Origin of the sequence: Pseudarthrobacter sp. DSP2-3-2b1 (assembly GCF_049895945.1) — a bacterium.
Classification (GTDB): Bacteria; Actinomycetota; Actinomycetes; order Actinomycetales; family Micrococcaceae; genus Arthrobacter.
Genome location: NZ_JAFCTI010000002.1, coordinates 347,151 through 403,376, shown reverse-complemented (window position 1 = coordinate 403,376; position 56,226 = coordinate 347,151). Strand labels below are relative to the sequence as shown.

Annotated in this window: 57 protein-coding genes and 1 riboswitch (2 of these 58 running past the window's edge); of the genes, 32 read left to right on the top strand and 25 right to left on the bottom strand. The window is 65.4% G+C overall.

The window, feature by feature from the left end; all coding sequences use genetic code 11:
• The 3 genes from ACP7AX_RS04415 to typA all read left to right on the top strand — a co-directional run.
• On the top strand, window positions 1-623 hold the 3' portion of the coding sequence (locus ACP7AX_RS04415; RefSeq protein ID WP_131682781.1) for an ABC transporter permease subunit. It extends 322 nt beyond the left edge of the window; 623 of the gene's 945 nt are visible here — the last part of the coding sequence; the start codon falls outside the window, past its left edge; it ends in the stop codon at window positions 621-623.
• Window positions 624-634: 11 nt separating this feature from the next.
• Window positions 635-2,338 (top strand): dipeptide ABC transporter ATP-binding protein, encoded by a 1,704-nt coding sequence (locus tag ACP7AX_RS04410; RefSeq protein WP_426225528.1) that lies wholly within the window; start codon window positions 635-637, stop codon window positions 2,336-2,338.
• Between the two features lie 283 nt (window positions 2,339-2,621).
• Window positions 2,622-4,550 (top strand): translational GTPase TypA, encoded by a 1,929-nt coding sequence (typA, locus tag ACP7AX_RS04405; RefSeq protein WP_131682779.1) that lies wholly within the window; start codon window positions 2,622-2,624, stop codon window positions 4,548-4,550.
• Window positions 4,551-4,670: 120 nt separating this feature from the next.
• Here typA and ACP7AX_RS04400 read toward each other — a convergent pair whose 3' ends face one another.
• On the bottom strand, window positions 4,671-4,910 hold the full coding sequence (locus ACP7AX_RS04400; protein ID WP_426225527.1) for a hypothetical protein: 240 nt from the start codon (window positions 4,908-4,910) through the stop codon (window positions 4,671-4,673).
• Window positions 4,911-5,042: 132 nt separating this feature from the next.
• Between ACP7AX_RS04400 and fdxA the strand changes: the two genes are divergently transcribed.
• The 5 genes from fdxA to ACP7AX_RS04375 all read left to right on the top strand — a co-directional run bounded on the left by fdxA (window position 5,043) and on the right by ACP7AX_RS04375 (window position 9,494).
• Entirely contained in the window at window positions 5,043-5,366 is a 324-nt protein-coding gene (gene fdxA / locus ACP7AX_RS04395) for a ferredoxin (RefSeq protein ID WP_108600463.1), read from the top strand.
• Window positions 5,367-5,379: 13 nt separating this feature from the next.
• Window positions 5,380-6,528 (top strand): succinyldiaminopimelate transaminase, encoded by a 1,149-nt coding sequence (gene dapC, locus ACP7AX_RS04390; protein ID WP_426225526.1) that lies wholly within the window; start codon window positions 5,380-5,382, stop codon window positions 6,526-6,528.
• Between the two features lie 229 nt (window positions 6,529-6,757).
• A complete protein-coding gene (locus ACP7AX_RS04385; RefSeq protein ID WP_108598205.1) occupies window positions 6,758-8,041 on the top strand; it encodes a citrate synthase in 1,284 nt (427 codons plus the stop codon).
• A 114-nt stretch (window positions 8,042-8,155) separates the two neighbouring features.
• Window positions 8,156-8,776, top strand: a complete 621-nt coding sequence (locus ACP7AX_RS04380) for a TetR family transcriptional regulator C-terminal domain-containing protein (RefSeq protein WP_131682777.1) — start codon at window positions 8,156-8,158, stop codon at window positions 8,774-8,776.
• Between the two features lie 106 nt (window positions 8,777-8,882).
• Window positions 8,883-9,494, top strand: coding sequence for a hypothetical protein (locus tag ACP7AX_RS04375; protein ID WP_426225525.1), 612 nt, complete (start codon window positions 8,883-8,885; stop codon window positions 9,492-9,494).
• A gap of 78 nt (window positions 9,495-9,572) precedes the next feature.
• Here the strand turns inward: ACP7AX_RS04375 and ACP7AX_RS04370 are convergent, their stop codons facing one another.
• Window positions 9,573-10,424: a hypothetical protein gene (locus ACP7AX_RS04370; protein WP_131682775.1), complete on the bottom strand. Its 852-nt coding sequence runs from the start codon at window positions 10,422-10,424 to the stop codon at window positions 9,573-9,575.
• 6 nt (window positions 10,425-10,430) lie between these two features.
• On the bottom strand, window positions 10,431-11,459 hold the full coding sequence (dapD, locus tag ACP7AX_RS04365) for a 2,3,4,5-tetrahydropyridine-2,6-dicarboxylate N-succinyltransferase (protein WP_131682774.1): 1,029 nt from the start codon (window positions 11,457-11,459) through the stop codon (window positions 10,431-10,433).
• Window positions 11,460-11,509: 50 nt separating this feature from the next.
• Between dapD and dapE the strand changes: the two genes are divergently transcribed.
• Window positions 11,510-12,646, top strand: a complete 1,137-nt coding sequence (gene dapE, locus ACP7AX_RS04360; protein WP_131682773.1) for a succinyl-diaminopimelate desuccinylase — start codon at window positions 11,510-11,512, stop codon at window positions 12,644-12,646.
• A gap of 67 nt (window positions 12,647-12,713) precedes the next feature.
• Here dapE and ACP7AX_RS04355 read toward each other — a convergent pair whose 3' ends face one another.
• The 4 genes from ACP7AX_RS04355 to ACP7AX_RS04340 all read right to left on the bottom strand — a co-directional run bounded on the left by ACP7AX_RS04355 (window position 12,714) and on the right by ACP7AX_RS04340 (window position 16,052).
• Entirely contained in the window at window positions 12,714-13,571 is an 858-nt protein-coding gene (locus ACP7AX_RS04355) for an ABC transporter permease subunit (RefSeq protein ID WP_131682772.1), read from the bottom strand.
• Complete coding sequence (locus ACP7AX_RS04350) at window positions 13,568-14,218, bottom strand: amino acid ABC transporter permease (RefSeq protein ID WP_426225524.1); 651 nt, start codon at window positions 14,216-14,218, stop codon at window positions 13,568-13,570. Before ACP7AX_RS04350 ends, ACP7AX_RS04355 begins: the two co-directional genes overlap by 4 nt.
• Window positions 14,219-14,335: 117 nt before the next feature.
• Window positions 14,336-15,223, bottom strand: a complete 888-nt coding sequence (locus tag ACP7AX_RS04345; RefSeq protein ID WP_131682770.1) for a transporter substrate-binding domain-containing protein — start codon at window positions 15,221-15,223, stop codon at window positions 14,336-14,338.
• A 73-nt stretch (window positions 15,224-15,296) separates the two neighbouring features.
• Window positions 15,297-16,052 carry an ATP-binding cassette domain-containing protein gene (locus ACP7AX_RS04340; protein WP_131682769.1) on the bottom strand — a complete coding sequence of 252 codons (756 nt, stop codon included), beginning with the start codon at window positions 16,050-16,052 and terminating at the stop codon, window positions 15,297-15,299.
• Window positions 16,053-16,168: 116 nt separating this feature from the next.
• Here ACP7AX_RS04340 and ACP7AX_RS04335 point away from each other — a divergent pair, with 116 nt between their 5' ends.
• The 4 genes from ACP7AX_RS04335 (at window position 16,169) to ACP7AX_RS04320 (ending at window position 19,122) form a co-directional block, all read left to right on the top strand.
• Entirely contained in the window at window positions 16,169-16,951 is a 783-nt protein-coding gene (locus ACP7AX_RS04335; protein WP_131682768.1) for a TIGR00730 family Rossman fold protein, read from the top strand.
• Window positions 16,952-16,996: 45 nt separating this feature from the next.
• Window positions 16,997-17,473 (top strand): DivIVA domain-containing protein, encoded by a 477-nt coding sequence (locus tag ACP7AX_RS04330; RefSeq protein ID WP_426225523.1) that lies wholly within the window; start codon window positions 16,997-16,999, stop codon window positions 17,471-17,473.
• Window positions 17,470-18,720, top strand: coding sequence for a hypothetical protein (locus ACP7AX_RS04325; RefSeq protein WP_426225522.1), 1,251 nt, complete (start codon window positions 17,470-17,472; stop codon window positions 18,718-18,720). Before ACP7AX_RS04330 ends, ACP7AX_RS04325 begins: the two co-directional genes overlap by 4 nt.
• 234 nt (window positions 18,721-18,954) lie before the next feature.
• Window positions 18,955-19,122 (top strand): DUF3117 domain-containing protein, encoded by a 168-nt coding sequence (locus tag ACP7AX_RS04320; protein ID WP_009357720.1) that lies wholly within the window; start codon window positions 18,955-18,957, stop codon window positions 19,120-19,122.
• Between the two features lie 53 nt (window positions 19,123-19,175).
• Here ACP7AX_RS04320 and ACP7AX_RS04315 read toward each other — a convergent pair whose 3' ends face one another.
• Window positions 19,176-19,808, bottom strand: a complete 633-nt coding sequence (locus ACP7AX_RS04315) for an O-methyltransferase (RefSeq protein WP_426225521.1) — start codon at window positions 19,806-19,808, stop codon at window positions 19,176-19,178.
• A 227-nt stretch (window positions 19,809-20,035) separates the two neighbouring features.
• Between ACP7AX_RS04315 and sigE the strand changes: the two genes are divergently transcribed.
• From sigE to ACP7AX_RS04300, 3 genes are all read left to right on the top strand, one after another.
• Complete coding sequence (sigE, locus tag ACP7AX_RS04310; protein WP_426225520.1) at window positions 20,036-20,653, top strand: RNA polymerase sigma factor SigE; 618 nt, start codon at window positions 20,036-20,038, stop codon at window positions 20,651-20,653.
• 8 nt (window positions 20,654-20,661) lie between these two features.
• Entirely contained in the window at window positions 20,662-21,507 is an 846-nt protein-coding gene (locus tag ACP7AX_RS04305) for an anti-sigma factor (RefSeq protein ID WP_426225519.1), read from the top strand.
• Window positions 21,508-21,576: 69 nt separating this feature from the next.
• Complete coding sequence (locus ACP7AX_RS04300; RefSeq protein WP_426225518.1) at window positions 21,577-21,993, top strand: Sec-independent protein translocase TatB; 417 nt, start codon at window positions 21,577-21,579, stop codon at window positions 21,991-21,993.
• A 42-nt stretch (window positions 21,994-22,035) separates the two neighbouring features.
• Here the strand turns inward: ACP7AX_RS04300 and ACP7AX_RS04295 are convergent, their stop codons facing one another.
• The 3 genes from ACP7AX_RS04295 to ACP7AX_RS04285 are packed head-to-tail and all read right to left on the bottom strand — an operon-like array spanning window position 22,036 to window position 25,282.
• Window positions 22,036-23,163, bottom strand: coding sequence for an Mrp/NBP35 family ATP-binding protein (locus tag ACP7AX_RS04295; protein ID WP_426225517.1), 1,128 nt, complete (start codon window positions 23,161-23,163; stop codon window positions 22,036-22,038).
• 12 nt (window positions 23,164-23,175) lie between these two features.
• Entirely contained in the window at window positions 23,176-24,006 is an 831-nt protein-coding gene (locus ACP7AX_RS04290) for a DUF1003 domain-containing protein (RefSeq protein WP_426225516.1), read from the bottom strand.
• Window positions 23,999-25,282, bottom strand: a complete 1,284-nt coding sequence (locus ACP7AX_RS04285) for a magnesium transporter MgtE N-terminal domain-containing protein (RefSeq protein WP_131682761.1) — start codon at window positions 25,280-25,282, stop codon at window positions 23,999-24,001. The genes ACP7AX_RS04290 and ACP7AX_RS04285 overlap by 8 nt, the downstream gene beginning before the upstream one ends.
• A gap of 76 nt (window positions 25,283-25,358) precedes the next feature.
• On the opposite strand from ACP7AX_RS04285, the gene ACP7AX_RS04280 reads away from it, so the two are divergent.
• The gene (locus ACP7AX_RS04280; RefSeq protein WP_426225515.1) at window positions 25,359-26,324 is read left to right on the top strand and encodes a general stress protein; all 966 of its coding nucleotides are present in this window, start codon (window positions 25,359-25,361) and stop codon (window positions 26,322-26,324) included.
• A 109-nt stretch (window positions 26,325-26,433) separates the two neighbouring features.
• Here ACP7AX_RS04280 and ACP7AX_RS04275 read toward each other — a convergent pair whose 3' ends face one another.
• The 4 genes from ACP7AX_RS04275 to ACP7AX_RS04260 form a co-directional block, all read right to left on the bottom strand.
• Window positions 26,434-27,351: an ABC transporter permease subunit gene (locus tag ACP7AX_RS04275; RefSeq protein WP_131682759.1), complete on the bottom strand. Its 918-nt coding sequence runs from the start codon at window positions 27,349-27,351 to the stop codon at window positions 26,434-26,436.
• Window positions 27,348-28,331: an ABC transporter permease subunit gene (locus tag ACP7AX_RS04270; protein ID WP_131682758.1), complete on the bottom strand. Its 984-nt coding sequence runs from the start codon at window positions 28,329-28,331 to the stop codon at window positions 27,348-27,350. The genes ACP7AX_RS04275 and ACP7AX_RS04270 overlap by 4 nt, the downstream gene beginning before the upstream one ends.
• 33 nt (window positions 28,332-28,364) lie before the next feature.
• Window positions 28,365-29,735, bottom strand: coding sequence for an ABC transporter substrate-binding protein (locus ACP7AX_RS04265; RefSeq protein ID WP_426225514.1), 1,371 nt, complete (start codon window positions 29,733-29,735; stop codon window positions 28,365-28,367).
• Between the two features lie 206 nt (window positions 29,736-29,941).
• Complete coding sequence (locus tag ACP7AX_RS04260) at window positions 29,942-31,528, bottom strand: aminopeptidase P family protein (RefSeq protein WP_426225513.1); 1,587 nt, start codon at window positions 31,526-31,528, stop codon at window positions 29,942-29,944.
• 68 nt (window positions 31,529-31,596) lie between these two features.
• Here ACP7AX_RS04260 and ACP7AX_RS04255 point away from each other — a divergent pair, with 68 nt between their 5' ends.
• Entirely contained in the window at window positions 31,597-32,457 is an 861-nt protein-coding gene (locus ACP7AX_RS04255) for a PHP domain-containing protein (RefSeq protein WP_426225512.1), read from the top strand.
• Here the strand turns inward: ACP7AX_RS04255 and ACP7AX_RS04250 are convergent.
• The 4 genes from ACP7AX_RS04250 to thiE all read right to left on the bottom strand — a co-directional run bounded on the left by ACP7AX_RS04250 (window position 32,443) and on the right by thiE (window position 37,721).
• Entirely contained in the window at window positions 32,443-33,342 is a 900-nt protein-coding gene (locus ACP7AX_RS04250) for a DNA-methyltransferase (protein WP_426225511.1), read from the bottom strand. The two genes, ACP7AX_RS04255 and ACP7AX_RS04250, sit on opposite strands and share 15 nt — an antisense overlap.
• An 8-nt stretch (window positions 33,343-33,350) precedes the next feature.
• Window positions 33,351-35,108, bottom strand: a complete 1,758-nt coding sequence (locus ACP7AX_RS04245; RefSeq protein ID WP_426225510.1) for a DEAD/DEAH box helicase — start codon at window positions 35,106-35,108, stop codon at window positions 33,351-33,353.
• 291 nt (window positions 35,109-35,399) lie between these two features.
• Window positions 35,400-36,896, bottom strand: a complete 1,497-nt coding sequence (locus ACP7AX_RS04240) for an RNB domain-containing ribonuclease (protein ID WP_131682753.1) — start codon at window positions 36,894-36,896, stop codon at window positions 35,400-35,402.
• Window positions 36,897-36,974: 78 nt separating this feature from the next.
• Entirely contained in the window at window positions 36,975-37,721 is a 747-nt protein-coding gene (gene thiE / locus ACP7AX_RS04235; protein ID WP_426225509.1) for a thiamine phosphate synthase, read from the bottom strand.
• Window positions 37,722-37,748: 27 nt separating this feature from the next.
• Window positions 37,749-37,869: riboswitch (TPP riboswitch) on the top strand.
• Here thiE and thiO point away from each other — a divergent pair.
• The 4 genes from thiO (at window position 37,864) to ACP7AX_RS04215 (ending at window position 40,916) form a co-directional block, all read left to right on the top strand.
• Window positions 37,864-39,126, top strand: a complete 1,263-nt coding sequence (gene thiO / locus ACP7AX_RS04230) for a glycine oxidase ThiO (RefSeq protein ID WP_426225508.1) — start codon at window positions 37,864-37,866, stop codon at window positions 39,124-39,126. It overlaps the preceding riboswitch by 6 nt.
• Window positions 39,123-39,359, top strand: coding sequence for a sulfur carrier protein ThiS (thiS, locus tag ACP7AX_RS04225; protein WP_426225507.1), 237 nt, complete (start codon window positions 39,123-39,125; stop codon window positions 39,357-39,359). Before thiO ends, thiS begins: the two co-directional genes overlap by 4 nt.
• Before the next feature lie 4 nt (window positions 39,360-39,363).
• Window positions 39,364-40,185 (top strand): thiazole synthase, encoded by an 822-nt coding sequence (locus ACP7AX_RS04220; protein WP_426225506.1) that lies wholly within the window; start codon window positions 39,364-39,366, stop codon window positions 40,183-40,185.
• Between the two features lie 59 nt (window positions 40,186-40,244).
• Window positions 40,245-40,916 carry a 4a-hydroxytetrahydrobiopterin dehydratase gene (locus tag ACP7AX_RS04215; protein WP_426225505.1) on the top strand — a complete coding sequence of 224 codons (672 nt, stop codon included), beginning with the start codon at window positions 40,245-40,247 and terminating at the stop codon, window positions 40,914-40,916.
• Between the two features lie 30 nt (window positions 40,917-40,946).
• Here the strand turns inward: ACP7AX_RS04215 and ACP7AX_RS04210 are convergent, their stop codons facing one another.
• The 3 genes from ACP7AX_RS04210 to ACP7AX_RS04200 are packed head-to-tail and all read right to left on the bottom strand — an operon-like array spanning window position 40,947 to window position 42,201.
• Window positions 40,947-41,249 carry a hypothetical protein gene (locus ACP7AX_RS04210; protein ID WP_131682747.1) on the bottom strand — a complete coding sequence of 101 codons (303 nt, stop codon included), beginning with the start codon at window positions 41,247-41,249 and terminating at the stop codon, window positions 40,947-40,949.
• A gap of 13 nt (window positions 41,250-41,262) precedes the next feature.
• On the bottom strand, window positions 41,263-41,487 hold the full coding sequence (locus tag ACP7AX_RS04205; protein WP_131682746.1) for a DUF3107 family protein: 225 nt from the start codon (window positions 41,485-41,487) through the stop codon (window positions 41,263-41,265).
• Window positions 41,488-41,538: 51 nt separating this feature from the next.
• Entirely contained in the window at window positions 41,539-42,201 is a 663-nt protein-coding gene (locus ACP7AX_RS04200) for a TetR family transcriptional regulator (protein ID WP_131682745.1), read from the bottom strand.
• 84 nt (window positions 42,202-42,285) lie between these two features.
• Between ACP7AX_RS04200 and moeB the strand changes: the two genes are divergently transcribed.
• Entirely contained in the window at window positions 42,286-43,485 is a 1,200-nt protein-coding gene (moeB, locus tag ACP7AX_RS04195) for a molybdopterin-synthase adenylyltransferase MoeB (protein ID WP_426225504.1), read from the top strand.
• Between the two features lie 34 nt (window positions 43,486-43,519).
• Here the strand turns inward: moeB and ACP7AX_RS04190 are convergent, their stop codons facing one another.
• The gene (locus ACP7AX_RS04190; protein ID WP_426225503.1) at window positions 43,520-44,833 is read right to left on the bottom strand and encodes a glutamyl-tRNA reductase; all 1,314 of its coding nucleotides are present in this window, start codon (window positions 44,831-44,833) and stop codon (window positions 43,520-43,522) included.
• Between the two features lie 158 nt (window positions 44,834-44,991).
• On the opposite strand from ACP7AX_RS04190, the gene hemE reads away from it, so the two are divergent.
• Together hemE and hemG are read left to right on the top strand one after the other, a co-directional pair.
• Window positions 44,992-46,110, top strand: a complete 1,119-nt coding sequence (gene hemE, locus ACP7AX_RS04185; protein WP_426225502.1) for a uroporphyrinogen decarboxylase — start codon at window positions 44,992-44,994, stop codon at window positions 46,108-46,110.
• Between the two features lie 4 nt (window positions 46,111-46,114).
• Complete coding sequence (gene hemG / locus ACP7AX_RS04180) at window positions 46,115-47,605, top strand: protoporphyrinogen oxidase (protein ID WP_426225501.1); 1,491 nt, start codon at window positions 46,115-46,117, stop codon at window positions 47,603-47,605.
• A gap of 108 nt (window positions 47,606-47,713) precedes the next feature.
• Here the strand turns inward: hemG and ACP7AX_RS04175 are convergent, their stop codons facing one another.
• Window positions 47,714-48,235 (bottom strand): hypothetical protein, encoded by a 522-nt coding sequence (locus tag ACP7AX_RS04175; protein ID WP_426225500.1) that lies wholly within the window; start codon window positions 48,233-48,235, stop codon window positions 47,714-47,716.
• A 449-nt stretch (window positions 48,236-48,684) separates the two neighbouring features.
• Here ACP7AX_RS04175 and hemQ point away from each other — a divergent pair, with 449 nt between their 5' ends.
• From hemQ to hemL, 7 genes are all read left to right on the top strand, one after another.
• On the top strand, window positions 48,685-49,386 hold the full coding sequence (gene hemQ, locus ACP7AX_RS04170) for a hydrogen peroxide-dependent heme synthase (RefSeq protein ID WP_426225499.1): 702 nt from the start codon (window positions 48,685-48,687) through the stop codon (window positions 49,384-49,386).
• A complete protein-coding gene (locus tag ACP7AX_RS04165) occupies window positions 49,383-50,642 on the top strand; it encodes a ferrochelatase (RefSeq protein WP_426225498.1) in 1,260 nt (419 codons plus the stop codon). The genes hemQ and ACP7AX_RS04165 overlap by 4 nt, the downstream gene beginning before the upstream one ends.
• On the top strand, window positions 50,639-51,622 hold the full coding sequence (hemC, locus tag ACP7AX_RS04160) for a hydroxymethylbilane synthase (RefSeq protein ID WP_426225497.1): 984 nt from the start codon (window positions 50,639-50,641) through the stop codon (window positions 51,620-51,622). Before ACP7AX_RS04165 ends, hemC begins: the two co-directional genes overlap by 4 nt.
• Window positions 51,609-52,484: a uroporphyrinogen-III synthase gene (locus ACP7AX_RS04155; RefSeq protein ID WP_426225496.1), complete on the top strand. Its 876-nt coding sequence runs from the start codon at window positions 51,609-51,611 to the stop codon at window positions 52,482-52,484. Before hemC ends, ACP7AX_RS04155 begins: the two co-directional genes overlap by 14 nt.
• On the top strand, window positions 52,481-53,461 hold the full coding sequence (gene hemB, locus ACP7AX_RS04150; protein WP_131682735.1) for a porphobilinogen synthase: 981 nt from the start codon (window positions 52,481-52,483) through the stop codon (window positions 53,459-53,461). Before ACP7AX_RS04155 ends, hemB begins: the two co-directional genes overlap by 4 nt.
• A gap of 53 nt (window positions 53,462-53,514) precedes the next feature.
• Window positions 53,515-54,639: an LLM class flavin-dependent oxidoreductase gene (locus ACP7AX_RS04145; protein ID WP_426225495.1), complete on the top strand. Its 1,125-nt coding sequence runs from the start codon at window positions 53,515-53,517 to the stop codon at window positions 54,637-54,639.
• Window positions 54,640-54,712: 73 nt separating this feature from the next.
• A complete protein-coding gene (gene hemL / locus ACP7AX_RS04140; protein WP_426225494.1) occupies window positions 54,713-56,032 on the top strand; it encodes a glutamate-1-semialdehyde 2,1-aminomutase in 1,320 nt (439 codons plus the stop codon).
• Between the two features lie 103 nt (window positions 56,033-56,135).
• Here the strand turns inward: hemL and ACP7AX_RS04135 are convergent, their stop codons facing one another.
• A protein-coding gene (locus ACP7AX_RS04135) for a MetQ/NlpA family ABC transporter substrate-binding protein (protein ID WP_426225493.1) crosses the window boundary here: on the bottom strand, window positions 56,136-56,226 show its end. The gene runs 752 nt beyond the window's last position; only the last 91 of its 843 coding nucleotides appear in the window; the start codon falls outside the window, past its right edge — the gene reads right to left on this strand; its stop codon occupies window positions 56,136-56,138.

Below are 56,226 nucleotides of genomic sequence, written 5' to 3'. Positions count from 1 at the left end.
AGGCATCGCTCTCAGTGGGCCTCCTCTCGGTTATCTGCGTGGTGATCATCGGCGTAACGATTGGCGCGATCGCCGGCTACTACGGTGGCTGGGTTGACTCGGTCCTCGCACGTCTCGGTGACATTTTCTTCGCTTTGCCGTTGGTGCTGGGCGCCCTGGTTATCACCCAGCTGCCCTTCTTCCGTGACAACAAGAGCGTGTGGACGGTGGTGGCCATCATTGCGCTGCTGACGTGGCCGCAAATGGCACGCATTGCCCGTGGCGCAGTCATCGAGGTCAGAAATGCCGATTTTGTAACTGCCGCCCGAGCCCTCGGCGTATCGAGGGTTGGGGCGCTCCTGCGCCACGTCCTGCCGAATGCACTGGCGCCGATCATTGTCATGGCCACCCTGAACCTGGGCATCTTCATTGTCCTGGAGGCCACCCTGTCATTCCTGGGCATCGGGTTGCCGCAAAGCATCATGTCCTGGGGCAACGATATTGCCGGTGCCCAGTCGTCCATCCGGACGAAGCCGGAGATCATGCTCTACCCCGCTGCAGCCCTGTCCATTACGGTCCTGAGCTTCATCATGCTGGGCGACGCCGTTCGTGACGCCCTCGACCCGAAGAGCAGGCAGCGATGAGAGACAAAAACATGACCATTCCCGATGTTCACGTCGCGGAGGCAGGTAATTCAGGAGTCAAACCCCTGCTGGAAATCCGTGACCTCGCAATCACCTTCAAGACCAGCGCCGGCGATGTCCAGGCAGTCCGTAACGCCCACCTGACCATCATGCCCGGTGAGACCGTGGCGATCGTGGGGGAGTCCGGCTCGGGCAAATCCACCACGGCGTTGGCTGCGATCGGGCTCCTGCCGAACAATGGCTCTGTGTCCGGCGGGCAGATCCTTCTGGATGGCGAGGATATTGCCCATGCCAGCGAGAAGCGGATGATCGAACTTCGCGGCAACACCATAGGCATGGTGCCGCAGGACCCGATGTCCAACCTGAACCCGGTCTGGAAGATTGGCTACCAGGTCAAGGAAACCCTCCGCGCCAACGGCCGGCCCAGTGGCCCGGACGACATCGCCAAGGTCCTTGAGCAGGCCGGACTTCCGGATGCCCATCGGCGAGCAAACCAGTATCCCCACGAGTTCTCGGGCGGTATGCGCCAGCGCGCACTCATTGCGATCGGGCTCTCGTGCCAGCCGCGGCTTCTGATTGCAGACGAGCCGACGTCGGCCCTGGACGTTACGGTCCAGCGGCAGATCCTGGATCACCTGGACACTATGACCACGGACTTGGGTACGGCCGTTCTGCTCATCACCCATGACCTGGGCCTGGCGGCCGAGCGTGCCGACAAAGTTGTGGTCATGTACCAAGGACAGGTGGTGGAGTCCGGTCCGTCCCTGGAGTTGCTCCAGAATCCGCGCCACCCGTACACCAAGCGGCTGGTGGAGTCCGCTCCTTCCCTGGCCAGCCGACGGATCCAGGTTGCAAAGGAACTGGGCGTGGAAGCGGCCGACCTCCTTGCTCCCACAGAAGAACCGGCCGCAGACCATGTCTTGAAGATCCAAGACCTGCGGAAGGTCTACAAGCTCCGTCACGGGCTGGGCAAGGCAACCGACTTTGCTGCAGTGGACGGCGTCAGCTTTGACGTCACCAGGGGAACCACCACGGCGATTGTGGGGGAATCCGGTTCCGGAAAGTCCACCGTGGCCAAGATGGTCCTCCAGCTGGAAAAACCGACCGAGGGAAAGATCCTGTTCGACGGCGTGGACACAGCTGCGCTGAAGCCGGCGGAACTCTTCAAATTCCGGCGCCGGGTGCAGCCGATCTTCCAGGACCCCTACGGGTCACTGGACCCCATGTACAACATCTTCAGGACCATCGAAGAACCGTTGCGGGTCCACAAGATCGGCAACAAAGCGAGCAGGGTAAAGAAGGTCCGCGAACTGCTGGACCAGGTGTCCCTGCCGCAGTCGAGCATGCAGCGCTTCCCCAACGAACTGTCCGGCGGCCAGCGCCAGCGTGTTGCCATCGCGCGTGCGCTTGCCCTGGACCCGGAAGTGATCATCTGCGACGAAGCCGTGTCTGCCCTTGACGTGCTGGTCCAGGCCCAGGTGCTGAACCTGCTCGCGGACCTGCAGGCCAACCTGGGGTTGACCTACCTGTTCATCACCCACGACCTCGCGGTGGTGCGCCAGATCGCGGACCATGTGTGCGTGATGGAGAAGGGGAAGCTGGTGGAAACCGGCTCCACGGACGACGTCTTTGAGTCGCCGCGGCAGGACTACACCAAGGCCCTGCTGAACGCCATCCCGGGAGCGAAGCTGATGCTCCCGCCCGAGGTGGCCTGACCTTTCGGTTGTTTCAGTGGTAGGAGCCGGTGCCCTTGGCGCCGGCTCCTTCTTTTCCCCGGGAAGCCCCGGATTGAGGTGAGCTTGGTCACGCCTTGAGGCGCGATGGGCGGCATTCTAACCTCCGAGGGAGATGGCCTGGCAACGATTTTTAGGCCAATAAAACCCTCAGCGTCTAGAATGATGGAAGGCGCCCTGTGTTAATGGGCCAATCCGTCGTGCGTTCCGGTTGGAAATGCGGCGATACAACAGCTGACTTCACCACTGAATCGAGCACTCACGCATGTCTGAAACCACCACCAACACCGCGGTAGCCACTGCATCGCGCAGTGACCTGCGCAACGTCGCGATCGTGGCCCACGTTGACCACGGCAAGACCACTCTGGTCGACGCCATGCTCAAGCAGACCAACTCTTTTGCCGAGCACAACCACCTCGAAGACCGTGTGATGGACTCCGGTGACCTGGAGCGCGAAAAGGGCATCACCATCCTGGCCAAGAACACCACCGTGGCCTACAACGGACCGTCCTCCAACGGCGAAACCATCACCATCAACGTGATCGACACCCCCGGCCACGCCGACTTCGGTGGCGAGGTGGAGCGCGGCCTGTCCATGGTTGACGGCGTTGTGCTCCTCGTCGACGCTTCCGAGGGCCCGCTGCCGCAGACCCGCTTCGTGCTGCGCAAGGCCCTGGCCGCGCACCTGCCGGTCATCCTCCTCGTCAACAAGACCGACCGCCCCGACGCCCGCATCGACGAAGTTGTCCACGAGTCCATGGACCTGCTTCTGGGCCTCGCCTCGGACCTCGCCGACGAAGTTCCGGACCTGGACCTCGACAAGATCCTTGAAGTTCCGGTTGTCTACGCAGCAGCGAGGGTGGGCCGCGCCTCCCTGGACCAGCCCGCCGACGGCTCCGCTCCGGACAACGAAGACCTTGAGCCGCTGTTCAAGACCATCATCGAGCACATCCCGGCCCCGACGTACAACCCGAACGGTGTCCTCCAGGCCCACGTCACCAACCTCGACGCCTCCCCGTTCCTGGGCCGCCTCGCTCTGCTGCGCATCTACAACGGCACCCTGCGCAAGGGCCAGACCGTTGCCTGGGCCCGCGCCAACGGCGAGCTCAAGAACGTCAAGATCACCGAACTGCTGGCTACCAAGGCCCTGGACCGTGTTCCGGCCGAGTCCGCTGGCCCGGGCGAAATCGTCGCCGTCGCCGGTATCGAGGAAATCACCATTGGTGAGACGCTGACCGACGTTGACAACCCGCAGCCGCTGCCGCTGATCACCGTGGATGATCCCGCGATCTCCATGACCATCGGTATCAACACCTCGCCGCTGGCCGGACGGGTCAAGGGCGCCAAGGTCACGGCCCGCCAGGTCAAGGACCGCCTGGACAAGGAACTGATCGGTAACGTCTCCATCAAGGTGCTCCCCACCGAGCGTCCCGACGCCTGGGAAGTCCAGGGCCGTGGCGAGCTGGCGCTGGCAATCCTGGTTGAGCAGATGCGACGTGAAGGCTTCGAACTGACCGTGGGCAAGCCGCAGGTTGTCACCAAGACCGTCGACGGCAAGATCCACGAGCCGATGGAGCACATGACCATCGACGTGCCGGAAGAGTACCTCGGTGCCGTCACCCAGCTGATGGCTGCCCGCAAGGGCCGCATGACCAACATGGCCAACCACGGCACCGGCTGGTGCCGCATGGAGTTCATCGTTCCGGCCCGTGGCCTGATCGGGTTCCGCACCAGGTTCCTCACGGACACCCGCGGCGCCGGCATCGCAGCCTCCATCGCCGAGGGCTACGAGCCGTGGGCCGGCCCCATCGAGTACCGCACCAACGGTTCGATCGTGGCTGACCGCTCTGGCGTGGTCACCCCGTTCGCGATGATCAAGCTCCAGGAACGCATGTCATTCTTCGTGCAGCCCACCTCCGAGGTCTACGAAGGCATGATCGTTGGCGAGAACTCACGCGCCGATGACATGGACGTGAACATCACCAGGGAAAAGCAGCTCACCAACATGCGTGCAGCGTCGTCGGACACCTTTGAAAACATGACCCCGCCGCGCAACCTGACCCTGGAAGAATCCTTGGAATTCGCCCGCGAAGACGAGTGCGTTGAGGTGACCCCGGAGTCCATCCGTATCCGGAAGCTCATCCTGGACGCCAGCGACCGCGCCAAAGCCACGCGCGCCCGCGCCAAGGTCTAAGCACTGACGCACGCCTGAAGTAGGGCTGCCGGTACGGCAGGCGGGATACCCGCCGTCGTACCGGCAGTTTCTTTTTGCCCGAAGGCAGCCGCGTTGTGGAATTCAGCCGCGTTGTGGAATTCAGCTGCGGGGACGGCGCCGCGGGGGAGCGGGCGGCACTTCCTTGGCCGCCACCACCAGTTCCAGGGGGATTACGACGTCGGCCTGCCGGGTGCGGACGGTGCAGTCGCCGCCGGCGGTTCCCACCAGCAGTCCCAGCGCGTCGGTCAGCCCGCCTTCGATCCGGTACCGGACCACCACCCGGGTTCCCGGGGAAGCGGACGCCAGGAATTCGGCAGGCGATGGCGCGGTGAGACTCACCACTTCATACTAAGTGGGCCGGCTAGGTTCGCGGGAACGGGCCGGGAGATAATAGGCTCAGAAGTCAACAGTCCGGCCACGTGCCGGATTCAGTGCCGGCGGATGCCGGAAAATCGTGGAGAGGCCAGGGACGTGACGTACGTAATCGCGCAGCCGTGTGTAGATGTCAAGGACAAGGCATGTATTGAGGAATGCCCCGTTGACTGCATCTATGAGGGTGAGCGTTCCCTGTACATCCATCCGGATGAGTGCGTCGACTGTGGCGCCTGCGAGCCGGTTTGCCCGGTGGAGGCCATCTACTACGAGGATGACACTCCGGAAGAATGGGCCGATTACTACAAGGCCAACGTGGAGTTCTTCGATGACCTGGGCTCGCCCGGTGGCGCCGCCAAGATCGGCAACACGGGCAAGGACCACCCGATGATCGCCGCCCTGCCGCCGCAGAACCAAGACTGACCCGGGCCCACCGTTGACCGCAGCCGTGAACAGCTTTGGCCTGAGCCTGCCCGACTACCCCTGGGAGGCCATGGCACCGTACCTCGCCAAGGCTTCGGAGTACCCTGGCGGGGCCGTGAATCTTTCAATCGGCACTCCGGTGGACCCGACTCCTGCGTTGATCCAGGAGGCCTTGAGGGCCGCAGCGAATGCCCCGGGGTACCCCACGGTCCACGGCACCGTCCCGCTGCGGGAAGCGATCGCGGCCTGGTTCGAGAGGCGCCGCGGCGTTTCCGGACTGGACCCGAAGGACATCATGCCCACCGTCGGTTCCAAGGAACTGGTGGCGTGGCTTCCGCTGCTGCTGGGACTGAAACCGGGTGACGTCGTCGTCCGTCCCAAAGTTGCCTACCCCACCTATGACATCGGCGCCACATTTGCGGGGGTCACGTCGGTGGCAACGGACAACCTTGAGGAGCTGGACGAAGCCACCCGCTCGCGCGTCCGGCTGATCTGGGTCAATTCACCGGGTAACCCCACCGGCAGTGTCCGGGATGTTGAGTCGCTGAAGGCCCTGGTGGCGCAGGCGCGGGAAATCGGTGCCGTGGTGGCGTCTGACGAATGCTACGCCGAGCTCGGCTGGGGCACCTGGGACGCCCAGCGCGGCGGCCAACAGGTGCCCAGCGTCCTTGACCCCCGCGTGGCCGGCGGCTCCCATGACGGGCTGTTGGCCGTCTACTCGCTGAGCAAGCAGTCCAACGTTGCCGGCTACCGCGCCGCCTTCGTGGCCGGCGATCCGGTGATCATGGCCAACCTGGTCAACAGCCGGAAGCACGCGGGCATGATCGTTCCGTACCCTGTGCAGGAGGCCATGCGTGTGGCCCTGGGCGACGACGCCCATGTCAATGCGCAAAAGGACCTGTACCGCGGACGCCGGGAACGCCTGCTGCCCGCACTGCAGGCCTTCGGGCTGGAGATCAAGGAATCCGACGCCGGGTTGTACCTATGGTCCACCGCGGGGGAGAGCACGTGGGAAACCGTGGATCGTCTCGCATCGCTCGGCATTGTCGTGGGGCCGGGAGTGTTCTACGGCGAGGCCGGCAACGGGTTTGTGCGCGTTGCGCTGACCGGCACTGACGAGCGGATCGACGCAGCAGTCGCCCGGCTGGCTTCAGCCCCGTAACAAAGGTGTGACTCGCACCACAATCGCGGCCTTTTGCGGGCATTTCCGCCGTCGCCGATTAGTGGCATGCGCCGTGGGGCGGTACTTTTTAAGTGACTATCAATGGTGGCTTTCTACAAGATGGCAGCCCGGGTGTTGTATTCCTGAACGAACAGGGCGCGGCGCACGGCTCACCGGATGTTGGATCAAGCTTTCGACAGAGGCCCAGACGCCTCATGAAGGGGACTCCATGACTGAGACCAACAGCGCAACCCTGCACCACGCAGGTGGCGAGCTCAAGCTCCCGCGCATTCAGGTTGTTGAAGGAAACGAAGGCTACGACGTTTCCAAGCTGCTCAAGCAGACGGGCGCAGTCACTTTTGACCCCGGCTTCATGAACACCGCAGCAACCACGTCCGCTATCACCTACATCGACGGCGATGCCGGAATCCTGCGCTACCGCGGATACCCCATCGAGCAGCTGGCACAGCACTCCAGCTTCCTCGAGGTCTCTTACCTCCTGATCTACGGCAACCTGCCCAGCCCCACCGAGCTGGAAGAGTTCGATCAGAAGATCCGCCGCCACACCCTGCTGCACGAGGAGCTCAAGGGCTTCTTCAGCGGCTTCCCGCGCGACGCACACCCGATGCCGGTCCTGTCATCCGCTGTCTCGGCGCTGTCCACGTTCTACCAGGATTCGCTGGACCCCTTCAACGCCGAGCAGGTGGAGGTCTCCACCATCCGCCTGATGGCCAAAATGCCGGTCATCGCCGCGTACGCGCACAAGAAGTCCATTGGCCAGCCCATGCTGTACCCGGACAACTCCCACAACCTCGTGGAAAACTTCATGCGCCTGAGCTTCGGCCTTCCCGCCGAACAGTATGAAGTGGACCCGGTGATCGCCAAGGCGCTGGACCTCCTGCTCATCCTGCACGCTGACCACGAGCAGAACTGTTCCACCTCCACGGTGCGCCTGGTCGGATCCTCGAACGCCAACCTGTTCGCGTCTGTCTCCGCAGGAATCAACGCCTTGTTCGGCCCCGCCCACGGCGGCGCCAACGAAGCGGTCCTGAAGATGCTCCGCCAGATCCAGGCCGACGGCACCAAGCCCGAGGACTACATGGAGAAGGTCAAGAACAAGGAAGACGGCGTCCGCCTCATGGGCTTCGGACACCGCGTCTACAAGAACTACGATCCCCGCGCCAAGATCGTCAAGGCCACGGCCCACGAGATCCTCACCAAGCTCGGCGGCAACGACGAACTGCTCGAGATCGCCCTGCGCCTGGAAGAGAAGGCGTTGAATGATGACTACTTCATCCAGCGCAAGCTCTACCCGAACGTGGACTTCTACACCGGCCTGATCTACAAGGCCATGGGCTTCCCGGAGAAGATGTTCACCGTGCTGTTCGCTATCGGCCGCCTGCCGGGCTGGATCGCCCAGTGGCGTGAAATGATCAGCGATCCCAACACCAAGATCGGACGCCCGCGCCAGCTGTACATCGGCGAACCCGAGCGCGATTACCCGGTGCGCTGACCCAAACCAACTGAATAACGACGTCGGCCGGTCACCTTCTCCGCAAAGGTGACCGGCCGGCGCCGTTAAGCACCTGATCCCCGGTTTATCGCACAAGTGTGCTAAATAATAAGGGTGCCCAAAATAGTTGATGCCGCGGCCCGGCGCTCAGACATTGTCGAAGCCGTGTTCCGGATCATCGCCGTGGACGGGCTGGAGCGGGCATCGTTGCGGGAGGTGGCAGACGAAGCCGGCTTGGCGGTGGGATCCGTGCGGCACTACTTTGCCGGCAGCGAGGAACTCCTTCTTCACTCCTTTGCCACGGTGGTGGAGCGCATAACGGCTCGGCTCCAGGCCGCCCTGCCGGCCGTTACGGAGAGCACGCCAGCCAGTGTTCAGCGCCGCGAAGCCGTATTAACCCTGCTGGGTGAATTCCTGCCCCTGGATGAAGAACGTGCGGTGGACGTCTGCGTCTGGATGGCATTCCGGAACGCCGCCAGGATCCGTCCGTACCTGGCCCCTGTTGCCGATCGAAGCCACCGTGAGGTGGCAGCGGTTGTCGGGCAGGTGGTCACTGCGGTAGTGACGGACGACGGCGACGGGCAGCACCCGCTGGTGGTCGAGGCCGAGCGGCTGCTGGCAACGATTGACGGGCTGTGCATGCACGCCCTCCTGCAGCCGGAATGGATGACGGCAGCGATGTGCCGCGACGTCCTGGAGCGGCACCTGGCCGGCCTGCCTGTTCCCACGCCTTGATGGTCCTTCCGGGGACACGTACGGCGGCTTCGGGAATAGACTGGGAGGCGGGGGAGCGGAGCCGGCCAACCACGCCGGATCGGGCAGGTCACCGGGAGGAATAAGGATGAATCAAACTGGCGGTTCCGGCTGGCAGATCACCACGGATACGTCCGGGCCGATGATGATTGCATTATTTGTCCGGGACACGGCAGGCCTCGACGGCGCCGGCCACCCAGCGTTGTCGCACGCTGCCCCCAAAATCCGGCCTGCAGACCACGCACATCTCACCGCCGAGGTAGGCGGGCTGAGCGCACTTAAGACCGAATGGGAAGCCTGGTGGGAACAGCTGCTGAAGGCTTACCCACAGACATCGCCGGAGCTTACCCCGCCGGAATTCGAGGCGTTCGGCAATTCCCCAGCGCTCCAGCGCGTCCTGCAGGCACACTTCGGTGCGGCCCTGACCTGGGCCCGGGAACGCCGCAGTGAATACGCCCGGCTTGAAGCGGAACGCGTGGCCAGCGGATCGGACCAGATGCTCGGGGACCTTGTGGGTGACCGGCTGTTGGAGGTGGGCCGCAAAGCCCGCGACTTCAACTTGACCATCATTGAACTGCCGCTGGATGAGCAGCGGGCCTGGTACCTGGAGCCGGACAAGATCATCATGAGCCACGAGCTCATGTCCCAGCCGGAGCTCTTCCGCAGCTACGTGCAGCCGGTGGTGGAGATCCTGGCCTAGGCACGCTGTGCCGTCCTGACGCCTGTGCCGTCCTGACCCCTGTGCCGTGCTGGCGGACGCTGTCCTCCTGGCGGCGGGTCAGGTGCCGGCGGGTGCCACCGTGATCCGGACCTGGCCATCGGCGGCCTCGGACTCCCGCCAGCCGTCTTCAGCCTGGCGCTCCCAGCTCCTGCCGGCAACATCAACCCGGGTGATGGAAAGGTCCTTGGCATTGGCCACTGCCCAGTGGGCAACAGACCAGGCCTGACTGCCGCTGGCTTCAACCACCAGCGATTCACCCTCGGCGAACGTACCCAGCGGCCCGTACGCCACGGCAAGCCCGGCCTCGACTGCCGAGGGGAGGCCGGCCTCCTGCGCAGCGCGGAGAGTGCATTGCACCGATTCCGGGGTCTGCCCGGTCAGGCCTGAAGCAAAGGAGCGGCCCATGTCCTCGTGCTGGGCATACGCCAGGGGGTACGCGGAGCGCTGGACGCGTTGGGCGGCGTCGGTGATCTCCAGCGACTCGTAGCCAGGTATCTTCACCAGGGCATCGTAGAAGGCGTTGGCGGCATACACGGGGTCCATCACCTGCGCCTCGGTGCCCCACCCCTGAGAGGGCCGCTGCTGGAACAGCCCACGCGAATCGGGGCCGGCCTGGTCGCCATGATTGATATTGCGCAGCTTGGACTCCTGCATGGCGGTAGCCAGGGCGATGCTGGCAGCCCGCGGCGGCAGCCCGCGCTGCACGGCCACGGCCGTTATCAGGGCGGCGTTACCCGCCTGGTCGGTGGCAAGCTCCGCGACCTGTGTACCGACGTCGGCCGTGCAGCGCTCCGTCACCAGGGTTTCGGAGCGCTGCAGGAAAGACACCGCTGTATAGATGCCGCCGCCCACCAGCGCCAGCGTTAGGAGGACTACGGCAAAGCGCCGTGCACCACGTCCACGTGCCACCGCCGGTCAGTTAGCGTGGAGGGCGGTGTTAAGCTCCACGGTCTGGCCTTTGCGCGGGAGCGCTTCCACGGCGCCGGTGGTGGAGTTGCGGCGGAACAGGAGGTTGGGGACTCCGGACAGCTCTGCGGCTTTCACGATTTTAGTGGTGTCTTCGCCGACCTCGTCCTTCGGGCCGGGAACGCGGACACGGGTTCCGGCGGTGACGTAGAGTCCTGCCTCCACTACCGAGTCGTCGCCGATGCTGATGCCCACGCCGGAGTTGGCGCCCAGGAGGACGCGTTCGCCGATGGAGATTTTTTCCTTGCCGCCTCCGGAGAGGGTGCCCATGATCGATGCGCCGCCGCCCACATCGCTGCCATCACCGGTGACCACACCGGCCGAGATCCGGCCCTCAACCATGGATGTGCCCAGCGTGCCCGCGTTGAAGTTGACGAACCCTTCGTGCATCACGGTGGTGCCTTCTGCCAGGTGGGCGCCCAGACGGACGCGGTCGGCGTCGGCGATGCGGACACCGGTGGGCACCACGTAGTCCACCATGCGGGGGAACTTATCGATCCCATAGACGGTGACGGCGCCGCGGCGGCGAAGCCTGGCGCGGGTCAGTTCGAAGCCCTCTACCGCGGCGGGCCCGAAGTTGGTCCAGACCACGTTGGGCAGCTTGGCGAAGACGCCGTCCAGGTTGATGGTGTTGGGCTTGACCAGGCGGTGGGAAAACAGGTGCAGCCGCAGGTAGGCGTCAGCGGTGTCAGCCGGCGCCTCATCAAGATTGATCTGGACGAAGATCACTTTCTGCTCAGTCCCGCGGTCCGGGTCTGCGCCGTTCTCGGCGAGTTGAAGGAGCGTTTCGTCCGCATTTTCCACAGTGCGCAGCTTTTCGGCCGCGACTCCCAAGGCCGGCGCGGGGAACCAAACGTCAAGAATGGTGGCCCCGGCGGCGCCGGTGGCGATGGTCGCCAGCCCAAAACCGTAGGCGGAGCGGTCCTCGGTGGTGGTGTTCTGGTTTTCGGGCACGGCAGAAGTAGCGGTCTCAGTCATGGCCCCAGTCTAGCGAGAGCCGGGCATCCGGTTCGAACTAGACTGGCAACGTGACTGCCGAAACTGCTCCCAAGTCCCTGACCGCGCCATTGGACCTCCGCCAGGACGTGGCCCTGCTCACCGCAGCCGTGATGGACATCAACAGTGTGTCCGGGAACGAAACGGAACTGGCTGACGCCGTCGACGCGGCACTCCGGAGCATCCCGGGCCTTCAGGTCGTCCGCGACGGCGACTCAATCATCGCCCGCACCGAACTGGGGCTCCCGGAGCGGGTCATCCTCGCCGGCCATCTGGACACGGTGCCGCTCCCCACTACCGAAGGCGCCCGCGGCACGGTGCCTTCCACCTGGGAGTCAGGCACTCCGGGGGAGGGCGTCCTCTACGGGCGCGGAGCCACGGACATGAAGGGCGGCGTCGCAGTCCAGCTCGCACTGGCGGCCACAATGTTCGACGGCGGGGCGTCACCAACGCGGGACGTCACCTTTGTTTTTTATGACCATGAGGAAGTGGAAGCGGTGAAGAGCGGTCTGGGCCGCCTGGTCCGCAATCACGGGCATCTCCTGGACGGCGACTTCGCCATCCTCCTTGAGCCGACGCACGGCACCGTGGAGGGTGGCTGCAACGGCACCAGCCGCTTCGAAGCCACCACCGTGGGGGAGGCCGCACATTCGGCCCGGGCGTGGATGGGCAGCAACGCCATCCACGCTGCGGCACCCATCCTTGCCCGCCTTGCAGCCTACGAACCACGGACCATCAACGTCGATGGCCTGGACTACCGGGAAAGCCTTAATGCCGTAAAGATCAACGGCGGCACAGCGGGCAACGTCATCCCGGACCGCTGCGTGGTGGAAATCAACTACCGCTTCGCGCCGGACAAGTCCCCCGATCAGGCAGAAGCGCACGTCCGGGAACTGCTGGAAGGCTTCGAGGTGGTCCGGACGGACGCGGCCGCCGGCGCCCGGCCGGGACTGAACCACCCTGCTGCCGCCTCCTTTGTAGCCGCGGTTGGTGCTGAACCCAAGCCCAAGTACGGCTGGACCGACGTCGCGCGCTTCAGCGAACTGGGCATCCCGGCCGTGAACTTCGGCCCCGGCGATCCGCTGTTGGCTCACAAGGACAACGAGCACGTTGAGGCGGCCGCCATCCGTGAATGCCTCCGGGCGCTGCGGAGCTGGCTCACCGCCTGATTGAGAAAAAACAGAAGGATCCGCAGCCTGGAGGCGGCGGATCCTTCTGTTGATGCGTTGGGCGGTCTTACTTGGGTTCTTTCACTTCAGGCAGTTCCGGTGCGACGACGGCGGTAGGCGCCTTCGCGACACCGCCTGCCGCCTTGTTTGAACCGCGGCGCTCGATCCAGACTGCGATCCGGGAAACGACGATGTTGATCGCAATGTAGATGGCAGCGGCCACGAAGAAGATCGGGAACAGGAACGCATTCCCGAGGAAGTCGGCCATGACCTGGACTGCCCGGAGGAGCTCGCCGTACGCGACGATATAGCCAAGCGACGTGTCCTTCAGGAGGACCACGAGCTGGGCCACCAGGGACGGCATCATCCGGCGGACTGCCTGGGGCAGTTCGATGAGCATCCGGGACTGGAAGCTGGTCAGGCCGATGGTCAGGCCCGCCTCCCGCTGGCCCTTGGGCAGTGACTGGATGCCGGCCCGGATGATCTCCGCGAAGATGGCCGCGTTGTACAGGACCAGCCCGGCAATCACGGCGACAAAGGAGCTGGTGCCGAACACGAGTAGGACAAACAGCATCATGAGCACAACCGGCATGCCGCGCAGGAACTCAAGGACCACGCGGGTAGGGATCCGGATCCAGGCCACCAGGGAGATCCGCAACAGGCAGAGCATCAGCCCAAGCGGGAACGCGATGACTGCGGCAATGGCTGCGGCGCTGAGCGTGGCGCCGATTCCGTTGGCCAGGAGCCGCCACACGTCGGCCCGGGTGAAGATGGCCCAGCGGCGGCCTTCAAAGATGCCCTGCTGGGCAAGGGTCATGATGATAAAGGCGAGCAGGCCGAGAATCAGCACGGTTCCGATGATCGAACCGATCAGCGATATCCGGCGGGCTTTCGGGCCGGGGACGTCGTAAAGGACTGAAGTCATCGGGCAATCGCCACCTTTTGCTCCACCGTGCTGGCCAGGATGCCTAGCGGGATGGTGAGGAGCAGATAGAAGAATGCCACGCCGAGCAGCACGGCCATGACCTGGTCGCCGTTGGCATTGGCCATCTGGCGGCCGTAGCCAAACAGTTCCAGGACGAAGAAGGCGCCGGCCACTGAAGAGTTCTTGACGAGGGCGATGATGATGTTGATCAACGGCGGGATCACCGTCCGGAGGGCCTGCGGCAGGATGATGAGGGAGAGCACCTGGCCGAACTTCATGCCGATGCTCCGTGCCGCTTCCGCCTGGCCAATGGGAACACTGTTGACGCCGGAGCGGACGGCCTCGGCAATGAAGGCGGCTGTGTAGGCGCTGAGGGCAATGATGGCAGCGACCTCAAACTGCTCAAATGTCACACCGAGGCGGGGCAGGACGATCGCTGCGAAAAAGAATGCAATGGTCAGCGGCGTGTTCCGGAGGACTTCCACGTAAACAGTGCTGAAACCCCGGAGGGCTGCAACGGGGGAGACACGCGCTGCTGCCAGGAGTGTTCCGACAACCATTGCGATGATCCCGGAGACGACGGACAGGAAAAGAGTGCGGAGAAGGCCTTCCCAGTACAGGGGGAGGTTTTCAATGATGACTTCCATAGGATCCTTCGGCTCTGGGCGTTGGGGGCGAAGACGGGGAAACGGTTGCCGGGACGGGGCTGAAAGCTCCGTTCCGGCAACCGCAGGCGCCGGTTAGCAGCGGTTAATCTGCGCTGGTTAGTAGCGGTTGATTTCGGGGAGAGCCGGGGCCGTCTTGATGACGGTGCCCGCCGTGGCCTCCCAAGCCTTCTTGTAGGACCCGTCCTTGTCGAATGCCTCCAGCTGGTCGTTGATCCAGTTGCGGAACTCGGTATCGCCCTTCTTCAGGCCGATGCCGTAAGGCTCCTTGGTGAAGGTTTCGTCCGAGGCCAGCTTGAAGGCTTCGGGCTCCTTGTCCACGAAGCCGGCGAGGATCACGTTGTCTGTGGTGATGGCTTCGACCTGCTTGTTGCGCAGCGGTTCGAGGCAGGCAGAGTAGGTCGCTGCAGGAACCAGTTCGGCGCCGTACTTGTCAACGATCGTGCCCGCAGGGGTGGAACCGGTGACGGAGCAGACCTTCTTGCCCTTGACGTCTTCGGGCGTCTTGATGGTGTCGTTGTCCTTGTTCACCATCAGTGCCTGACCGGCCTCGTAGTACGGACCGGCAAAGTCCACAACGGTCTTGCGCTTGTCGTTGATGGTGTAGGTCGCGATGACCAGGTCCACCTTGCCCTGTTCGATGAACGGCTCGCGGTTGGCGGAAACGGTCTCGGACCACTCGATCTTGTCTGCGGCGATACCCAGCTTGGCGGCAATGAGCTTGCCCATCTCTACGTCGAAGCCCACCGGCTTGCCATCAAGGCCGACCTGGCCGAACAGCGGCTGATCGTACTTGGTGCCGATCTTGATGGTGCCGGCCGAGGCCAGCTTCTCCATGGTGGTGCCTGCAGCGAAGGTCGGCTTCTCGGCAACCGTGGGGTCGTCGGTGGTGCCGGGTGTGGCGCCGCCACAAGCGCTCAGGGACAAAGCCAGGGCAGCGGTAGCCGCCACGAAGAACGACTTCCGCCGTGTCATAAATGCCTTCATGACATTCCTTTCATTGATCGGCCGTGGGTCACGGCCTGGATGCGAACTGGAGTGTGTGTTCGTTGATGGGTATTCAGTGGGTCAGCAGTTTGGACAGGAAGTCCTTGGCGCGTTCACTCTTGGGGTTGGTGAAGAATTCCTCCGGCGTGGCGTCTTCGACGATCTGGCCATCGGCCATGAAGACCACGCGGTCCGCAGCCTTCCGCGCGAAGCCCATCTCGTGGGTGACCACCACCATGGTCATCCCTTCCTTTGCCAGCTGGATCATGACGTCAAGGACTTCGTTGATCATTTCGGGGTCCAGCGCCGAGGTGGGTTCATCAAAAAGCATGACCTTGGGTTTCATGGCCAAGGCCCGGGCGATTGCTACGCGCTGCTGCTGACCGCCGGAGAGCTGCGCGGGGAGCTTGGGCGCCTGGTGTCCCACGCCCACCCGCTCCAGTAGCGCCATGGCTTCCTTGTCCGCCTGCGCCTTGGGCACGCCCTTGACTTTAATGGGCCCCAGCGTCACGTTTTCCAGGATGGTCTTGTGCGCGAAGAGATTGAAGGACTGGAAGACCATGCCGACATCCGCGCGGAGCTGCGCAAGCTCTTTGCCTTCTTCGGGCAGCACCTTGCCATCGATGCTGATGGTGCCGCCCTCAATTGTTTCCAGGCGGTTGATGGCACGGCACAGCGTGGACTTGCCGGAGCCCGACGGCCCGATAACAACAACAACTTCGCCCTTGCGGACATGGAGATTGATGTCTTTAAGAACGTGCAGCTGACCGTAATGCTTATTCACACCATTCAGGGAGACGAGCGCGTCGCCAGGCACAGGAGTAGTCATAAGAAGAATCTAGCGAACAATGCCTGTTTATGAGGTGAATCACCACAAAGTCGCGCGGATCGTGATTCAAGAGATACCTGCCGCCGCCAGCCCGGCGGTGGGTCTAGCCTTGGGAGATGAGCATCAACGCAGATCCGGCCAAAACTTCCCAGCCGCGCCGCAAGGGTCCCCTCGAACTTCGTCGTAAGCAAGCTGCCGTGGAAATGTCTGACCAGCATCTGCTTGATACCAAGGGCCCCGGTCAGTTCGTCCACACCGACCCCTGGCGGGTCATGCGGATCCAGAGCGAGTTTGTTGAGGGCTTCGGGGCCCTGGCGGACCTGGGGCCGGCCGTCAGTGTCTTCGGGTCAGCCAGGACAAAGCCGGGCAGCCAGTACTACGAAATGGGCGTCGAGGTTGGCCGGCATCTTGCGGCCGCCGGCGTGGCAGTTATTACCGGTGGCGGGCCCGGGTCCATGGAGGCCGCCAACCGCGGCACCGTGGAGGGGAACGGCGTGTCGGTTGGCCTGGGCATTGAACTGCCCTTTGAGCAGGGCCTGAACCAGTGGGTGGACCTCGGAATCAACTTCCGCTACTTCTTTGCACGAAAGACCATGTTCGTGAAATACGCCCAGGGATTCATCGTCCTGCCGGGTGGACTGGGCACCCTGGACGAACTTTTCGAAGCAATGGTCCTGGTCCAGACCCGCAAAGTGACCTCCTTTCCGATCGTGCTGCTTGGTGTCGACTTCTGGGGTCCAATGATCGAATGGATCCGCGGCACTCTGGTGGCTGAAGGCATGGTCTCCGAAAAGGACCTTGACCTGATCCAACTCGTTGATGATCCTGCTGAAGCGGTGGAGCGGGTGCTGCACGAAGGCATTACGCCCTCGCTCAATGGAGAGCAACGGCCTGAATAGCCGGCCCGCGCCGGCTGCCCATCGGGATCTGGCACGATGGATTCTGTGAGTTTTTTCCTGGTCTTCCTCGCCATTGTGCTGATCGGCGCCACTCTATGGGCCGGCACCGGTGGCCGCCGCGGCATTCTCCGGCGCTTCCGCCGGAGCGCTGTGCCCGCTACGGGAACGGACGACGCCGGAAACGACGTTGCCGCTGCGCCCGTCGCCGGAGGGGAATCACCGGAAGGGGGGCTCCTGTTCGGCGGGTTCGGACAGCCCCCAGCCAACCTCCCGCCCGTGTTGCTCCCCGCTGTTGCTGCCCCGGCTGACATCGATCGGGTCCGCTTTTCCCTGGGGCTCAGGGGGTACCGCATGGACCAGGTGGACCAGGTGCTGGACGAACTGCGCGATCAGCTCGCTGCCAAGGACGATGAAGTGGCCAGGCTCCGCGCCCGCCTGGCGGAGGCCGAACGCGCTGTTGCTGAACGCGTTGTTGCCGAACATGACGCAGAGCGCGCCGCCCGGCCGGAGTCCGGCACATGAGCACGGACACCGGCGACCGGACAGGCCCAAGAGCCTCGGCCGCCGCTGTGGCCGTCCGCGCCGCCAGTGCCCTCCAACGCTGGCCGTGGTGGCTGCAGGTCGGCGTACTTTATGCCGTCTCCCGGCTGGTCAGTGCCTGCATTTTCATGGCTGCAGCGCTTCACCAGGGCCCCAACCCCTGGTTTCCCCCGACGCCTGACTACTGGAACTTCATCAATATCTGGGACGCACGTTGGTACGGGCGGATCGTTACCGACGGCTACCCGTCCGTCCTTCCCACGGACGATGCCGGCAATGTGCAGGAAAATGCCTGGGCGTTCTACCCGCTCTTTCCAGCCCTGGCGCGGGCGCTGTCCGGGCTCACCGGGCTGGTTCCGGCGGCATCGCTGACGGTCATCGCCATGGCTTCCGGCCTGGCAGCAGCGCTGGCGGTCTACAGCCTTTTCCGGCACAAGGCACCGCACGGTACAGCCCTGTGGGGGGTTGCATTCTTTTCGGCTTTTCCCGTGTCCGCTATTCTCCAGGTGCCTTACGCGGAGCCGTTGACCATATTCCTGCTCGCCATTGCGCTGTTGTTGGTCATCAGGCACCGCTACCTCTGGGCGATGCCGGTGGTTATTCTGTTGTGCCTTTCACGCCCGGTGGGTGTTCCCTTTGCACTAATGCTGGGGCTCCTTTTTATCCTGCGGTTGGTGGAACGCCTCCGGGATACTCAGCCGGCTTCCACCCCCGGTATCCGTGAGCTGACATCGCTGGCCGGCCTCACCGCCGTCTGTGGTGTATCGGCTTTGCTGTGGCCGGCGGCGGCCTGGGCTGCCACCGGCGACATCGAGGCGTATACCAAGACCGAAACGGTGTGGCGCGGGCACGATCTTGTGCCCTTCAAGCCGTGGTTCGATACCGGCGCTGACCTCTTCGGGCCTGTCCTGGGATTGTTGGCACCCTTTGTTTTTGCCGCCCTGTTTGGACTCACGCTGTTTTCTCCGCCAGTAGTCAGGCTCGGCGTCGAGCTCCGGTTGTGGTGTGCCTGCTATATGGGTTACCTCCTCCTATTCCTGCACCCACAGACGAGCACGTTTCGAATGCTGCTTCCGCTCTTCCCGCTGGCTCTCGGCGCCGCATTGCTGTCCCGCTCCCGCGCCTACCGGGGGACGGTCATGACCATGTTTGTCCTGCTCCAGATCGTTTGGATTGTCTGGCTGTGGGCATGGGCGCCTTTGCCGGGCGGCGGTGATTATCCACCGTGATCCCGTGCGCCCGCGGTCGGGTCATTCGGAGAATGCGACGCGGCCGGAAATGTCCATCGATTAGCTACGTACGGGTAATTACGGGATAATAGTTAGTAAGCAAGGACAAAATCATTCAGAAATGTTCAGCCATGGCGGCATCAGTACGGGCCGCCATAGCGGCTTGATATGACCATGCGGACACAGCCCGCCCGGGCTGCTATGTCCTGGGACTAAATGGAGGGGAAATTCCTCATGGCGGCTATGAAACCACGCACCGGCGACGGCCCTATGGAAGTCACCAAAGAGGGCCGCAGCCTGATCATGCGCGTTCCGCTCGAAGGCGGCGGACGCCTGGTTGTTGAACTTAACGCGGCGGAAGCGGCAAACCTCAAGGAATGCCTCGTAGGCGTTACCGAATAAATCCCGTGACGTGACAGGGCCCGCAGCTGCAAGCTGCGGGCCCTGTGGTGTTTCTACTTCTTGACTGCTACCAACAGTCCATCGCCGGTGGGCAGCATCGCCGAGGCGAGGCGGTCGTCGTCGCGGATGGTTTTACCGACCTGGCGGAGTACAACCGTGTTGGCGTCCCGGGCAGCCGGGTTGGCAACACGGTCCTTGTCCAGGGCGTCGTTGATGATCAGGAGCCCGCCCGCCTTCAGGAGCCGGATTCCCTGTTCAACGTAGCCGGGCAGCCCGGGCTTGTCAGCGTCGACAAACACGAGGTCATAAGCGGCGTCAGTCAGCCGGGGCAGCACATCGCCCGCGCGTCCGGAAATGGTGCGTGTGCGGTTGGCCGGGCTGCCGGCTTCGGAAAACGCCTCCCGGGCGGCCTTAAGATGCTCCACATCAACGTCGATGGTGGTCAGCACGGCCTGCGGGCCCAGGCCCCTGAGGATGCACACGCCCGAAACGCCCGCCCCGGTTCCGATTTCGACGGCGGTCTGGGCCTTCGACCCCGCAGCAAGCACCGTCAGGACCGCTCCGACGCCCGGGCCTATCGGCGTCACGCCCAGTTCGAAGGAACGCTCCCTCGCCCTCAGCATGACCTCATCGTCGACGGGCAGATCTTCTGCGTAGGACCAGCTCGTGGACTTGTCGGCGCTCATGGGGGATTCGCTTTCTGGGCGGCAGGGGAGTGTTTAGTACAGCCTACTGGGTCCGCGCGTACCATCCCGGAAGGTCACCAGTTGCGCCTTTGGCTGAAAACAACCCCGGTCAGGTAATTCCCAGCCAATTTTGAAATGATTAGTATCCGGTCATCCGCAAGGCGGCCGGCGCCGAACCAGAGATGACAAGTATCCGGGCGTCAGCAAATGCACGAGGGGAGTGGACGATGTCAGCATCAGGCGTGGCAATTGTCCCTGCAACACAAGATACCGCCACCGAATGGGTCAGGCCCACATGGGAAGAAGTGGTGGCCAACCACTCCGCCAAGGTCTACCGCCTTGCCTACCGGCTGACCGGCAACAAGTTCGACGCCGAAGACCTCACCCAGGAAGTTTTCGTCCGTGTTTTCCGCTCGCTTGAGAACTTCAAGCCCGGCACACTCGATGGCTGGCTCCACCGAATCACCACCAACCTGTTCCTGGACCAGGCACGCCGCAAGAGCCGCATCCGGTTCGACGCCCTGGCGGAGGATGCCGAGTCCCGGATTCCCGGCCGGGAGCCCGGACCTGAGCAGAGCTTCGAACTGAATAATCTCGATCTCGATGTCCAGGCAGCCCTCGAGGAGCTGCCCCCGGACTTCCGCGCCGCCGTCGTCCTCTGTGATCTGGAAGGCCTGTCCTACGACGAAGTTGCAGCCGCCCTCGGCGTGAAACTGGGGACCGTGCGTTCCCGCATCCACCGCGGCCGCACCATGCTGCGCGAAAAGCTGGCCCACCGTGATCCCCGCCCGCAGCAGGCCCGGAAGCCAAAGCTGTCTCTGCCCCGCATCGCCAGCATCCTCTGATCGGCACCATGTCGCCCCAGAACCCCTTTGGCCGCCGGCACCACCGCGGCGCCGACCACCTGCGGACCTGCACGGAGTGCGCCGCAACGTTGAATCGCGAACGCCAGTACATTGAGCGGCTCAGGGAAGCACCTGTGCCGCAGGCAAGCGATGACCTGACCGCACGCCTGCTGGCCAGGACCGAAGTGCTCGCTGCCGCCCCGGAGCCTGCCACAGGCCAGCATCCTGCCGCCAGGGTCCTGGCTTTGACTGCCGGCGGTACCGCGGCCGCTGCCGGAATCCTTGCCATCAGCGCGTTCGCGCTGGCGGGAGACGCCCTCCCTGTTACTGCGACGGCTATGAACGGCAGCCTGGTCCAGCACACTGCCCGGCTACCGGCGGACGGGAGGGCGCTCAGTGAACCCCAGTTGTCAGCCCTCCGCTCCGAGGGCTGGGTGTGTCCGGGGCTGGAATCGCTCGGCTTCAAGCTCCAGACCGCCAAAGCCGTGACGCACAACGGCCGGCCGGCGGTGGAACTGCACCTGTCGGACGGACAGCACTACGCCACCATCGTCGAACAGCACTCCGCGGAGCCGGGCCGCAGCGTGGGCCAGTTGCTGGTCAGCAACGGCGCTCCCTGGACGGCTACCTATGAGACCGCCGCCGGGACGTTCCTGGTGACGTCTGACCTTCCCGCGGAGAAGGCGGATGACGCCGTTCCCTTGCTCCAGAAGCTCAGCGAGTTGGCTGCCGAGGGCATCAATGCCAGGGTCAGCGCCGGGCCTGCCTCCGCGCAGGCCACCGCCCCCGGGGAATCTCCAACGGCGCGGCTTGAACGGGGAATCCGTAAAATCGGAGAAATGCTCGGGCCGTGATCGCGGGCGCGTCTGCTGCCCGTGGACAGGAATCGTCAGTGGGGCTTCGGAGAGGGTAATCTTCCTAAAGTGTTTGGTATCAACGGCCCGGAGTTCTTCCTACTGCTGCTCATAGGCATCCTCGTGATCGGCCCCCAAAGGCTGCCCGAATACACCCAGAAACTCGCGAATCTGGTGAAGGAAGTCCGCCGCATGGCTTCAGGTGCGCGCGAGCAGATCAAGGAAGAAGTGGGGATCGACATCGATGATGTCGACTGGAAGAAATATGATCCCCGCCAGTACGATCCTCGGCGCATCATCAAGGAAGCCCTCCTGGACGACGACTCGAAGCCTGTCAGCTCCGGGGCACCTGCTGCTGTTGCGGCTGTCTCCGGCGCAGCCGCTGTTGCCGCCGGCGGAGCCGCAGCAGCTTCCGCCCGTCCTGAACGGGCGGTCCAGGTCCTGCCCCCGGGCGAAGCGGCACCTTTCGACACCGAAGCCACCTAGGCCGGCCCTTTAGCGCGGCTGTCCTTGGCGCGGCTGCACTTTTTAGCGCGGCTGCAGGCCGAGCTTCATCCCTGTCAGTCCACGCGGCCTGGCCGCCAGTTTGCCGGCAATCCCGGCCAGCGCGACGGCGGCCGGAGTCTCCGGCCGGCCGAGGACGATGGGCATCCCGGCATCGCCGCCCTCCCGCAGCAGGATGTCCAGCGGAATTTCGCCCAGCAGCGGCACCTCGGCGCCAACTGTGGCGGTGAGCCTCTCGGCGAGGACGGCGCCGCCGCCGCTTCCGAACAGAGCCATCCTGCCGCCGTCGGGCATCTCCAGGTATGACATGTTTTCAATGATTCCGGCCACAGACTGCCCCGTTTGAGTAGCGATCGCACCGGCCCGCTCGGCGACGTCGGCTGCCGCTGCCTGCGGCGTAGTGACCACCAGGATCTCCGCCTTGGGGAGCAGTTGGGCGACCGAAATGGCGATGTCACCGGTGCCGGGCGGCAGGTCAAGAAAGAGGGCGTCGAGGTCACCGAAATAGACGTCGGTCAGGAACTGCTCCAGGGCACGGTGGAGCATTGGTCCGCGCCACGCGACCGGTTGGTTTCCGGTCACAAACATGCCGATGGAGATGACTTTGACGCCGTAGGCGACCGGCGGCAGGATCATATCGTCCACGCGGGTGGGCGCCTGGGTGATGCCCATCAGGGCGGGGACGGAGAAACCGTAGACGTCGGCATCGACGATGCCCACGCGCAGGCCTTGGGCTGCCAGGGCGCAGGCCAGGTTGACGGTGACGGAGGACTTGCCGACCCCGCCCTTTCCGCTGGCCACGGCGAACACCTTGGTGAGGGAGCCCGGCTCGTTAAAGGGAATCCCGCGCTGGGCGCCGGCCCCGCGCAGCTGTTCCTTCAGCGCATCCCGCTGCGCCTGGTTCATCACTTTCAGTTCAACCTCGACGGCGGTCACGCCGGGAACTGCGGACAGCGCCCTTTCGGAGTCAGCAGTGATGGTGTCTTTGAGGGGGCAGCCGGCGATGGTAAGCAGGACAGCCACGCTGACGCGGCCGTCGTCGGAAATCTGCACCGAATCCACCATCCCAAGCTCCGTGATGGGACGGCGCAGCTCGGGATCGATCACGGTGGCAAGGGCAGCGTTGACTGACTGCTCCAATGTGGGACTCATTTTGTGCAGGGCTCAGCTTTCCGGGATTGGGGGCTGCTTGGGGGCGCCGGGATCCTTGTGGACCTGGTCCCTGCGGGCAGCTTCTGTGCCGGCAGCTTCTGTGCCGGCCGCCTCGGTGAGGGCCGCATCCTTGACGGCGGCGTCAGTGGGGCTCTCATCCCGGTACGCTGCATGGCTTGGTTTGACCTTCGGAATCTGCTGCGTGCGGGGGTTCCGCTGCTTGTCACGCTTTTCCTTGAGCTTTTCCTTGACCTTTTCACGCGGGGACTCGTGGGTTCCCGCGCCGGCGGGATCGTGGGTCCGGAGCTCCTCCTGTGCCTCCAGCAGGTCCTCCAGGAGCGAGCGCAGTTCGGCCCGGACGTAATCACGGGTGGCCACTTCGCGCAGGGCGATCCGGAGCGATGCCAGCTCCCTGGTGAGGTACTCGGTGTCGGACAGGTTCCGCTCAGCGCGCTGCCGGTCCTGTTGAAGTGACACGCGGTCGCGGTCGTCCTGCCGGTTTTGGGCCAGCAGCAGAAGCGGGGCCGCGTAGGAGGCCTGCAGGGAGAGCATCAGTGTCAGCAGCGTGTAGCCGAGGAGGCGCGAATCGAACTGCCACTCCTGCGGCGCCCACGTGTTCCACACCAGCCAGACCACAACGAACACCGTCATGTACACCAGGAACTGCGGGGTGCCCATGAACCGGGCGAAACCCTCGGTGGCATGGCCGAACGCGTCCGGATCAGGTGAGAACTTGGGCAGGATGCGCTGGCGGCCGCTCAGCGGGGTGTCCAGCCCGCCTTTGTCCGCATTCTTGGCCGGGGACCGCCGGCCCGGATTCTTTGGAGCGCCGCTATCAGCCAATGCGGCCTCCCAGCTTTCTTATCGGGGCTTCGCCATCATAGGCACGCCAGTCATCCGGCAACAGATGATCCAAAACGTCATCAACAGTCACCGCCCCCACAAGCCGGCCGGCGTCGTTGACCACAGGCAGGGAGTTCAGGTTGTAGGTTGCCAGGGTGCGGGCCACTTCACTGATGTGGGCCTGGTCCGACAACGGCTCAAGGTTCTTGTCCACGAGGTTGCCCAGTGGCTCGAACGGGGGGAACCGCAGGAGCTGCTGGATGTGGACCACGCCAAGGAAGCGACCGGTGGGGGTTTCCAGTGGCGGCCTGGTGATGAAGATCGACGACGCCAGCGCAGGGGAGAGCTCTTCGCGCCGGACGTGTGCCAGTGCTTCAGCCACGGTAGCTTCCGGGGGCAGGATGACCGGCACCGGGGTCATCAGGCCGCCCGCTGTGTCTTCGTCGTACTCGAGCAGCCGCCTCACGTCCTCGGCGCCTTCGGGTTCCATCAGCTGCAGCAGTTCTTCCGCCTGGGCGGACGGCAGTTCGCCGAGGAGGTCGGCGGCGTCGTCCGGGTCCATCTCCTCGAGGACATCGGCCGCGCGCTGGACGTCAAGGGCGGAGAGGATTTCCACCTGGTCGTCTTCCGGGAGCTCCTGGAGGACGTCGGCGAGCCTTTCATCCTGGAGCTCGCTGGCAACTTCGAAGCGGCGTTTGTCGCTCATTTCCTGCAGCGCCTCGGCGAAGTCCGCGGGCTTGAGGTCCTCGTGCGTGGCCACGAACTGGGTGGCGGCCTGCGGTTCGGTCCGGGCACCCTGGAGGGCGTCGGCCCAGTCGATGATCAGGGTTTCGTTTCGGCGCAGGCGGCTTAGCGGGGACAGGGAATGGCCACGGCGGACAAACAGCTTGCTGACGAACCAGTCGCGGGAGCGGTGCTGGTCCATGGCGATGTCTTCAATGGTGGCGTCGCCGCTGCCGTCCCTGAGGGTGACCCGTCTATCGAACATTTCCGCGACCACGAGCGTTTCCGCGCCGCGCTGCTCGAAGCGCCGCAGGTTCACCAGGCCGGTGCAGATGATTTGCGTCTGGTCGATGGAGGTGATGCGGGTCATGGGCACGAAGACCCGCTTCTTGCCCGGAACTTCGACGACGATGCCCACCACGTGCGGGGCGCCGCGGCTTCCGCGTGAGAGCACAACAACATCACGCAGCCGGCCCAGCCGGTCACCGAGGGGGTCGAAGACGTCCAGACCCAGGAGGCGCGCCACAAACACGCGTGTAGGAGTTGTACTCACCTCTACAGGCTACCGAGTCTGCTCACTTTTAGCTGAATTACAGGCGGCGCACATGCAGATGGGCAAGAATGGGAGTATGTCAAACATTTTTGGTGCTCCCAAGGCCGGCGGCGCCAATGCGCCGGACGACGCCCGCATGGTTCCCTCCGGTGACACCGTCGGTTCGTACAACTCCTACCTGGATGCCCAGAAGGCGGTGGACTACCTTGCCGACCAGCAGTTCCCGGTTCACATGGTGTCCATTGTTGGCAACGAACTGAAGATGGTGGAGCGGGTGACCGGCCGCCTCAGCTACCCCCGGGTGGCCCTCTCCGGTGCGCTCAGCGGCATGTGGTTCGGCCTCTTTGTTGGCGTGATGCTGTCCTTCTTCGCCCCGTCGCCGGGCTACTTCTCCATCCTGGCATCCGTGCTGATGGGGGCGGCCTTCTTTATGCTTTTCGGCATTGTCACCTATGCCATGCAGCGCGGGAAGCGTGATTTCACGTCTACCAGCCAGGTGGTGGCCACCAACTACGACGTCGTGGTGTCACCGGAAGCCGCCCATGAGGCGCGCCGGCTCCTGCAGCAGTTGCCCATGACCCGCTCCGATGCGGCCACTGGCGCCTACCGTGCTCCGGGCTACCAGAACCAGCCCTACGGCCAGCCCGGCCAGCAGGACGCGCAGGGCAGCCAGCCCGGCAACCAGGGCCAGCCCGGCAACCAGGGCCAGCCCGGTCCCCAGCAGGGCCAGCCCGGTCCCCAGCAGGGCCAGGCGCCGGTCCGGCCCGCCAGCTGGAACGATCCCTACGGGCAGCAGGGTGCCAGCAATCCTGCCGCTGCAGAAGCCGGGCAGCAGCATGTCCAGCAGGACAGTGCTTCCGCCCAGCCCGCCAAAGCGCCCGCTGCAGTCCGCTACCCCGATCTTCCCGACGGCCGCCCCCAGTACGGCGTGAGGGTGACGGACCAGCCAGCCTCCAGCGGGCCGGCCCCGGCTCAGCCCGCCGCCGACCAGCCCAAGGCCCAGCCGGAATCGGGCCAGGACCGCGGAGAATCAGCGCCTTAAGACACGAAGCGGCGTCCGTTTGAAAGAGGCGGCACCGTGGCGGAGGAACGCGTCAGGCCCGGGGGAGAGTATCCAACCCGGGCCTGACGCGTTAAGCGGTGTGGTGTTCTTACTTGACGCTGCCTGCCGTCAGGCCGCCAACGAGGTACTTCTGGAACATGAAGTACAGCACCACTACGGGAGCGGCGCAGACCAGGGCGGCGGCCATCAGCTGCGAATAGACCGGGATGGCGCCACCCTCGACGGCGGAGGCGAACACCTGCAGGGCAACTGCGGCCGTGTGGGTGTCCGGGCGGGTGAACACAGACGCGAACAGCACGTCATTCCAGCCCAGCAGGAACGCGAAGATGGCGGAAACGATGATCCCGGGCCAGCTCAGCGGAATGATGATCCGGAACAGGATGCCGATATTCGAGGCGCCGTCGATCCGGGCCGCTTCTTCGAGCTCCCGCGGCAGGCCGCGGAGGTAGGTGACCATGACCCACGTTGAGAACGGCAGGGCGAACGTCAGGTAGGCGATGAACAGGCCCCAGAGTGTGCCAATCACTGTCACGCCCAGGTAGGTGCCCGCGGAGGAGAAGAGCACGAACACCGGCAGCAGCATGAGGGTTCCCGGAATTGACTGGAGGCCCAGCAACCCGCGCAGCACGGTCAGGCGCCCCCAGAAGGAGAACCTGACCAGGACGTAGGCCGTTCCGATTGCCATGATGGCTGACACAATTGCAGTGGCGCCGGAAACAATCAGGCTGTTGCCGATTGCTTTGGCCAGCCCCACCGAGTCCCAGATCTTGCTGTAGCTGTCCAAGGAGAAGGAGCTGGGCCAGAACTCTCCGCTGGCCACGCCCACATCCGTGTTCAGTGAGGCCAGGAAGATGTATGCGATGGGGGTAAGGACCAGGGCGCACAGCAGGACCGTGATGATGGCCAGCAGCGGACGTGGCATGAGCCGGGTGACTTCAAGGGCTGCGTCACGACGGATGGGCTGTTTCTTCTGTTGCTGGATCGGACTTGCGGCGTCGACGGTCATTTTTTTCCTCCTTCGTGCACATCAAGCCGGACTGCGCGCAGGTAGATGAAGAGCGGAATGGCGATCAGGATCAGCGAAACCACTGCCATCGCGGCGCTGAGCCCGAACCGGAAGCTCTGGAAGCTGGTGACGTAGACCAGGATGGGCAGCACATTCACGTCCGCGGGCGCCGGTGCGCCAAAGAGCACATACGGGAGCGTGAAGTTGTTGATGTGGTTCAACGTGGCCAGCAGGAAGGCGAGCGAGACCGGACCCTTGAGGTAGGGGAAGATCACGTACCGCAGCTTGTTCCACCACAGAGCCCCATCCAGGGCCGATGCCTCGTGGACCTCGTGGTCCACCGCCTGCAGGCCGGAGAGCGCCAGCAGGTAAATGAACGGCCAGGCCGCCCAGATTTCCACCCACACCAGGGTCCAGTACGAGCTGGGTCCGTTGAGCCACAGCCCGCCGTCCATTCCCATGTTGTTCAGCGTGACATTGACGATGCCATCGGGCTGCAGCATGGTCCGCCACACACTTGCCACCACAAACGAAGGCAGGACGTAGGGGATGAGGAAAATGGAACGCACCAGGGCACGGCCACGGTAGGCATTCTGGGTAACGACGGCGGCAGCCACGCCCAGCGGGATGGTCACCACTGTGGAGATCACCGCGAAGGAAACCGAAAGCCAGATGGAGCGGAGCAGATCGCTGCTCATTGCAGCTTCAATGTAGTTCTGGATGCCAATGAACTCGGCACTGACCCATTGGCGAAGGGTGTACTGATCGAGGTCGATCAGGGACATCCAGATGCCCATGGCAAGGGGGACGAGGATGACGATGGTCATCAGGAGTCCGCCCGGAATCAGGAGCCAAAGCGGCCGGTTGCGCTCGCTCAGGCCTTTCCGGCGCTTGGGATTTTTCTCTGCGCCGGGTCCGGCGGCCGCCCCGGCCGCCGGACTGCTGTCCGACGGCCGGGGCTCGGTAACGCTGCTAGCCATGTGTCTTAACCTTCCGGAGGTGTTCGGTCGGTCTTACTTTTTGGCCCGGTCCAATGCTGTCTGCGACTTGGACTGCTCGTCCTTGAGACGCTGGGCGAGGTTGGAATCGCTGACGGAACCTGAGGAGAGGTCCGGAATGGACTGAACAACCACGTTGGTCAGGGACAGCTGGACATCGCCCCAGGCCCCGCTGAACGGCGTAGCAATTGATTTGGCGCCTGATTCAAGTGCCGGCGCGATCATCTCATTGGTCTCCAGTTCCTTGGCGGCTTCCTGGTTGGCGGGAAGCTGGCCGAAGACCTTGAAGTAGTTGAGCTGGACGTCCTTCTCGGTGATCATCTTGACGAACGCGAAGGCGAGGTCTTTCTGCTTGGAGTAGTCGGCTACCACGAGGTTGTCGCCGGAAAGGATGCTGGCGGCGGGCTTTCCGTCGGACGGGTTGGAGCTCTCACCCGGGGGAACGGTGGGCATCAGGGCGTACTTGTATTTGCCCTTGACGGCCGAGGCATCCAGTGCAGGGATGGACAACGGTGACGTCATGGGGAAGTAGGCAGCCTTGCCGGCGGCGAAGGCAGCAAGTGCCTGGGGGTTGGCCCAGCCCACCGAGGAGGGATCAACCACCTTGTCCTTGGTCACCCAGCCGAAGTAGGTTTCGTAGGCCTTCTTGGTGATGGGGTCATCAATGCGGACCTTGCTGCCGTCAATGATGGGGTTGCCGGCCTGGATGGACATGCCCCAGATGTATTTCCAGGGGTCGAAGTTGTCCTTGTAGGCCACCGCGATGCCGTACTGGTCACCCTTGGTGAGCTTCTTGGCGTGCTCCGTGAACTCGTCCCACGTGGTGGCCGGTTTCTCGATCCCGGCAGCAGCAAGCAGTTCGGTGTTGTAGGCCATCACAAACGGCCGGCTTACAAACGGGATCCCGATCTGGTTTGCCTCGTCCGGGCCGGAAATACCAAGGGCCGCGGGGACAAATTTGTCCTTGCCACCGAGCTGGTTCCACTCGTTGTCCCCCAGCTTCACAAAGGCTCCGGTGGAATATGCCGTGGGCGTGAATGTGGTGCCAAGGCCGTACACGTCCGGGCCCTGGCCGGAGACCACAGAGGTCTGGATCCGGGTCATCTCATCGTTGGCGGTAGCGAACGTTTCCCACTGGATGTCGGCTCCGGTCTCCGCCTTGAACTTGGTGCCCATCTCCTTGAACCAGGCCTGCTGCTCCTGGGGATACTGGGACGTGACGTTCATCAAAACGTTGAGCGTCTTACCGGTGCCGTCCACCTTGCCGGGCGTTGCTCCGGAAGTTTGGCCCGCGGACCCGCCTGAGCCGCCGCAGGCAGCGAGCATCAGTGCAGAGAGGGTCGCGGCGGCAATTGCACCGAGGCGACGTGGTTTTGACATACCCATGAAACTTCTCCTTTGAAGGCATAGATTGGCAGAGAACCGCAGCTAGGACACAGTCTACGATTTCTTTCTCCGGCCTCAGCGTATGCATCGGAAAAGTTCTTGGCAAGCGATTGCCAAGGAATTGTTATCGAAGTGTCATCCCGGGCCGTCTGGATAGCGTTATCCCGCGGCGTAGCGGTTCGAAGAACGTGTTGCCACCTTCTGGTTTAGTTGCCAAGCTCCAGGTTCACCTCGCGGTAGATTCCCTCCATCCAGGCCTCGACGTCGTCGGCCTTGCGGGGCAGTGCGGCACTGAGGTTGACGGGGCCGCCTGCCGTCATAAGGATGTCGTCCTCGATCCTGACCCCGATCCCGCGGTACTCCTCCGGGATACCCAGGTCTTCGTTCTTGAAGTACAGGCCTGGCTCGATGGTGAAGACCATGCCTTCGGTGAGGACGCCGTCGAGGTACAGCTCCCGCTTCGCCTGAGCGCAGTCATGCACGTCAAGGCCGAGGTGGTGGCTGGTGCCATGCGGCATCCAGCGCCGGTGCTGCTGCCCCTCGGGGCTCACTGCTTCCTCAACGCTCACGGGCAGCAGGCCCCACCCGGCGAGGCGTTCGGCCAGTACCGTGGTTGCCGCCGTATGGATGTCCCGGAATTTTGCGCCGGGCCGGGCTGCCGCGAAGCCGGCGTCCGCGGCGTCCAGGACGGCCTCGTAGACCTTTCGCTGGACGTCCGTGAACCGGCCGTTGGCGGGCAGGGTCCGGGTAACGTCTGCGGTGTACAGGGAGTCGGCTTCCACCCCTGCGTCAAGCAACAGCAGTTCACCGGCATTGATCCGGCCGGTGTTCCGGGTCCAGTGCAGCACGGTGGCATTGTTGCCGGCGGCGGCGATGGTGTCATAACCAAGTTCGTTGCCTACTTCGCGGGCACGCGCAAAGAAGGCACCTTCAACAACCCGCTCACCGCGGGCATGGGTCAGCGCGCGCGGAAGGGCCTTGACCACTTCGACAAACCCCTCCACCGTGGCGGCCACTGCGGTCTCCATCTGCTCAATCTCCCACTCGTCCTTCAGGAGGCGGAGCTCGGAGAGTGCTTCGGAGAGTTTTTCGTCCAGTGCATCGAGGACGGCGAGGTCCAGGTTCTCAGGATCCTTGGCGGTGTTGTAGCGCGCGGTGTCCACCAGGGCATCGATGTTCTCGTCAACCTTGCGGACGAGGCGGATGGAGATGCCGCCGATTTCGGGAGCGCCAACGTTCTTGGTGATAGCCCCTTCGAGTTCATCGATGTGGGCGGTGGCCAGGCCAAGGCGGGCTTCGAACTCTGCGAGCGTTGGCCGCGCGCCGATCCAGAACTCGCCGGAACGGGAGTCCGCGTAGAACTGCTCTGTATCCCTGCCGGCTAGGGGGCGGAAGTACAGCGTGGCCCGGTGGTGACCGCCGCCGTCGCCCGTTCCCTCAGCAACCGGTTCCAGGATGAGCACGGCGTCGGGCTCGTGATCCAGGCCTAGCCCCGTGAGGTGCGCGAAGCCTGAGTGCGGGCGGAAGCGGTAATCGCAGTCATTGGAGCGGACCTTGAGCGGGCCGGCGGGAAGGACCAGGCGTTCACCTTTGAAGAGGCCCGAGATGGCCTTGCGCCGGTTCGCGGCGTGCGGGGCGACGGCGTCGAGCCCGGGCAGTTCCTGGCTGGCGGGCGCCCAGTTGCTGGCCATAAAGGCCTTGAAGGCCTCCGAACTGGGCCGCTGCGAGCGGTTGTTGACGCGCTCGTCGAGGGGCTGGGATGCAGAATCAGGGGTATTTTCGGCAGAGTTCACCGCACCATCGTCTCACCAGCGGCCTGACCCGGCCACCGCACCCGCGCTCAGGCTACTAGGCTGGGCTGGTGAGGATTGACCTGCATGCCCACTCAAACGTTTCCGATGGCACGGAAGCCCCGGCCGATGTGATGGCTTCTGCTGCCCGGGCCGGCCTGGATGTCGTCGCGCTGACGGACCACGATTCCACCGATGGCTGGGCGGAGGCATCCGCCGCGGCGCTGGAAAACGGGGTGGCACTTGTGCCCGGCATGGAGGTTTCCTGCCGGACAGAGCTGGGCATCAGCGTCCACCTCCTGAGCTACCTCCACGATCCGGCCCACCCGGGGCTGCTCGAGGAAATCACCAAGGCCAAGGACGCGCGCCTTATCCGCGCTGAGCGGATGGTGACTCTCCTGGCGGAGGACTACCCGCTGACGTGGGATGACGTCATCCACCATGTGGCGCCCGGCGCCACGCTGGGGCGGCCGCACATCGCCGACGCCCTGGTTGCCGCCGGGGTTGTCTCAGACCGGGCCGAAGCGTTCTCATCGATCCTGACCTCGCGTTCGCGGTACTTTGTCCAGCACTACGCCCCCGATCCCGCCACAGCGGTCGAACTGGTCCGGTCCGCCGGCGGTGTCCCGGTATTTGCGCACCCGGTGGCGTCAGGGCGCGGCCGGGTGGTGGGGGAGCATACCTACCGGGAAATGATCGACGCCGGCCTGGCGGGCCTGGAGATCGAGCACCGCGACAATCCGGCGGAAGGCCGGGCGTTTCTCCACAAGCTGGCGGAACGCCACGGCCTGCTGGTCACCGGTTCCTCGGACTACCACGGCACGGGCAAGCCCAACCTGCTGGGGGAAAACCTGACAACGCCCGAGGTCCTGGCGCGGATCGAGGAGCTCGGTACCGGCACACCTGTGGTGCGCCGGTCAGCTTCCCGCTAGCTTGGCGGGAAGCTGGTCAGCCTGAAACGAAACGAACTCCGCCCGCGCGCCCAGCCGTTTGGCCATGACATCGATGGCCGGCTGGTTCTGGTCCACGCAGACAAACTTCCGGTCCAGCTTTGCCGCCACTGCCCCGAGGGTCCCCGAACCCGCGAAGAAGTCCAGGCACCAATCACCCGGGCGGCTTGAGGCAGCCACCACACGGCGGATCAGGCCCTCGGGCTTCTGGGTGGGGTAGCCGGTTTTTTCCTTGCCGGTGGGGGAGACGATGGTGTGCCACCAGACATCGGTGGGCAGCTTTCCGAGTTCGCGTTTGGCGGGCGTGACCAGGCCGGGTGCCATGTACGGTTCGCGGTCCACCTCGGCGTTGTCGAAATGGTATTTCGCCGGGTTCTTGACGTAGACGAGGATGTTGTCGTGTTTGGTGGGCCAGCGGAATTTCGCGCGCGCACCGTAGTCGTAGGCCCAAATGATCTCGTTCAGGAAGCACTCGCGGCCAAAGATCGCATCAAGCATGACTTTGGCGTAGTGGACTTCCCGGTAATCCAGGTGCAGGTAGAGCGTGCCGTCATCGGCCAACAGGCGCCAGGCCTCCACCAGCCTGGGTTCCAGGAAGGACCAGTAGTCACTGAACGCGTCGTCGTACCGGTGCAGTGCGCCCTTGATGGTGTCGTAGGAGCGCCCTTTGAAGCCCACGCGGTCGCCGTCACCGTCGGTGTTGAGCACCATTCGGGTTTCCTGGCGCTTCTGGACCCTGCCTGTGTTGAAGGGCGGATCCACGTAAATGAGTGTGAAGGCGCCGTCCGGCAGCGAGGGGAGGAACTCCGCGTTATCCGCGTGAACCACCAGGTTGCTGCCGTCCGGCGCCCAGACGGTGTCAGTCATTGAGATATTTAGGCCTCGGTGCTTCCGGGCTGCGAGCCGGTGTCGGCACCCGCCACCACTTCGCCGTTGCGGCGGCGGGTGCGTGTCCGGCTCCGGCGGGTACGCGAGGGCTGCTCGCCGTCCGACGGTGCCGTTGCTGCAGCTTCAACAGCAGGACCGGTCCCTGCCGGTGTTGATTCAGACGGACGACGGCGGCGCTCACCGGATCGGCCGGCTGAATCGCCGGTGCCGCGGGAGCTCCGGACGCGGTCGCGGCTGGTGTCACGGGCACTAACACGGGCGCCTTCACGGGCACCATCGCGGGCCCCGTCACGTGAGCCGCCGGAACGGGTGCTGCTGTCCCGGCTGCTGTCGCGTCCGCCGCTGCTGCTGCGGGTGTTCTTCTTTCCGGTCTCGCCCAGGTCCTCCAGGACCTCGGCATTGACGCCGGCCAGCGTGCGCTTGTTGCGGGGGAGACGTCCCTTGGTTCCCTCCGGAATGTCCAGCTCTTCGAAGAGGTGCGGCGAAGAGGAGTACGTCTCCACCGGCTCGGGGACGCTCAGGCCCAGGGCCTTGTTGATCAGGCCCCAGCGGGGCATGTCGTCCCAGTCAACGAACGTGACTGCGGTGCCCTTGTTGCCCGCACGGCCGGTACGGCCAACACGGTGCAGGTAGATCTTTTCGTCTTCGACGCACTGGTAATTGATCACGTGCGTGACGTCGTCCACGTCGATGCCACGGGCGGCGACGTCGGTGGCTACGAGGACATCGACCTTGTTGTTGCGGAACGCGCGGAGGGCCTGCTCGCGGGCGCCCTGGCCGAGGTCGCCGTGGATGGCTGCGGCCGCGAAGCCGCGGTCCACGAGTTCCTCTGCCACCTTGGCTGCGGTGCGCTTGGTCTTGGTGAAGATGATGGTGCGGCCGCGGCCGCGGGCCTGCAGGATACGGGCAACAACCTCGATCTTGTCCATGCTGTGGGCACGGTAGATGAGCTGGCGGATATCGCGCTTGGTGAGGCCTTCGTCGTCGGGATCGGCAGCGCGGATGTGGGTGGGCTTCGTCATGTAGCGGCGGGCCATGGCGACTACCGGGCCCGGCATGGTGGCCGAGAACAGCAGGGTCTGGCGGACCGCAGGGGTGCCGGCGATGAGCGTCTCGACGTCGGGCAGGAAGCCAAGGTCCAGCATTTCGTCGGCTTCGTCCAGGATGACCATCTTGACGTTCTTCAGCACGAGGTGCTTTTGCTTATAGAGGTCGATGAGGCGGCCGGGGGTGCCCACGACGATCTCGACGCCCTGCTGCAGGGCTTCCACCTGCGGCTCGTACGCGCGGCCGCCGTAGATGGTGGTGATGCGCGCGTTGCGCTTGCGGGAGGCAGTCTGGAGATCGTTGGCTACCTGGACTGCCAGCTCGCGGGTGGGGACGATGATCAGGGCCTGGGGCGCGCCAGGGACGGCGAGCTTGTCGAAGCCGGCGTCGTCCGGTCCCACCACGCGCTGCAGGGCGGGGATGCCGAAGCCGAGGGTCTTGCCGGTGCCGGTCTTGGCCTGGCCGATGATGTCATGGCCCGAGAGCGCCACCGGCAGGGTCATGGCCTGGATGGGGAAGGGGTGCGTGATTCCGGCGTCAGCCAGGGACTCCACAATATCGGCGCGGACGTTGTAGTCCGCGAAGGATTTCTCCTCGATCTCGTGCGGCTTCTCGTCCGAGATGATGGTCTCTTCGGGTTCGATCGTCTCGATGCCGGCGTCGTCAGTCAGCAGTTGGTGGGTATGCAATTCACTCACAGGGGAGTTTCCTTATTCATTTGGGCATTGGCGCTGCCTGCTCAACGGGCCGGCCGGGAGGCCGTTCCGGAGCACGCTCGAAGCGCGCAAGCAAATCCAGTGGAAGCCGATCGCGGGCTATCTAAATGCTGGCACTGGTGACCAACGGGTACATCTCAAGATCGCGTAGGGGCGGGCTTGTTGAATTCAAAATCAAGGAAATCAACGACCGGGCATCCATATCTACTTCTTCAGTCTAGCCGCAAGGACCCCAATTACCGGCTTTGGCCACGTCAAACCGGGTGTAAAGGGCTAGGGCAGCAGTTCGAAATGGACCTCACGGGTGGCGATGTCCGAAGAGATCAGGCGGACCCTGACCTTGGTGCCGGACTCCAGATCGCCCGCACACCGGGCCGTGACGGCGGGTTCGGCGATCTGGATGACTCCTGACGGGCCGTTCCCGTTCTTTCCGTTGCCGTTTTTGCCATTCCCGTTTTTGCCGTTGCCGTTGTCCTTCTGCGGTTTGGAACCTGAAATCACAATCGCATCGAAATCCTGGCCGATGTGGTTGACCAGCAGCGCGGCCTCCACGGTGTCCAGCGCCATCCGTTCCATCCGGGCCGCCAGTTGATCGGACCCTGCCATGATTTCCGGCAGGGACGGAAGTGCCTCCCGCGCCCAGTCCGGTACTGGCCGGCCGTTGCTCAGGGCCTCGCAGATCACGAGGACAAAGCGGTCGATCAGCCTGCGCAGCGGTGCCGTGGTGTGGGCATAGGCGGCGCCGATGGCGGACTGGATTGCGTCGTCGGGGACAGTCCCGTCAAAGGCGGTGTAGCTGGCGCCACGGAACAGCATTCCGGCGGAGTGCAGGATGGCCAGCTGCCGGGGGTCGGTCGGATTGAGGCTGCGGAGGTATTCGCCGTAGCTGATTTTTCCGTCCCAGGGCTTGCCCAGGGCTTCGGTCTGGATCCGGAAATGGCGCAGCGACCTCTCGTCCGGGGCCGGCATGGTGCGCAGGATGCCCACCTTCCCGTCAAGCATCAGCTTGGCGGCCGCCATCCCGGTCATCAGGGAAATCTGCGCATTCCAGTCCTCCACCGGCAGTTGGGGCGCCGCGGCAATCCGGTAGCCGCCGTCGGGCAGCTGGACGATTTCCTGTTCCGGCATGTTCAGGCTCGCCCCGCCGCGCTGGCGCTCCAGCTCGACGCGCTTGAGCCCCACTTCCTTCAGGAGCTGCAGCACCGGGTTCTCTGACCCGGCGTCCAGTTCGGCCTGGACACCCTTATAGGACAGCTTGGCCCGGCTGGACATCCTGGCCCGGCGGACCGCCACGGAAGAGACCTGGGCGGCATCGTCCAGGTCAAACTCCCAGACGAACGCGGAGCAGAGCTGGCCGGCCAGGAGGCTTCCCGCCCCTTCGCTGATGACCTCCGGGTGCAGCGGGATGCGGCCGTCGGGCGCGTAGAACGTCTGGCCCCGCCGGCGGGTCTCGGCGTCCAGCCCGCCGCCGGGGCGGACGAACGAGGGGACGTCGGCGATTGCATAAAGGACGCGGTACCCGGCGCCGCCGCGCTCAATGAACAGGGCCTGGTCAAGGTCAGTGGACGACGCCGGATCCACGGTCAGGAACTCCACGTGCGTCAGGTCCGCTTCGGGCAGTTCGTGCGAGGCGACGGCGGCCTCGGCGTCGCGGACCGCCTCTTCCGGGTAGGGCCCGGGCAGCTCCAGCTCAGTCCGGAGTGCACTCAGCGCCGCTTCCAGGGCGTTGGTGTGTTCGCGGACGTAGGGAGCTAAACGATGATGTGGCACAAAAGTCAGACTAGCCCGATTTCCGCTGATCGTGCACGCCTGGGCCCGCCGCGTGGCTGGTTTTCACGCGGCTCGGTATCAGGCGGCCCCCGCGTCAAGGGCGGCCAGGAGCGCTGCGGCCGCGGCCGCAGGATCGGAGGCCTCAGTGATGGCACGCACCACCACAATCCTGCGTGCCCCGGCGGCCACCACCTGTTCGACGTTGTCCAGGTCGATTCCACCGATCGCGAACCAGGGGACGGTGGCCTGCGTAGCGCCGGCATCGCGGACAGCCTGCGCGGCGTACTGCACCAGGTCTAGGCCAACGGCTGCACGCCCGGGCTTGGTGGGTGTGGCCCACACCGGACCGACACAGAAGTAGTCCAGTCCGCCGTCGGGCGTGGACAGGGCGGACGAGAGCCGCAGGGCGCCCTCCACCTGTTCCGTGGTGTGCGTGGAAAGCCCGATCAGGGCGTTTGTGCCAAGCAGCGAGCGGGCGGATGCCACCGGGAGATCCTGCTGCCCGATATGGAAGACCGGCGCGCCGGACAGCAGGGCAATGTCCGCTCGGTCATTGACTGCCCACAGCCGCCCGTGGCGCTCGGCGGCGGCCCGGAGTACCGCCAGCAGCTCCAGTTCCTCGGCCGCCTCGATCGTCTTGTCGCGGAGCTGAATGATGTCTACACCGCCGGCAAACGCCGCCTCCACGAACTCGCCAAAGTCCCCGCGGTCCCGGCGCGAATCGGTGCAGAGGTAGAGCCTGGCACTGACGGGGAGTCCGCTGGCGGGATCCGGTGCGGAGCCGGTGGCGGATGTGCTGGAAGAGGGTGCGGAAGTCACGTTCATGGAAGCCAGCCTAATTCCCCTAAACTGGGCGGGTACTGCGGGAGCCCGTAGCAGCCGTCATAAAGCTGCCGGGCTGAGAGGGCATCAGAGCCGACCGCTTGACCTGATCCGGCTAGTACCGGCGTAGGGAAGGAACCCCTTGATGCTTCACGCTGAGCAGACAATCCATGCGGACATCCACGCGGATGTGGCGGTGATCGGCGGCGGAGTGGTGGGCCATTGCATCGCCTGGGAAGCGAGGCGTTCGGGCCGTTCTGTGGCCCTGATCGACGACGCCCCCGGCCAGGGCGCCAGCTGGGCGGCTGCCGGGATGCTCGCACCGGTCAGCGAACTCCATTACCAGGAAGAGGACCTCCTGGAGCTGATGCTCGAGGCCTCCGGCCGGTGGCCTGCTTTTGCTGCGGACCTTGCCCGGGCGGGAGCCCCGGATCCCGGCTACCTGACGACGCCGACCCTCGCCGTCGGCGCGGATGCTGGGGACCGCCGGGCGCTGATGGACCTGCGTTCGGTCCAGCAGGCCAATGGCCTCCAGGTGGAACCGCTCACCGTCCGCGAGGCCAGGGCCAGGGAAAGCCTTCTCAGTCCGGCCATCTCCTGCGCCCTGGAGATTGCTGCGGACCATCAGGTTGATCCGCGGAAACTGGTGGCGTCCTTGCGGGAGCTCTTGTCTGCCCACGAACCCGGTGCGGGATCCATGGTTGACGGGGCCACCGGCGGATTCGCCGTGGAGGACCGGGCAGCTTCGCTTCTCTGGGCGGACGGGCACGTCGCCGGCGTGAAACTGGCACGCGGTGGGACCATCCTTGCCCGGGAGACCATCGTGGCCAACGGGTTGCACGCAGCCTCCCTTGAGGGCCTGCCGGAAGGACTGCACCTTCCCCTCCGGCCTGTCTACGGGGACATCCTGCGCCTGGCCGTGCCCCGGCACCTCCGCCCGCTGGTCACATCCACTGTCCGTGGGCTGGTCCACGGTGTGCCCGTTTATCTGGTTCCGCGGCAGGACGGCACGGTGGTGATCGGCGCCACCCAGCGTGAGGACGGGCTGTCAGCGGGGGAGGGCGCTGCCGGAGCTGGTGCCAAAAGCCATGCGGCAGTCTCCGCCGGCGGCGTCTACCAACTGCTGCGGGACGCCCAGGTCCTGGTGCCCGCAGTCTCGGAGCTGGAACTCCTCGAAAGTACCGCAAGGGCGCGCCCCGCCACCCCGGACAACGCACCGCTCCTTGGCAGGGTCCCCGGCATCCACGGGCTGATCATCGCCACCGGGTTCTTCCGCCACGGTGTGCTCCTGGCACCGGCGGCCGCAGCAATTTGCGCGGACCTGATGGATGGCCAGGAGGACCGGCGTTGGGAAGCCATGAACCCCACAAGATTTTCCCGCACCCACCCGCAAAAGGAATCAGTATGAACATCATCCTCAACGGCTTGCGCCATACCGTGGCCAGCGACGCTTCCATTACTGCCCTGGTCAGCCAGGTCACCGGCCGTACCCTCGCAGCCAGCGGCCAGGCGGCCGACGGCGGGAAACTCGGCGTGGCAGTGGCCCGTAATGCCGAAGTTGTGCCCCGCAGCCAGTGGTTCGTGACAGCGCTCGCCGAGGGTGACGACGTCGAACTCGTCACGGCAGTCCAGGGAGGCTGACACCATGACAGAAACCGGCATCATCCCGACAAGCGGAAAAGACCACCCAGTGTCCAACGACCCCCTGATCATCGACGGGGTGGGGCTCGGTTCCCGCCTGATCATGGGCACCGGCGGCGCCCCCAGCCTGGACGGTCTGGGCGCGGCCCTGCTCGCGTCCGGTACCGAACTGACCACGGTGGCCATGCGGCGCTACTCGCCATCCGAATCGGGATCCCTGTTCCAGCTCCTGGTGGACCATGGGATCCGGGTCCTGCCCAACACGGCAGGCTGTTTCACTGCGCGCGATGCGGTCATGACGGCTGAACTGGCCCGCGAAGCGCTTGAGACCGACTGGATCAAGCTGGAAGTCATCGCCGACGAACAGACCCTGTTGCCGGACGCCGTGGAGCTGGTGGACGCTACGGAACAGCTGGTGAACCGGGGTTTCAAGGTTTTCGCCTACACCAACGATGACCCGGTCCTCGCGCTTCGGCTGGAGAACCTGGGGGCCACCGCCGTGATGCCGCTCGGCGCGCCCATCGGCACCGGCCTGGGCATCCTGAACCCGCACAACATCGAACTGATCGTGTCGCGGGCGTCGGTGCCGGTGGTGCTGGACGCCGGTATCGGGACGGCGTCGGACGCGGCGCTCGCCATGGAACTGGGCTGTGATGCGGTTCTGCTGGCCACGGCAGTGACGCGCGCCCAGAACCCGGCCCTGATGGGCGAAGCCTTCAAGCACGCCGTTATCGCCGGTAGGCTGGCGAAAGCGGCCGGCAGGATACCGCGCCGTGAGCACGCCCTGGCGTCATCGGCCATGGAAGGCCGGGCAGAGTTCCTCTAGGCAGGTGCCTGCTGCCGTCCGCCGGGCCGGGCTCTGGAGTGTGAGCAAAGGAGACCGCTGTGGCCGGCAAGGAAGACGTACTCACCCGTGAGCAAATCGACGCAGCCCTGGCAACACTCCCGGACTGGCGGTATCGGTTGGGTGGCCTGGTCACCGTCTACAAGGCGCCGACGTCGGCCGTGGCACTCGAGCTGATTGCCGCCGTCGGACGTTCCGCGGAAGAACAGAACCATCACCCTGACCTGGACTGGCGCTACAACCGCGTGTTCATCCGCTATACCTCCCACGACGCCGGAGGTGAGGTCACGGAGCGCGACGTAGCTGCTGCCGAGGCAGCCAGTGCCGCGGCTGCCGCAGTGGGCGCTGAGGCCCAGCCCGGGCTGTTCCGGACGGTGGAAGTGGGCATCGATACAGCTGACCCCGCGGAGATCGCCGAAGTGTGGCGTGTCGCGTTGGGATATAGGAAGACCGCGGGCGGGGATCTGGTGGACCCTTATGGCCGTGGGCCCAACATCTGGTTCCAGGAAACCCGGACCCCCAACAGCAGCAGGTTCCATCTGGATGTGCACTGGAGCCAGGCCGAATCCGGGCCGGTGCTGGAGAAGACGGCTGCCACCGGGGCCTTAATGAACCGTGACCACGCACCCGACTGGGTGGTGGTCACGGATGCGCAGGGAAACCGGCTCTGTGTGTGCACCGAGGCAGGCGCCCAGCCCGGGCGCCCGTCCTGAACGGCACGCGGCGTCCCTCGAAAGGTCCCGCTACAGCCTGAGGGCCTGTGTCAGCCTCTTGGTGTCCTGCCGGGTGCGGGCCCGTCCGAGGTAGATGACGGTTCCGATGGCCGCCGCCGTGCCGAGAACCATCGGCAGGACCCACGGGATCCAGGTCAGCCCCGGTTTGTAGCCCAAGCCTGCTGCCATGAAAATGATCCAGCTGAGCGCGCCCACGGCAACGGCAACCCCTGCGGGCAGCCCCATGCCGTACCGGGTATGGCGTTTGTCATTTGCCCAGACGATAAAACCGGCAGCCGCTGTCGCGAGGACAACAATGGTGAGCGAAAGCAATGGATGCCTGCGGTTAGAACTGGCCGAAACCGACGCGGCGGGCTTCTTCGGCACCGATTTCCACGTAGCCCAGGGCATTGCCGGGAACGATGATGACCCGTCCCTTCTCATCCGTCAGGCGAAGCTCGCTGCCCTTGGTAATGGCTGCTTCCACAACTTTGGCAACGGCGTCGGCGTCCTGGTTGGATTCCAGGACGATTTCGCGGCCAATATTCTGTACGCCGATCTTAATTTCCAATGCGGGGCCTCCCAGCCAATCAAAATTTATTAGGTGTCTCTTATTTGTAGTCTAGGACTCTTTGGGAAAGCGCGAGATTCCGCGCCAAGCTAAACGGTAAATGAGGTCGCTGGCCACATCGAGGTCCAGATTCCCGTCCGTTTCCAGCCAGTAGCGTGCGCTGACCTGGGCCATTCCTGCCAGTCCGCGGCCCAGCAGCTGTGCTTCGAGGTGCGGCAGCTTGGTGTCTTCGGCGATCACTCGTGCCACGGCATCCGCGAAAGTCTTATTGAACGTTTCCAGCCTGGAGCTGACATCGGGATCGTTGATGAGGTCCGATTCAAAGACGAGCCGGTGCGCCTGGTCGTCACTGGCAATAAAACGGTAGTACGCCCGCATCACAGCCTGGACGCGCTCTTTATTGTCCACGGTGGAGCTCAGGGCGCCAAGCATCAGGTCCGTCAGGGAAGCGAGATGGCTGTCCAGCAGGGCAATGTACAGCTCCCGTTTGGACGGGAAATGCTGGTAGAGCACAGGTTTGCTGACATGGGCGGTCTCGGCGATCTCGTCCATCGCGGCGCCGTGGTAGCCATTGGCCACAAAGACCTCCTGGGCCGCGGCGAGCAGCTGCGCCCGCCGCTCATCCCGGGGAAGCCGGGCCGATCGTTGTCCTGTTCGCGGAGGTACGGCAGGTTCGCCGCCGGACGCCCGGTCAGCCCGTGCTTCATGGACCACAGTTGTCCTACTTTCCCTTGCAGTTATCTCCACTTTACTGTGCGGTAATATGACCGGGCGGTATCTCGGGGCATACATTGAAGTATGGCTTCAACATTGACCGCAAATGTCTCCCCTGTTTCTCTCGAACCGCTGGTGGAGCCCGCCGGTGAACTGACTCCGGCCGAGGTGGAACGCTATTCGCGGCACCTTATTATTCCCGAAATCGGTGCGGTGGGGCAGCGGCGGCTGAAGAACGCCAAGGTCCTGGTCATCGGTGCCGGGGGACTCGGCTCGCCGGCGCTGCTGTACCTTGCCGCCGCCGGAGTAGGGACGCTGGGAATAGTCGACGACGATTCCGTGGACCTCAGCAACCTGCAGCGCCAGGTGATCCACGGTGTTGCCGATGTAGGCCGGCCCAAAGTCGAATCAGCCCGGGAGGCCATCGCTGCATTGAACCCGCTGGTGGAGGTCCGGCTCCACGACCTGAGGCTTGACGCCACCAACGCCCTGGAGCTGTTCGCGGACTATGATCTCATCCTGGACGGCGCTGACAACTTCGCCACCCGGTACCTGGTCAACGATGCCGCTGCGATCCTGGGCAAACCCTACGTGTGGGGTTCCATCTTCCGCTTCGATGGCCAGGTCAGTGTGTTCTGGGAAAAGCACGGGCCCACCTACCGCGACCTGTATCCCGAGGCGCCGCCGGCCGGCTCCGTGCCCTCCTGCGGTGAAGGCGGCGTGTTCGGCATGCTCTGCGCGGCCGTGGGGTCCCTCATGGTGACGGAGGCAGTCAAGCTGATCACCGGCGTCGGGCGTTCCCTTTTGGGACGTGTGGCTCTGTTCGACGCCCTCGGCGGCAGCTGGCGTGAGATCCGTGTGTCCAAGGACCCTGCTGCGGAACCCATCACCGAACTGACGGACTATGACGCGTTCTGCGGCATCGCACCGGCCGCTGACACCGATACCGAGCACACCGTCACGGCCACCCAGCTGGCCACCATGCTGGCATCGCGCAAGGCGGGCCTGAAGGACTTCGAACTGGTGGACGTCCGCGAAACGGGTGAACACGACATTGTCAGCATCGACGGTGCCGTGCTGATCCCGCAGGGCCGCATTCTGGCCGGAGAAGCCTGGACCGAACTGCCGCAGGACAAGGACATTGTGTTCCACTGCAAGGCAGGGACCCGCTCGGCGGCCGTGCTGGCGGCGGCACGGAAGGCCGGTTACCAGCGGGTCAGCCATCTCGACGGCGGCATCCTGGCCTGGGTGCGCGACGTTGAGCCGCAAAAGCCCGTCTACTAGCAGCGCAATTCAGGAACGCGCGTTGCCGGGGCGGTCAGGCGGTTTCGAGGCCCCGGTGGTCCACAGGGCATTCCGCCGGGGCGGGGGCAGCCGGCTGCTCCACGGTGATTCCGTAGAGGGTTTCGAGGGCTGAAACGTAGTCGTCCTGCTGGCCGTTGGCGGCAAGCTCGCGCGCCCGCACCGTGGGTACGTGCAGCAGCTGCCTGACCATCCGGCGGAGGGCGAATTCCACTTCCTCGGCGGCCGCTGTGCAGCCGTGGCGCGCACGGACCTTCTCCATCTCGGCGTCCAGGACATTCATGGTGTGCCGGCGGAGAGCCACGATGGCCGAATCCACCGAGCGGACCTCGCGCTCCTGCTCGAAGGCCTGGGCTGCACCGGAAACAATGCCGCTGGCCTGGGCCAGCGATTCGGCCTGTTCCTGGGGTGCCGCCAGACGCACGGATTCCAGCGTGAGCAGCTCAACGCCGTCGAGCTCTCCCACTTCGGGGTCAAAATCGTGGGTGAGGGCGAGGTCGATGGCGATGAGTGGCTGCGGGGACAGGGCGCGGATCTCGGCCAGCTCTGCTGCCTCAACGCGGGTGTCCGAACCGCTGCAGCCGATCATGACGTCCGCGGCCGCGACGGCAGGCCGGAGCGAGTCCGAATCCAGGGCAGTCCCACCGCGTGTTGCGACGAAGCCTTCGGCGCGCCCGGAGGAGGAGAATACGGAGATATCGGTGCAGCCACGCTCACGCAGCAGCGCCATGGTGGCGCCGGCATAGGCGCCGGTGCCGAACACCACGACTTTTTTGGTGGACCAGTCAGGGAATTCGGACAAATCGGTGGCCAGATCCAGGGCGACGGAAACGATGGACAGGCCGCGGGAACCGAGGGCTGTCTGCGCGCCGACGTCCTTGGCCGTTTTGGATGCGGCCTGGAAGAGGCGGACCAGGCCCGAGCTGGCGGTGCCTTCATGCTGGGCGGTGATGAGGGCCCGCCGGACCTGCCCAGCGATTTCACGCTCACCCACGACGGCGGAATCCAGTCCGGCACTCACAGCGAACAGGTGCTGGGTGACTTCGGAACCGGTCCGGGTGCTGAAGGAACGCGAGACCAACTGCTCATTCAGGCCGCTGAGGCCGCTGATCTGGGAGACGAGGGCCGCGCGGGCTGCCTCGACATCGTCCGGATGCGGCGCTTCGCCGTAGATTTCATAGCGGTTGCAGGTGGCAAGGACTACCGCACCCGTCACTGCCGGCGATCCGGAGAGAGCGGATGTGGCGATCTCTGAAGCACCGTTGCTCAACTGAGCAACGGTCTCAAGATCGATGTCGGCGTGTGTAGCCACCAATGAGAAAAGAACCACAGCAGGTCAATCATAGCTTTTTCGTGGCCCGGTAGAACAACCAGGGGAGGTGGGCCTGGCAACAAGGGCCTGTGATTCGGACCACGGGGCCGGCGGCGATGCGGCAGGTGACAGGTTGTCGTTATCTTTTACGCCCGATTTTGGGCACAATCGAAAGCATGACTTCCAGCTCCGCCGTGTCCAATGCCGCGACCAATGCCCTGCCTGAGGGTGGCGCCCTTGCCGCCGGCCATCCGCTGATGGACGGGCGCACCGCGGATTCCCCGCTGATCACCGCGTACCGTGGCGGGAAGCCGTCCCGGCGCCCGGTGTGGTTCATGCGGCAGGCCGGACGCTCCCTCCCTGAGTACCTGAAGGTGCGCGAGGGCGTGGCAATGCTGGACTCGTGCCTGCGGCCGGAGCTGGCATCCGAGATCACCCTGCAGCCGGTCCGGCGCCACGACGTTGACGCGGCCATCTTCTTCTCGGACATTGTGATCCCGCTGAAGCTCGCGGGCGTCGGCGTGGACATTGTTCCCGGCGTGGGACCCGTGCTGGAGAAGCCGGTCCGCACCGCAGCGGATGTCGCCGCCCTGCCGCAGCTGACCTGGGAAGCGCTGGAGCCCATCCGGGAAGCGGTCCGCCTGACGGTGGCGCAGCTCGGCAAGACCCCCTTGATCGGTTTCGCCGGCGCACCCTTCACGCTCGCGGCGTACATGGTGGAAGGCAAGCCGTCCCGCGACCACCTGGGCCCGCGCACCATGATGCATGCGGACCCCCAAACCTGGACCGCCCTGGCCAACTGGGCAGCCGACGCCTCGGGCATGTTCCTGCGTGCGCAGCTTGAAGCAGGGGCCTCCGCGGGGCAGTTGTTTGATTCGTGGGCCGGGTCCTTGGGCTTGGCCGATTACGAGAAGTACGTGGCGCCCGCTTCGGCCCGCGCGCTGGACCACGTCCGTCACCTTGGCGCGCCGCTGATCCACTTCGGCACCGGAACCTCGGAACTGCTGGTTGCCATGCGCGACGTCGGCGTGGACGTTGTGGGCGTGGATTACCGCCTCCCGCTGGACGAGGCCAACAGGCGCCTGGGCGGCAGCGTCCCGCTGCAGGGAAACATCGATCCCGCACTGCTCTCCGCGCCGTGGGAGGTCCTTGAAGCCCACGTACGCGAAGTGATTGCAGCCGGAGCCGAGGCACCCGGCCATGTGCTGAACCTCGGCCACGGTGTGCCGCCCGAAACCGACCCCGCCGTCCTGACCCGGGTGGTCGAACTCATCCACTCCATCTCCCCGGAGTAGGTCCGTGGGCAGCACCACGAAGCCCGCCCGGACAGCCCTCGTCCTGGGCGGCGGCATCTCCGGCCTGCTGGCCGCGCGGGAGTTGGCCGCCGCGGGCCTTTCCGTGACCGTCCTGGAAGCGACGGACACGTGGGGCGGCTGCGTCGGCAGCCACGTTGTTGCCGGCCTGACCCTGGACAGCGGAGCCGAATCCTTCGCCACCCGGTCCACCGCCGTGGCCGACCTGGCCGGCGAACTGGGGCTCGCTGACAGGATCGTTGAGCCCAAGCCAGGCGGCGCCTGGGTGCAGCTTCCCGAGGGTGCGCGCGAACTGCCCAGGACGGGAGTATTGGGCATTCCCGCCAACCCCTGGGACCCGGAAGTCCGCCGGACGTTGGGCTTTACCGGCTCGCTCCGGGCGTCGCTGGACAGGTTCCTGCCGGCCTCGGTGGGCGTATCCGGGGATGTCACCAGCGTCTCGGCCTTGGTGCGCGCCCGGATGGGCCGCCGCGTCCTGGACCGCCTCGTGGCCCCGGTGGTCGGGGGAGTGCATTCAGCGGACCCCGCCCTCCTCGACGTCGACATGGTGGCCCCCGGGTTGCGCGCCGGGATCACCCGGCACGGCTCCCTCGCCGCGGCTGTTGCTGCCCAGCGGCGCAGTCCCGCTGCCCCGCAAACTCAGGCGCCGCCGTCGGGAACTCCCGCTTCCCACAATGCCGGCCAGCCTGCCCTCGCCAAGGCGGGCTCCGCCGTCGCGAGCCTTGTGGGCGGCATGCACACCCTCATCGCCGCCCTGCTCGCCGATTTGCGGGAGCGCGGCGTGACGCTGCAAGGCGGTTCAGCCGCGGAAATTGTTGCCCGGACGGCGGACGGCTGGCGTGTCACCACCGCGGACGCAACGTACGACGGCGGCGCGCTGGTGGTGGCGCTCCCGGGCCCGGCTGCCGTCGGGCTGCTGCAGGCAGCAGTGCCCGCACTGGCCGGCAGAAGTCCGGAAAGCGGGCCCGACGTCCGGCTGGTCACGCTCGTGGTGGACGTGCCCGAGCTGGACGGGCGGCCGCGGGGCACCGGGATCCTGGTGGCACCCCAGGCTCCGGGTATTGAAGCGAAAGCCCTCACGCATGCAACGGCAAAATGGGACTGGCTGGCTGCCGCGGCAGGACCGGGAACCCATGTGCTGCGGCTGTCCTATGGGCGCCTGGACGGAACCGCAACCACGGGTTCCACAGGCGCGGCGCCCACAAGCGACGCGGAACTCCTGGCTGCAGCCCTGCGCGACGCGTCTGCACTGCTGGAGGTCCCGGTCCAGAGCAAAGACGTTGTTGATTGGGATGTTGTCAGGTGGGAAGGGGCCCTGCCTTTTGCGGCCGTTGGGCACAAGGCGCGGGTGGCCGAGGTCAGGGAACTCTGCGCCGCACAGCCAGCGCTGGCCATTGTAGGCGGGTGGGTGGCCGGCAACGGACTCGCCGCCGTGGTGTCTGACACACGTCAGCAGGTTCGAAAACTGCTCAGCTGACCATCGTCCCTGCTCAGCCGGGGATCGGCGGTGCAGGGCGTTTTTGGAGGGGTATTTTTCGGTTTTCGCTCCCTTCGCGATGTGGCTAGGGTCGGTACCTATGGTTATTTACAGGTCCGAACTTTCCCGTTCCCGGACCAGTGTCCATGGGGGACTCCGGCGCGGAGCTGCAGCCGCCGCCATCGGAGCGATACTGGTCTTTTCCGCAGGAGTGCCGGCGTCATACGCGGCCAACGGCAAAGAGCCGCCCGCCCGGCCCGGGCATGCAGCCGGCTCAGGCAAGGAACCTGCCGAAAGAGGTCCACTGAAGGACCTGTTGGGCATTTCCGACGGGTCTGCCGGCGCCACCGACACTCCGTCGCCTGTTCCGTCGTCGTCACCCGCAGCCACTTCGAGCGCCGCGCGAACACCGGCGGCCACCACACCGTCACCGGTCCCCACGACACCGCCTTCTTCGCCGGCGCCTGCATCCCCTGCCCCTGCATCCCCTGCCCCGGCATCCCCTTCCGCCGCGCCGACGCCGGCCTCCCCGGCTCCGGCCGCGCCGGGTGAGGCGGCTTCCGGCACGCCCGCCCAAAGTCCTTCGACGCCGGGATCCCCTGTCCCGCCGTCGGGTACCTCAGGGGACACCGGAGCAGCGTCAGGAGCTGCCGGAAATTCTTCGGTTGCGGAAGGCACCGCTGCCGAGCCGGCGCCGGGTCCGATGTACCGGGGTCAGCCGGATTCCACCCAAGCACTCACGCCCACGGGAAGCCCGTCCCCGTCCAGTGCCACCAGCGCCGGTCCCACACCGACTGCCGGTAAAGGTACCGCCGGAAGTTCGCCGTCCAGGCAGGCCACTGCGTCCGCCACAAACGCTGAACCGGAGCCCGAAGCGGCGAAGGTCTGGCTCGGTGTGGGGCTGCTGGGTTCCGCTGGGGCCGCCGGACTGGTTTTCGCCCGGATCCGCCGGATCTAAGACGGACCGGAAACGGCCCATTGGAACCACGTGGGCCGGGATCTGTGAAGTTCACCACTTCTACGCACTGTAGAAGTCGTCGGTTTCGACTTGCAGGTTCGGAAGGGGCAAACTTGTAACCATGAGCCACACTTCTGCCGAATCTGTCACCAAAACCGAAGAATCAGCCGAGCAGTTCTTCACGCTGTGGACCGTGTTCAAGCGGTCTGAAAAGCTGGTGCGCAGCGCCGATGCTGCTACCGACTTCGAAGCGCTGTTGTCCCGGCTGGCCGAGGCAGGCGTGACGCACCGCGGAAGCTATGACGTATCAGCCATGCGCGCAGACGCCGACGTGATGGTGTGGCTTCACGGTGCGAAGCCCGAGGCGCTGCAGCAGGCCATCCGCGACATCCGCCGCAGTTCGCTTTTTGCCGGCACCGAGATCGTCTGGTCCGCCATGGGCGTCCACCGCGAAGCTGAGTTCGCCAAGAACCACACCCCCGCTTATTCGCGCGGTGTGGCGCCGGCTGAATGGCTGTGCGTGTACCCGTTTGTCCGCTCCTACGAGTGGTACATCCTGCCCGAGGAAGAGCGCGGCAAGATGCTGCGCGATCACGGCCTGCTGGGCCGGGAATTCCCGCAGGTCATCTCCAACACCGTGTCCTCCTTCGCCCTGGGGGACTGGGAGTGGATCCTCGGGCTCGAGGCTCCTGAGCTGGTGGACCTGGTGGACCTCATGCGGCACCTTCGCGCCACCGAGGCCCGCAACCACGTCCGGGAGGAAGTCCCGTTCTACACCGGCCGCCGCATCGGCGCCGCAGAGGTCGCAGAGGTCCTCGCGTGAGCCCGCTGGATCCCCAGGCCGGCTCCGCAGTCACGGAGGTTAATCCGGTCACCGAGGCCGGCCGGATGCCGCCCAAGGATTACGACGCCGTCCTGCTCGCCTCCTTCGGCGGCCCGGAAGGCCAGGAGGACGTCCTCCCGTTCCTGCGCAACGTCACCCGTGGCCGCGGCATCCCCGATGAGCGGCTCGAAGAGGTATCGCACCATTACCGCGCCAACGGCGGCATCAGCCCCATCAACGAGCAGAACCGCCAGCTCAAGGCCGCCCTCGAAGCGGAGCTCGCCGCCCGCGGGATCGAACTTCCCGTGCTCTGGGGCAACCGGAACTGGGATCCCTACATCCCGCAGACCCTGCAGGACGCGTACGACGCCGGCCACCGCCGGCTGCTGATGGTCACCACCAGCGCCTACTCCTGTTACTCCAGCTGCCGCCAGTACCGTGAGGACATCGGCGTTGCGCTGACCGAGAGCGGCCTTGACGGCCGGCTTGAGGTGGACAAGGTCCGCCAGTACTTCGACCACCCTGGCTTTGTGGAGCCGTTCATCGAAGGTACGGCCGCAGGCCTAGCCGATGTGCAGAAGCAGCTCGCCGCCGCCGGCACCCCTGACGCCCCGGTGCACATCCTTTTTGCCACGCACTCCATTCCAACCCGCGACGCCGAAGCGGCCGGCCGGTCCGAGGCTGAGCCGCGGGAATTCGAGGAAGGGTCCGCATACGTTGCCCAGCACCTGGCCACCGGCGCCAAGGTTATCGAAAGGGTCCAGGCTGAATCCGGCCTGACAGCACCCTGGTCCCTGGTGTACCAGTCCCGCTCCGGCGCCCCGCATGTTCCGTGGCTCGAACCGGACATCAACGACGCCATCGAGGACCTTGCCGGCCGGGGCATCAAGGGCATTGTGATCGTGCCGCTGGGATTCGTCAGCGACCATATGGAAGTTGTCTGGGACCTGGATACCGAAGCGCTGGAGACCTGCCGCAACCTTGGCCTGGCCGCCACCCGGGTTCCCACGCCTGGCACGCACCGCAAGTTCGTGACCGGTCTGGTGGACCTCATCTCGGAACGGACCGTTGCGAACAACATCAGTGACCGGCCTGCGCTGACCAAGCTCGGCCCTTGGTACGACGTCTGCCGGCCGGGCTGCTGCGCAAACTTCCGCGGCGAGAAGCCGACCATCGCAGGGGCCGACACCACCGTTGGCACCGGACATGACGCCTACCCGGCAGCCGCCGCGGCGCCGGAGGGCGGCACACCGTGACCGTCCGGATCGGAACCAGGGCCAGCAAACTCGCCCTGACCCAGACCCAGCAGACCGCGGACCAGCTTTCCGCCGTCGGGGGCTTCCCCGTTGAACTGGTCCGCATCACCACTGAAGGTGACGTCAAGACCGGTTCACTCTCGCAGATGGGCGGCACCGGAGTGTTCGTCGCAGCGCTGCGCGATGCCCTCCTGCAGGAAACCTGCGATGTCGCCGTGCATTCGCTCAAGGATCTCCCCACCGGCGCGGCACTGGGCCTAACCATCGCCGCCACCCCCAAGCGGGTGGATGTCCGTGACGTCCTGTGCGCGCGGGACGGCCTCAAACTGGCCGATCTGCCGCACGGCGCCACAGTAGGGACCGGCTCGCCCCGCCGCGCCGCCCAGCTCCGCGCCACCCGTCCGGACCTGAACGTCCTGGACATCCGCGGAAACGTTGACACGCGCCTGGGCCGGGTGCCCGGGCTGCCCGGGAACGCGCCGGACGCCCCCGGCGACCTGGACGCCGTGGTGCTCGCGGCAGCAGGGCTGGAAAGGATCGGCCGGCTGGACACGGTAAGCGAGTTCCTCGAGACCGATGTCATGCTCCCGGCCCCCGGCCAGGGTTCGCTGGCGATTGAGTGCCGCACGGCCGATGCTCCCGGCGGGGCCAATTCCGCGGCAGGCTCACAGGGCGTACTTGCCCAGGCCCTCGCTGCGCTCAACGACGACGACACCCGCCTGGCCGTCACGGCCGAACGCGCCGTACTGGCGCGACTGGAAGCCGGCTGCGCAGCACCGGTAGGCGCCTTCGCGTACCGCAAGGGCAGCATGCTGTACCTCGAGGCGGTGGTGTGCGCCGTGGACGGAACCAAAACCGTGCGCCAGAAGAAGGCCACCGACGGTCTCACCGAGATCGGCGCAACGCTGCTGGGAATCGAGGTTGCCGAGCTCCTGCTCGCTGACGGCGCCGCGGAGATCGCGGACCTTGCAGCTTCATGACACGCCCGCTGGGGTGCTGAACGGCAGGCGCGTCCTGATTACCCGGAGCGCTGACCGCGCCCGGCCGCTTGCCTCGCTGCTCAGCAGCCTGGGGGCCGAACCGCTGGTCCTGCCGCTCATTGATTTCGAACGGGCCACAGACCAGCAGGCACTGGATGCCGCCCTGGATGCCCTGGTGGCCGGGGCCTTCGACTGGCTGGTGGTCAGCAGCATCACCACGGTACGGGTGCTGGTTGAGAAGGCCACGGAGCGCGGAACGACGCCGGCTGCCCTGGTGCCGGCCGGGACACGCGTGGCCACCATCGGGCCTTCCTCCCGGCAAACGCTGGAAGCTGTGGGGATCCCCGTGGCCCTGGCCCCGGTGGACATCCAGTCAGCCGAGGGACTCGTGGATCTCTGGACCGCCGCTCCGGAAAGCGTGCTTCTGCCACAGGCGGACATCGCAGCCATGGCCCTGCGTGAGGGCCTGGCCGCCAAGGGCGCCGCCGTCACCGCCGTCGTCGCATACCACACAGTGGATTTCCCGGCCCGGCCGGAACTCCGCCTGGCAGCGGAGCTGCCGCCCGCCGTCGGCAGTTCCATTCATTCAGATATACGGGAGCTGAGCCCGGCACAGACCAGGCGCGAGCTCGACGGCGGGACGATAGACGCCGTCGTGGCCGCATCACCCAGCGCCGCACGCCGCATCGCCGCGACCCTGCTCCCGCTGGGCAGATGCCGTTTCATCGCCATCGGGCGTCCGACGGCGGCAGAAGCCGCCGCGCTGGGCATCCCGGTGGCCGGCACCGCCAAAGTACCCACCCCGGACGGCATTGTGGCCGCCCTGGGCTCCGTATTCGCCAACGAAGGGACCATCCGATGAGCTTTCCGAACCACCGTCCGCGCCGGCTGCGCACCACCCCGGCCATGCGCCGGCTCACCGCAGAGTACCGTCTGGCCCCGGCAGACCTGATCCTTCCGGCGTTCATCCGCGAAGGCATCAGCGAGCCCGTCCCCATCACCTCCATGCCGGGCGTGGTGCAGCACACCACCGAGTCCCTGAAGCGGGCCGCGGCCGAGGCCGTGCAACTGGGAGTCGGCGGGATCATGCTCTTCGGTGTTCCGGCCGTGCGCGATGCCCGCGGCACCGCGTCCCTGGACCCGGACGGTGTGCTCAACAAGGCCATCCGCGACGTCCGCGCCGAAGTGGGCGATGACCTGGTGATCATGGGCGACGTCTGCCTTGACGAATTCACCGATCACGGCCACTGCGGCGTCCTCGACGCCGACGGCTACGTGGATAACGACGCCACACTGGAAATCTACGGCCAGATGGCCGTGGCCCAGGCCGACGCCGGCGCCCACGTCCTGGGCCCGTCCGGCATGATGGACGGCCAGATCGCCGTCATCCGCCAGGCCCTGGAGGAATCCGGCCACAAGAACACCGTCATCCTCGCCTACGCGGCGAAGTATGCCTCCGCCTTCTACGGCCCCTTCCGTGAAGCCGTGGACTCCCAGCTCAAAGGCGACCGCCGCACGTACCAGATGGATGCCGCCAACCGCCGCGAAGCCATCCTCGAGGTGGAACTGGACCTTGAAGAAGGCGCCGACATGGTCATGGTGAAGCCGGCCATGAGCTACCTGGACATCCTCGCGGACGTCGCCGCGATGAGCCCCGTGCCGGTCTCTGCCTACCAGATTTCCGGCGAATACGCGATGATCGAGGCCGCCGCCGGCAACGGCTGGATCGACCGGCGTGGGGCCATTATGGAATCCGTCCTCGGTATCAAGCGGGCAGGTGCCGATACCGTCCTGACCTACTGGGCCTCCGAGCTTGCGGGCTGGCTCAGGGAATCCTGACGGATTCGTGACAGTGCGGGAATGTTTCCGGACCGCCGGTGGTTTGTATGCGTATGCATGAAAACAGCGAGCTTCCCGTGACCAGTCCTGCCATCAAGGGCAACCCCACCGCCCCCGTCCCGGCGGACACCATCCTTCTGGGCGTCAGTACATTCGGTGACGTCGACCTCGATGCCGGCGGCGCACCCAAGCACCACGCCCAGGTGCTGCGGCAGGTGGTGGAGCAGGCCAAGGTGGCTGACGCCGTCGGACTCCATTCCTTCGGCGTGGGGGAGCACCACCGCAAGGACTTCGCCGTCAGCGCGCCGGAGGTTGTGCTGGCAGCCATCGCCACGGCTACGGAGAATATCCGGCTGGGCAGCGCCGTGACCGTCCTGAGCTCGGACGATCCCGTGCGCGTCTTCCAGCGGTTCGCCACCCTGGACGCCCTCTCCAACGGCCGCGCCGAAGTGATCCTGGGCCGGGGCTCCTTCACGGAATCCTTCCCCCTGTTCGGCTATGACCTTGGCGATTACGACGTCCTGTTCGAAGAGAAGCTGGACATCTATGACCGCGTACGGACCCAGAACCCGGTGAACTGGGACGGCCGGACCAGGGCCAGCCTCCGCGGACAGATGGTCTACCCGCACGTGGAAGGGCGTCTGCTTCCCACCTGGATCGGCGTGGGCGGCTCACCCCAGTCCGTGGTCCGCACCGCCTCCTACGGTTACCCGATGGTCCTGGCGATCATCGGCGGCGAGCCGGAACGGTTCCGCCCCTATGCCGACCTGTACCGGCGCACCCTCGCCGACGCCGGCAAGGAACCGCAGGCACTGTCCGTCCATTCACCGGGGTATGTGGCCGAGACTGACGAACAGGCCCTTGAGGAGTACTATCCGCATTGGCTGGCCACCAGGAACAAGATCGGGGCGGAGCGCGGCTGGGGCCCGGCCGGGCGGGGCGAGTTCGAGGCCGCGGCTGACGAGGACGGCGCCCTGTTCATCGGTTCCCCGGAAACAGTGGCCGCGAAGGTGGTCAGGCTGAAGGGCACCCTCGGCGCGGACCGCTTCGAGATGAAATACAGCAGCGGCACCCTGCCGCACGCCCAGATGCTGCACTCCATCGAACTGTTCGGTTCCAAAGTGGCGCCGCTCGTCGCGGACAGGCTCGCGGACGTGCCCGCGGACCGCCGACAGTAGCCGTCAGCAGGACCCGCCGGAGCCCGCGTGGCGTGGGCTCCGGCGGCACCCTGGGGGATGGGAGAATAAGGGCATGACTCGTTCCGATGCCCTCTTCGCCCGTGCCCAAACCCTGATGCCCGGTGGCGTCAACTCGCCCGTCCGGGCTTTTGGCTCGGTGGGCGGCACGCCGCGCTTTATGGTGTCGGCCAAAGGACCGTACCTGACGGACGCCGACGGGAACGAGTACGTTGACCTGGTCTGCTCCTGGGGACCCGCACTCCTGGGCCACGCCCACCCGGCAGTCCTGGAAGCCGTGCACGCCGCCGTGGACCGGGGCCTGTCCTTCGGTGCCTCCACCCCGGACGAGGCCAACCTGGCCGCCATCGTGCAGGAGCGTGTGCCGGCCGCCGAGCGCGTGCGGATGGTCTCCACCGGCACCGAGGCCACCATGACGGCTGTGCGGCTGGCACGCGGTTTCACCGGCCGCAACCTCATCATCAAGTTTGCCGGCTGCTACCACGGCCACCTTGACGGGCTGCTTGCCGCCGCCGGATCCGGTGTTGCCACCCTGGCACTGCCCGGCTCGGCCGGTGTCACCGAGGCCACTGCCGCCGAAACCCTGGTGCTGCCGTATAACGACCTCGCCGCCGTCGAGGCTGCCTTTGCTGCGCATGGACCCAACATCGCGGCCGTCATTACCGAGGCCGCCCCCGCCAACATGGGCGTGGTGACGCCGGGGGAGGGCTTCAACCTGGGGCTGTCCCGCATCACCCGTGAGCACGGTGCCCTCCTGATCCTGGACGAAGTCCTGACCGGCTTCCGCACCGGCTACTCGGGATACTGGGGGCTGACCGGCGGCGCCCCGGACGCCGCCGAGCCGTGGGCGCCGGACCTGCTCACCTTCGGCAAGGTCATTGGCGGCGGCATGCCGACGGCGGCCCTCGCCGGGCGTGCGGACGTCATGGACTACCTTGCACCCCTCGGCCCGGTCTACCAGGCAGGCACACTCTCCGGTAACCCCGTGGCCATGGCGGCCGGCGTTGCCACCCTGACGCACGCCACCCGCGATGTCTACTCGTTTGTGGACGTCCGCTCGCTGGAGCTTTCCTCGGCAGTGTCCGCGGCTCTGGATGAGGCCGGCGTGGACCACTCCGTCCAGTTCGCCGGGAACCTGTTCTCGGTGGCCTTCGGAACCTCGGCCAACGGTGTACACAATTACGCTGACGCCCAAGCCCAGGAGACCTTCCGGTACGCGCCGTTCTTCCACTCCATGCTGGACTCCGGGGTCTACCTGCCGCCGTCCGTCTTCGAGGCCTGGTTCCTCTCCGCTGCCCATGACGACGCCGCCATGAACCGGATCTTCGACGCCCTGCCGGCAGCCGCGAAAGCTGCCGCCGCCGCGCAAGGCTAGCGCCGCCGTCGGACGCTTAAACCGGAAATCCCCGCCTCCCGGACAACTCCCCGCCTCATACGAGGGGGGTAGTCCAGGAAGCGGGGATTTTCTGTTGGTGGGCTTAGAAGGCCGCGGTCACATCACCGTTGGGCCATTCCTTCTCGATGAAGGCCTTGACCTCAGGGGAGTGCAGAAGCTCTTCGAGCTTCTGG

Coding starts and splice junctions, on each gene's coding strand:
- ACP7AX_RS04410 (WP_426225528.1), top strand. CDS start 635: ATGACCATTCCCGATGTTCACGTCGCGGAGGCAGGTAATTCAGGAGTC.
- typA (WP_131682779.1), top strand. CDS start 2,622: ATGTCTGAAACCACCACCAACACCGCGGTAGCCACTGCATCGCGCAGT.
- ACP7AX_RS04385 (WP_108598205.1), top strand. CDS start 6,758: ATGACTGAGACCAACAGCGCAACCCTGCACCACGCAGGTGGCGAGCTC.
- ACP7AX_RS04375 (WP_426225525.1), top strand. CDS start 8,883: ATGAATCAAACTGGCGGTTCCGGCTGGCAGATCACCACGGATACGTCC.
- dapD (WP_131682774.1), bottom strand. CDS start 11,459: ATGACTGAGACCGCTACTTCTGCCGTGCCCGAAAACCAGAACACCACC.
- ACP7AX_RS04355 (WP_131682772.1), bottom strand. CDS start 13,571: ATGACTTCAGTCCTTTACGACGTCCCCGGCCCGAAAGCCCGCCGGATA.
- ACP7AX_RS04350 (WP_426225524.1), bottom strand. CDS start 14,218: ATGGAAGTCATCATTGAAAACCTCCCCCTGTACTGGGAAGGCCTTCTC.
- ACP7AX_RS04345 (WP_131682770.1), bottom strand. CDS start 15,223: ATGAAGGCATTTATGACACGGCGGAAGTCGTTCTTCGTGGCGGCTACC.
- ACP7AX_RS04340 (WP_131682769.1), bottom strand. CDS start 16,052: ATGACTACTCCTGTGCCTGGCGACGCGCTCGTCTCCCTGAATGGTGTG.
- ACP7AX_RS04335 (WP_131682768.1), top strand. CDS start 16,169: ATGAGCATCAACGCAGATCCGGCCAAAACTTCCCAGCCGCGCCGCAAG.
- ACP7AX_RS04325 (WP_426225522.1), top strand. CDS start 17,470: ATGAGCACGGACACCGGCGACCGGACAGGCCCAAGAGCCTCGGCCGCC.
- ACP7AX_RS04320 (WP_009357720.1), top strand. CDS start 18,955: ATGGCGGCTATGAAACCACGCACCGGCGACGGCCCTATGGAAGTCACC.
- ACP7AX_RS04315 (WP_426225521.1), bottom strand. CDS start 19,808: ATGAGCGCCGACAAGTCCACGAGCTGGTCCTACGCAGAAGATCTGCCC.
- sigE (WP_426225520.1), top strand. CDS start 20,036: ATGTCAGCATCAGGCGTGGCAATTGTCCCTGCAACACAAGATACCGCC.
- ACP7AX_RS04305 (WP_426225519.1), top strand. CDS start 20,662: ATGTCGCCCCAGAACCCCTTTGGCCGCCGGCACCACCGCGGCGCCGAC.
- ACP7AX_RS04295 (WP_426225517.1), bottom strand. CDS start 23,163: ATGAGTCCCACATTGGAGCAGTCAGTCAACGCTGCCCTTGCCACCGTG.
- ACP7AX_RS04280 (WP_426225515.1), top strand. CDS start 25,359: ATGTCAAACATTTTTGGTGCTCCCAAGGCCGGCGGCGCCAATGCGCCG.
- ACP7AX_RS04275 (WP_131682759.1), bottom strand. CDS start 27,351: ATGACCGTCGACGCCGCAAGTCCGATCCAGCAACAGAAGAAACAGCCC.
- ACP7AX_RS04270 (WP_131682758.1), bottom strand. CDS start 28,331: ATGGCTAGCAGCGTTACCGAGCCCCGGCCGTCGGACAGCAGTCCGGCG.
- ACP7AX_RS04265 (WP_426225514.1), bottom strand. CDS start 29,735: ATGGGTATGTCAAAACCACGTCGCCTCGGTGCAATTGCCGCCGCGACC.
- ACP7AX_RS04250 (WP_426225511.1), bottom strand. CDS start 33,342: ATGACTGACACCGTCTGGGCGCCGGACGGCAGCAACCTGGTGGTTCAC.
- thiE (WP_426225509.1), bottom strand. CDS start 37,721: ATGAACGTGACTTCCGCACCCTCTTCCAGCACATCCGCCACCGGCTCC.
- thiO (WP_426225508.1), top strand. CDS start 37,864: ATGCTTCACGCTGAGCAGACAATCCATGCGGACATCCACGCGGATGTG.
- thiS (WP_426225507.1), top strand. CDS start 39,123: ATGAACATCATCCTCAACGGCTTGCGCCATACCGTGGCCAGCGACGCT.
- ACP7AX_RS04220 (WP_426225506.1), top strand. CDS start 39,364: ATGACAGAAACCGGCATCATCCCGACAAGCGGAAAAGACCACCCAGTG.
- moeB (WP_426225504.1), top strand. CDS start 42,286: ATGGCTTCAACATTGACCGCAAATGTCTCCCCTGTTTCTCTCGAACCG.
- hemE (WP_426225502.1), top strand. CDS start 44,992: ATGACTTCCAGCTCCGCCGTGTCCAATGCCGCGACCAATGCCCTGCCT.
- hemQ (WP_426225499.1), top strand. CDS start 48,685: ATGAGCCACACTTCTGCCGAATCTGTCACCAAAACCGAAGAATCAGCC.
- hemB (WP_131682735.1), top strand. CDS start 52,481: ATGAGCTTTCCGAACCACCGTCCGCGCCGGCTGCGCACCACCCCGGCC.
- ACP7AX_RS04145 (WP_426225495.1), top strand. CDS start 53,515: ATGCATGAAAACAGCGAGCTTCCCGTGACCAGTCCTGCCATCAAGGGC.
- hemL (WP_426225494.1), top strand. CDS start 54,713: ATGACTCGTTCCGATGCCCTCTTCGCCCGTGCCCAAACCCTGATGCCC.